Genomic DNA, 43,634 nt, shown 5'->3' on the forward strand with positions numbered 1-43,634 from the left:
GTCTACAATAAATATTAAACCCGAGTTTAGCTTTATTTGTAGGCGTACAGCTTGCTGACGCGACGAGCAAAGCTCGTAATACTTACCTATATACACTTATCTATAAAAGCTTTAAAAACTTGCTTGCTTAATTATCCTACTAAGCGTAAAATGCGCGCTCATTTCGGCTTTTAAACTATTAATTCCTTGCCTTAAACCGACCGGCCGAAACGGTAGAAGGCTCTATTAACCGTAAGGAATATCCATGCGTCATTACGAAATCGTATTCATGGTTCACCCAGATCAGAGTGAGCAAGTTGCTGGTATGATCGAACGTTATACTGGTTCTATCACTGAAGCTGGTGGTGTTATCCACCGTCTTGAAGATTGGGGCCGTCGTCAATTGGCTTACCCAATTAACAAGCTTCATAAAGCTCACTATGTTCTAATGAACGTTGAAGCACCAACTGAAGTAATCAGCGAGCTAGAAACTACTTTCCGCTACAACGATGCAGTGCTTCGTAACTTAGTTATCCGCACTAAAACTGCTGAAACTGAAGCGTCTCCTCTTGCAAGAGAAGAGAAGAAAGAAGCACCAGCTGCTTAATTGTTTTGAGTCCAAGCATGGCGTTTAACTGGCGGTAAATATAAATGGTTAGCCCTTTTATGAATCAGCTGGTTATATCTGGGGTAGTTTGTAAAACGCCCAAGTTTAGCCAAAGCCCAGCTGGCATCCCGCATTGTATTTTTGTTGTAGAACATAAATCGATGCAAACCGAAGCAGACCTTAACCGTAATAGTTACGTGAGGCTTCAGGTAGTTGCCAGTGGAAAGCAAATGCAACAACAGACTCAACATTTGCACGTTGGGCAGGCATTGCAAGTGAGTGGTTTTTTAAATCGCCACGAAGGTCGTAACGGCCTTAGCCAATTGGTTTTGCATGCTCAGCATATCGAAAGAATTATTTGAGGAATTAATCTCATGGCACGTTATTTCAGACGTCGTAAGTTCTGCCGCTTTAAAGCGGAAGGCGTAAAACAAATCGATTACAAAGATCTAGCTACTCTTAGAAACTATGTTACAGAAAGTGGCAAAATCGTACCTAGCCGTATCACAGGTACTAGCGCTAAATTTCAGCGCCAGCTAGCAACTGCTATTAAGCGTGCTCGCTACTTAGCCCTTCTTCCATACACTGACTTACATAAGTAAGCAGCGGATTAACAGTTTTTAAAAGGTGTAGAAACATGCAAGTTATTCTACTAGATAAGATCGCTAACCTAGGTAGCCTAGGTGAACAGGTTGTAGTTAAATCTGGTTTCGCACGTAACTTCCTTTTCCCTCAAGGTAAGGCAGTTCCTGCGACTAAAGCTAACATTGAAACGTTTGACGCTCGTCGTGCAGAACTTGAAGCGAAAATCGCTGAACAGTTAGTTGCTGCACAAGCACGCGCTGAAAAACTAGAAGCATTAGCAGAAGTTACATTAGTATCTAAAGCTGGTGACGAAGGTAAGTTATTCGGTTCAATCGGTACTCGTGACATCGCTGACGCTATCTCAGCTGTTGGTGTTGAAGTTGCTAAGTCAGAAGTTCGTTTGCCTCTAGGTACTATCCGTGAGACAGGTGAATTTGACGTATCAATTTCAGTTCACTCAGACGTAACGGCTACTATCAAAGTAATCGTAATCGCTGAAGCTTAATTTTTAATTAAGCGACAAAAGCCGTGCTATTAGCACGGCTTTTTTGTGCCTATAATTTGGCTAACTTTATTAGTTAAGGGCACTGTTAAATAATACTAATCCGCAATAATACTTAATCATTTTGCGGGGCTAAACGTGTCGCTACCTGTGTTAAAAAATTTTCATTTACGACTGCATGGATGCAGAAGGTAGAGCAATGCAGGAGCAATTGCCGAGAACAACTAAATAGCGAATTTTTTGTCTAGCTATCAACACGTTTTTCCATCCTCAAAATAGATCACTTAATTAAGCGAATTGGTATAAAGCCTCGTATAAGCCCCTTTTTTATTCAATTATTCTTTCATTCTCCTTAAACCTTTTCGAACTGTCATTACGTCTAACTTATCAATACACTTAAATAGCAATTCAACAATAATAATTAAAAGGCGGCATCACGGATGTTACACGTTAAACCCGAACCAACGCCTTTGTGCGAAGCTGCACTCATTGAGCGAGTTAAATCGGGTGATCAAGGCGCATACACAAGGCTTTATGAGTTACATATAAAACGAGTATACGGTTTATGTTTACGCTTATTAGCAGACCAAGCACACGCCGAAGACGCCGCCCAAGAGGTATTTGTACAGGTATGGCATAAAATAGCATTGTTTGATGGGCGTTCGCAGTTTTCTACTTGGCTATATAGTGTTGCCAGTAATGTAGCGATAAGTTACCTGCGTAAGCAAAAAAACTGGTTGCAAAAAGTAGTAAGTATTGAACACAGCGGTATGGATGAGCAATCAGCTAACGACTGCAAAGGCTTAAATGGCCTCGATAAGTTAATAGTAAGGCTTCCTGAGCGCGCACGTATGGTATTTGTATTATTTGCTATTGAAGGTTACAGGCACGAGGAAATCGCGGAGCAATTAGGTATGGCTGTTGGTTCAAGTAAGTCACAATATCATCGTGCTAGGCAGTTATTACAAGAGTGGTATGAAAATGAGTAAACCAAACTTTAACGACTACTTAAATAAGTCATTAAACACGCTTGATAAAGAAATTACGCCACAAAAAGATTTATGGGCGGGGATTGAGCGAGCAATTGTTAATAATAAGCAGAGTCCAAACAGCACTATTATTTGGCCAAAACTAACAGCAATAGCTGCCTGCACATTAGCTGCTTTAATTGCTGTAAATCTAATTGTTATAGCGCCCGAGCCACAACCCGTAGTGGCTATAAGTGATTACTTTTCGGCGCAAAAAAACAGTTTGTTGGTTGAATACGAAAATAAAGAAGCATTGACCACTAACTGGCAAACGCAACTACAAGAACTGGAAGAAGCTGAGCAAGCAATAAAGCAAGCTCTTGAAAACGAACCACAAAACCAAGCGCTACTGACAATGTTAGCGCAAATATATCAACAACAACTTGATTTAATTAACAAGGTGCACGCGCCACGTTGGCAGCACATTTAGGAGTACGACATGAAAGCGATTTTATTAGGACTGAGCTTATTTCCATTGGCAGTATTTGCGGGTGAAAAAATAGATAAGCAAATAGACGTACCAAGTGGCGGCACTATTTTTATTGAAAACCAACGCGGTGATATACATATTACAGGCTGGGATAAAAACGAATTTAAAGTATCTGGCGAGCTTGATGATAAAGCACAAGGTTATGAGCTTAAAACAAGTGGCGATAAAACACAGTTTATTGTAAAAATGCCCCGTAAATCAAATTGGGGTAATAGTGGTGACGGCTCAAACCTAACTATATTTATGCCTAAAAGCAGTAGCTTAGAGTTTGCTGGCGTTAATGTATCGGTGACTGCAAAGGAGCTTAAAAACGGCGCTGAAGTTGATGTGGTTAACGGTGAAATTACGGTAAATGATATTACTGGCAACATTAAGCTCACCACTGTAAATGGTGATGTGAACGCTGAGAACTTAAACGGTAATATTCAGTTTGAAACCGTAAATGGTGAAATTAACGATAGGCAATCAAGTGGAGAGCTGCGTTTTAGCGCTGTTAATGGTGATATTAAATCAACTTCAAGCGCTAATGATGTACGCCTTGAAAACGTAAATGGCGATATAGAATTTACGCTATCGGCTATTAAAAACCTACGTATTAATACGGTAAATGGCGAAGCAGAAGTACAGATTAACGAGCTTTTAAAAGGCGGTGATGTACGTTTTGAATCAGTAAGTGGTGATGCCGACTTTTATTTCCCACAAAGTGTATCAGCAAAGTTTGAAATTAAAGCCCATGCTAATGGTAAAATCATTAATAAAGTTACTAGCGATAAAGTCAGTAAAGCTAAATATGGCCCAGCCAGTGATTTAGAGTTTAGTATTAATGGCGGTAATGCTAATGTTGAAATGGATACCATTAGTGGACGAATAGAGCTGCGTACCAAATAACACTCATTCCCCATCACGATTACAAAAAGCAGGAAAGATTTCCTGCTTTTCTATTTGCACAGCCCCTGCAAGTCGATAGAATAGAGCCATTCAATTTTACTACTGTGAAGTTATGGCCAAACCAGATAAGCAAGTCGATACTCTTAAAGTTCCTCCCCATTCAATAGAAGCTGAACAATCTGTTTTAGGTGGCTTAATGCTTGATAACCAAGCTTTTGACCGCGTAGCTGAGCTTGTTGTATCACAGGATTTTTATACCCGCACGCACAAGTTAATTTTTGAGGCGATGACGGCACTTGCTGAGATTGGCGATCCGATAGATTTAATCACTATTTCTGAAAGTTTAGAAAAAAATAATAAGCTTGCAGGCATTGGTGGTTTTGCTTACTTAGCCGAAATTGCTAAAAATACCCCAAGTGCAGCCAACATTGATGCCTACGCAAACATTGTACGAGAGCGTGCTGTTGTACGTGAAATGATTGGCGTGGCAAATGAAATTGCAGAAGCGGGTTTTAATACCGAAGGGCGTACTAGTCACGATCTACTCGATTTTGCCGAAAGCAAAGTATTTAAAATTGCCGAGCAACGTACAAAAAGTACGGAAGGCCCGCAAAGTATTCATAACATACTCGAAAAAACCGTTGATAAAATAGAAGAGCTTTATCAATCGCCACAAGATGGTGTAACGGGTGTGAGTACAGGTTATGCCGATCTTGATAAAATGACAACGGGCCTGCAGCCGTCTGACTTAATTATTGTGGCAGCGCGTCCATCTATGGGTAAAACCACCTTTGCGATGAACCTTGCAGAACATGCCGCAATGACTCAAGACAAACCCGTGCTAATTTACTCGCTAGAGATGCCTTCAGAACAAATTATGATGAGGATGTTAGCGTCTCTTGGCCGTATTAACCAAACTAAGGTACGTACAGGTCAGTTAGATGATGACGATTGGGCGCGACTTTCATCAACAATGGGCTTGTTGATGGAAAAAGGCAAAATGTATGTTGATGATGCCTCGGGCTTAACACCTACCGATGTTCGCTCTCGTGCACGTCGTATTGCGCGTGACCACGGCGGCATTAGTATGATCATGGTCGATTACTTGCAGCTAATGCGCGTACCTAGCCTTGCTGATAACCGAACACTTGAAATTGCTGAAATTTCGCGTTCACTTAAATCGCTAGCAAAAGAGCTAAAATGTCCGGTTGTTGCGCTTTCGCAGCTAAACCGTACGCTAGAGCAACGTGCCGATAAACGCCCAATTAACTCAGATTTACGTGAGTCAGGGTCGATAGAGCAGGATGCCGATTTAATCATGTTTATTTACCGTGACGAAGTTTACAACGAAGACAGTACCGATAAAGGTATTGCCGAAATCATCATAGGTAAACAACGTAACGGCCCAATTGGTAAAGTGCGTTTAACATTCCAAGGTCAATTTTCTCGCTTTGATAATTACGCGGGACCAGCGGTAGATGACGATTACTAATGCGCTTAGCCACTGCTGAAATTAATTTAGCTGCACTTGCGCATAATTTAGCGCAAGTTAAGGGCTTTGCACCTAACAGCAAAGTGATGGCGGTGCTAAAAGCAAATGCTTACGGGCATGGATTAGTAACGATTGCGCAGCATTTAAATAATGCTGACGCATTTGCTGTGGCACGTATAGATGAAGGGCTCGCCCTTCGAGCTGGGGGCTTAACAAAGCCAATTGTTTTACTAGAAGGCTTTTTTAACAAAGCCGATTTACCGATTCTACTTGCCAACAATTTTCAAACTATTATTCACGATGAGTACCAATTAGCGGCGCTTGAAAAAGCAAAGCTAGATGCACCAATAACATGCTGGTTAAAAGTAAATACAGGTATGCATCGATTAGGTATTGCGCCAGAGCAGTTTGAAGCGTTTTATAGCCGCTTGCAAAAAACACCTAACGCTAAAAATACCGTTAATTTAATGACCCACTTTTCGTGTGCTGATGACATTGATAATGCTAAAACGGTTCAACAAATTACGTTGTTTGATAATTTAGTGAATGGCATTGAGCAAGCGCATTGTTTATCAAATTCTGCTGGTATTATTGCCTGGCCGAGCGGTCATGGCGACTGGGTACGTCCTGGGCTTATGCTCTATGGTGTATCGCCAATGGCAAATAGCATTGGGCAGCAACACAAATTAAAACCAGTTATGCGCTTAACTACGCGCGTAATTGCAGTGCGTGATGTGCCTGCTAATGAGGCTGTTGGATATGGTGGTCGTTGGAAAAGCGATAAACCAACCAAGTTAGCTGTTGTGGCTATGGGTTATGGCGATGGTTATCCTCGGCATGCTAAAGAGGGGACGCCAGTTATAATTGGTAAGCAGCGTTATGGTATTGTAGGAAGCGTAGCTATGGACATGATTAGCGTTGATATAGGGGCTAATGAGAACAATATTAAAGTAGGAGACAGAGTCACTATGTGGGGCCCTGATCTACCCGTTGAAGAAATAGCATTGTGCGCTGGTACCATTCCTTACGAGCTATTATGCAATATTACACCGCGCGTAAGTTATGAGTATCAGCGTTAATACAGCTATAAGCGATACTTACTCTTTTATAAAGTAAATGTCGCTAAAGCCCATACGGGCAAATTCTTGGTCGCGAAAGTTACGCACAGAAGCAGACCCTTTTGAGGTCATTTCTATTTGGCGTACCATGCTTAAGTAATTTGTTAAATCAATACCTTCGGCGGCAGCAATTGCTTGATACATGTCGTGGTATTTATCTTTTGCGAAGTTAATTTCGCGCGGTTGGTTTTTAAACGTATACGTTATTCTACGTGCCATAATAAGCTCAGTTAAATTGAGTGTTAGTATAATTTTACACTGTATTGAACTGGCATTGAATGATTTGTTTAAATCAAATAATTAAAAAGTAGAGTTTAAAATGAAATTATCAGTAGAGATCAGTAAATATCCACTTCACCAAGATTACATTCCGTTTATTAAAGGCTTTATCGACCGCTTAAACGAATACGAAAATTTAAAAGTGATTACTAATACGTTATCAACGCAAATTTTTGGTGATTATGATTTAGTAATGCAGGTGTTAAGTACCGAAATTAAGCGCTCATATGAAGAATTTGGTAAAGCTATTTTTGTATGTAAGTTTCTCTTTGGCGACTTATCGCCTGAATAATCTATAATACCAACCTGCATAAATCTTTGATCAATTTAACGAATTAAATTGCACTATAACGTCGTTAAAAATTTTTTATTTAGAACAACTAGATACAAAAATTTTTGCCTAGTTCTAGCGTGATTTTCTTAACGTTAAATAGACCCCGTATATAAGCAGATTGGTATAACAATCGGCACAACTGAACGGTGATTGCATAGTATGGACTTTTTAACACAAACCTTAAGTGGTTTTACAGCGATGTCGCATTGGGAATACATAGCGGTGGGGTTGTCGATGGCGTACTTATTATTGGCAATAAAAGAAAGCTTATGGTGTTGGCCTGCAGCATTTTTTAGCACACTCATTTATACAATAATGTACTGGAATGGTGCATTATTAATGGAGTCATTACTTAATTTTTATTATATGTATATGGCTGTATTTGGGTGGGTTGTATGGCGAAAAGGCAAAGCTGAAAATCTAAATATTACGTCTTGGTCGATGAACCGTCATGCTGTTTTAATCAGTTTAACAACCGTAGCTGCAATAGTTATTGGTTACGTTATGCAAAACTATACTCATGCCGACTTTGCTTATCTTGATAGCTTTACAACATGTTTTGCAGTAGTAACTACTTACTTAGTTGCTAAAAAAGTCCTCGAAAACTGGCTGTACTGGATTGTAATAGATGCCGCTTCTATGTATCTATACTACGAAAAAGGCTATTACCCAACGCTAGCACTCTTTATATTTTATACCATTATGGCAGCGTGGGGCTTCAAAACCTGGTACGAAGAGTACGAACAAAGCCAAGCTAAGCCTTTAGCGCAGCTTTAATTAATGATTGAGTATAATCAGTTAGTAAAAATGTGTAGTGCGTTTATAGAGCCTAAAAGCATTGTTTCAAGCGAGCGATTGCTGAATGGCTTTAGCAACGATAATTTTTTAATACGTACCGAGCAACAAGGGTATTTGTTAAAGTGTTATAAAAGCCGTTGGCCAAGTGACGGCCTTGAAGCGCAGCGCTTTTTAAGTGACTTGGATATATGCCCTGCGCCTATTTGGCTCGATAAAAAGAATAGTCGTGCGGTATTTGATTATATTGAGGGTGAAACCGCACAGTCAGATATAACGCTCAGCTTAGTTAATAAATTAGCCCAAGTACACAGTTACAGCGCAACGACTACACCAATGGATATAGCCAAAGAGCTGCACCTTTATCAAAATACGGATGTATATACGTTATACAAATCACAAATAGAGCGGGCACTAAAAGCAGTTACAGCGATGCCATTTAATGCGGGCTTTTGTCATAACGATTTAGTAAGAGACAACATTGTTGTAAATGCTTCGGGTATGTATTTAATTGATTTTGAGTACGGACAAACTAACGATGTGTATTTTGATTTAGCCGCGCTGTGCGTGAGCTTTAATTTGGATGGGCAAAGTGAAGGTGAGTTATTAGATAATTATAGTAAGTACAGTAGAGCCGGTGTAAGCTTTTTTAAATCAGTAAATAAACTTGATTTTTTTAAGCTGTTTTTTTTAATATTGAGTATAGGGTGGTATGAGCAGCGCGACATAACTAATCACTTAATTGAATTACGCGCGCAACTAAATAAACTCACTTTATCTATGAGTTTTTAAAGACCACCAAAACGTGCAGCTAGTTCTTTATATTTTTTTACTTCATCAGCATCAAATTGCGGTTCGCCATTTTCATCCTGCGATTTCGCAATTAGTAAACTTTCACGAGTAAGGCGTTTAACACGCTCTACTTTTACACCTAAAAACTCAGCAACTTGCTCAGTAGACATCAAACTCATAATCACTTCCTCTTTTAAATCAAATCACATAGTCACTATAATAGTTAAAATGTTGCTAAACAGTTACTTTTTTTTATCTAATATTGATAAAAAGCGTGTTTTTAACTAATTGTGAAGTGTTTTATTCTAAATCGCTTAATTAATAGGCATCTAAACGCATGGTGCTGGCAATTAACGACGGATATCTTTATCATTATAGACGCCAAAGCATTGATATCGCGAGTTAGTGCTGCGGCAACAAATGTGCTCTCGTGGTGAAATGGATATCACGTGGCCCTCCGGAGGCTGAGTTGTAGGTTCGATCCCTACCGAGAGCGCCATTTGCTTTATATGTTTATGCCCTAAATTATTTCAGTACTTTTGCATAATCAAACTCTTTTCAATATCTAAAATTGGTTAACGATACTAGATAACATTGATTGAACTTCATTTTTATAAAAATAGTGTTCTTATTAATTACACTTAAACTTGAATGAAAATAAACTTTTAGTATCTCAGTTCAAAACCCTTTAGCGTTCCCCATTAAATTAAAAATAACGCAAAATTAAATGAGATATTATTTAATAATATAAATTACTACTTTTTAGTGAATTATAACTACTAAAGTACGAATGAATGGACTTTAAGTATTAAACAATGCTATTTAAGGTACATATTCATTAATTGTAGAAATAGCCGCTTTTATGCTAATAACTTTACCTATCCCTGAGCTAATACCTGGCATGTATGTCGACAGTGTTACTAAGCAACATGAAGGGATTAATAGTATAAAAATTAAGACTAGCGGGTTAGTCAGAGACAAATCTATAATTAAGCGTTTAATTGCAGAAGGGGTTCTTGAACTTCTTATTGATTTCGCTAAGAGTGAAGTCGCAATCCCCGCCAAATATAAGCCACAAAATAAACCTAAAACATCGAGCAGCCAACAAAAACGAGTTAAGGCCAAATCTGCAATAACGGTACAGCAAGAATTTGCTAAAGCGAGTGTAAGCTACGATCAACATAACCGTAAAATACAATCTTTATATAGCGATTTAATAGCCGGTTTAACTCTTAACGTAAAAGTACTTGATGAAATAGCAAATGAAATCGTTGCTTCAGTATTTCGTAATGCAAATGCGATGACAATCCTTACTCGAATTAAAGATAAGCATAGCTATAATTGGCGTCATATGATCAACTGCGCCATTTTTACGAGTGTATTTGCTAAATACCTAGGTTACAAAGAAGCGCTTGTGCAGGAGCTTGCTATGGGCGCACTACTGCATGATTTAGGGCAATCTAAACTACCGCAAGGCATACTATCAAAACCAGGCAAGGTTACTAATAACGAAATGGCGAGTATTAAAAAACATGTTGCTTTAGGGCTGGGTCTGGTCAAAGGTGAAAAGAGTATTTCGCCACTTATGTTAGATATGATAGTCAATCACCATGAACGATTAGATGGTTCAGGTTATCCCCGCGGCATTGCTGCAGAAAAAATAAGCCGTCCCGCACGGATAATGGCAATTGTAGATGTATATGATGCGATGACAGCAGACAGGCCTCATCAAGATGGCGAAGAACCTATTAATGCACTGCGTTACTTATTGGCTAACAAGCAAATGTTTGACGCTGAATTAGTGCAGCGTTTTATAAAGTGCTTGGGCGTGCATCCCGTAGGGACTATTGTGAAGCTAACTAATGAACGCCTAGCGTTAGTATTGGAGGGGAATAACTTGAATCCGATAAAGCCAAAAATTAAGTTATTTTTTAATGCTAAACATGGGCATCATGTAACTGCTAAAGATATTGATTTAAGTGACAGTAACCAAGAGCTTAAAATTTTAGCGAGTGTTAAACCACTAGACTATAAAATTAATTTGTCTCGTTTACTAAAAGAGCATCTGCTTGCGTAGTGTTTGTACACTTTCGTTGATTGCTTTTCTTAGCTGAAATAAATGCCCCTAAAAAACAACTTCCCATCAGTGTTAGCCACAATAAAGTGCCTAGCTCTACATGCAGTGCTAAACAACAAAATGCGAGCGAAATTAGTGCGCTTAGCATAGCACCAAGCCAATAGTGATTTACTGGATTGTCGCATTGTCCTGCTTGCGTACATGCGCAGTAATTTGCTTTATAAAAACAAAATACACTCGCACCACAAAAAATAAGCCCAGCTACAATAAGTGAAATGATCACAGTTTTATTTCCTTTGTGATTTTGTAGTGAGTGTAAATTGCTAATTACTTTAAGTCAATCTAAATGATAACCAATTACATTTAGAGTATATGCTCTAATAGCACAGATCTAGTCCGATGAGTTTTAATTAGTTGTTAAAATGTCGTTAAAAACCATGTTTTTCATAGTATTTTGACGTATTCATAGAGTCTTTTATAAAAAAATCAGGTAGTGTAGCCGGGTTTGAAATCCTAATAACAACACACATAGCTATCCAAACAGTTAGTTTGGTTAAGGACACAACAATGAAATTTACTAAAACTCTTATTGCAGCTTCGCTTGCATTTGTTTCTGCAGACAGTTTTGCAGCTGCATTTCAACTAGCAGAACAAAATGCATCAGGTTTAGGCCGTGCATATGCTGGTGAAGCTTCTATTGCAGACGACGCATCTGTTGTTGCACGTAACCCAGCACTAATGACTTTATTTAAAGACAAGCAACTAAGTGTTGCTGCTATTGGCGTTATTCCTGATGTAAGTCTTGAAGGTGAAAGTACTAATAACGGTATTGACCCAAGCGCATTAGATGATGACAGCATTGCTCCTAGCGCCGTTGTTCCTGCAATTTATTTTACTATGCCTTATAACGACAAAGTATCAGTTGGTTTTGGTGCTTTTTCTAACTTTGGTTTATCTACTGAGTTTAAAAATGACTACGTAGCAGGGCAAATTGCAGGTGAAACAGAAATATTTACTGTTAATCTTAATGCAAGCGTTGCTTATAAAGTATCTGAACAATTTAGCTTTGGTATAGGCCTAAATGCTATTTATGCTGATGCAACAGTTATTCGTAAAGTTGGCGCAAATGCAAGTGGCTTTGACTTTGGTACTGATGCAGTAAATCTTCAAGGTGATGATACTGGTTTTGGTTTAAACGTAGGTTTAATGTATCAATTAGATGAAAACAGCCGTTTTGGTTTTAACTACAGAACAGAAACTGATATCACGTTTGATGGTGATTTTTCTAATGGGCTACCTGCAGCCGCTGGCGGCACACAAGGCACAGTGCTTCCTGGTTCTGTAGAAATCACTTTACCAGCTATTGCTGAGTTTTCTGGTTCGCATCAGTTAGACGAAAAATTAGGGCTGCACTACAGTGTATTATGGACTGGGTGGAGTAGCTTTGAGTCTTTAGAAGCGCAAGTAACAGCACCAACGGGTAACAAGTTTACCGCGTTTGAAAAGAACGAGAGTTTTAGCGATTCATTCCGCTACTCAGTCGGTGCAGATTACCAGTTAAACGAAGATTTATTACTACGTGCCGGTGTTGCATTTGATGAGTCTCCTGTATCACAAACACATCTATCAATTTCGATTCCTGATACAGACCGTTTCTGGTTCTCGTTTGGTGGTAACTACACTATCGATCAAAACTCTAATGTTGATCTTGGTGTAAGTATTATCCGTGGTAAAACACAAACGTTTACAGAAGCTGATGACTCAGGCAGCCAGTGGGGCTTCGAATCTAAAGGCCACGCAGTACTAATTGGTGCTCAGTATAACTACAAATTTTAATGTAGGAGTGTCTTGTGGTTAATCACAGGGCACAAAAAAGCCGCTCACTTTATTAAAGTGAGCGGCTTTTTTAATGCCTATTAAATAGTGTTAATAGGCATAATAACTAAAATTATAAGCTTTCTATTTTAGTTTTTTGCTCAAGTAGCTTAGTTTTAGCATCGCTAAACTCAGCCAGTTTTGCATTTTCTTTAGCAAGTACGGCTTCAGGTGCGTTGTTTACAAACTTTTCGTTAGCGAGTTTGTTTTGCACTTGTGCTAGGCCTTTTTCTGCTTTTTCGAGTTGCTTATTAATACGCGAAAGCTCGGCTTCTACATCAATTAAGCCGGCCATTGGGATCATGATCTCAAGGTTGCCAACATAAGACGTTGCACATGCTGGTGCGTCGTTTTTGTTTTCAAGCATTGTAAACTCTTCAATTTTTGCAAGTGATGCTAAAAATGATTTGTTTTCTTCAATGCGGCGCACGTCGTCGCTTGATGCATTAGCAAGTAATACGCTAAGTGGTTTACTTGGACTAATATCCATTTCACCACGAATATTACGAATCGCTAAAATGAATTGTTTAACCCATTCTAAATCGTCCATTGCTTTAGCATCAACGCTTGCTTCATTATATACAGGGAACGGCTGAACCATAATGCTGGTGTTCTCTGTTTTAAGGCCTGCAAGAGGTGCAACACGCTGCCAAATAGTTTCAGTGATGTATGGCATCATTGGGTGCATTAAACGCAGTAAGCTTTCAAGTACGGTAATAAGTGTATTACGTGTACCACGTTGCTGCGCTTCATTACCTTTAAATAATACCGGCTTAGTGAGCTCTAAGTACCAATCACAAAATTGGTTCCAAGTGAATTCGTAAAGCGTGTTAGCAGCTAAGTCAAAGCGGTAGTTATCTAAATGCTCTGTATAGGTTTTAACAGTAGCTTCATACTGACCTAAAATCCAACGATCAGCTAATGAAAGCTCCGTTTGAGCACCGTTTGCAAAACCACAGTCTTGCTCTTCTGTGTTCATTAATACGTAACGGCTCGCGTTCCATAATTTGTTACAGAAGTTACGGTAACCTTCAAGGCGGTTCATATCCCAGTTAATATCACGACCAGTAGATGCCATTGCAGCAAGTGTAAAGCGAAGGGCGTCGGTGCCGTGTGCTTCAATACCGCCTGCAAATACTTTACGCGTATCTTTTTCGATTTTAGCGGCAAGTTTTGGCTGCATCATGTTACCAGTACGTTTTTGTACTAGGTTTTCAAGTTCAATGCCGTCAATCATGTCTAATGGGTCAAGTACGTTACCTTTTGACTTAGACATTTTATCGCCATTGTCGTCACGTATTAAGCCAGTTACATACACGGTTTTAAACGGAACTTGTGGTTTGCCATTTTCGTCTTTTACAAAGTGCAGCGTCATCATAATCATGCGCGCAACCCAGAAGAAAATAATATCAAAACCAGTTACCAACACGTCAGACGGGTGGAAGGTTTTTAAATCATCGGTATTTTCTGGCCAACCTTGTGTAGAGAACGTCCAAAGCGCTGATGAGAACCACGTATCAAGTACGTCTTCGTCTTGGCTTAGCGTTACGCTGTCTGCAATGTTGTTTTCACGGCGTACTTCTGCTTCGTCGCGACCAACAAATACATTGCCTTCACTGTCGTACCAAGCTGGAATACGGTGACCCCACCAAAGCTGGCGTGAAATACACCAATCTTGTACGTCGTTCATCCACGAGAAGTACATGTTTTCGTATTGCTTAGGTACAAATTGAATGTCGCCGTTCTTAACTGCGTCTTTTGCAGGTTCAGCTAGTGGTGCAACACGTACATACCATTGGTCGGTAAGTAGTGGCTCAATTACCACACCAGAGCGATCGCCGTAAGGAACCGTTAAACCATGGTCTTCAATTTTTTCAAGTAGGCCTAGCTCTTCAAATTCTGCCACAATCGCTTTACGCGCAGCAAAACGATCAAGGCCGTGCAGGCGCTCAGGAATTGGCGCATCAAACTCAAGCTCTTTACCGTCAAAGGTGTATGTTTCACCTTGGGTAAGAATAGCGGCGTCTTTATCGAAAATGTTGATCATCGGCATTTGATGACGCTTGCCCACTTCGTTATCGTTAAAGTCGTGCGCTGGGGTTATTTTTACACAGCCCGTGCCTTTATCTTTATCGGCATGTTCGTCAGCAACAATTTTAATACGACGATTAACTATTGGTAATAAAATCTCTTTACCGATTAAATCTGTATAGCGTTCGTCATCTGGATTTACTGCAACACCCGAGTCGCCAAGCATGGTTTCAGGGCGAGTTGTAGCAACTACTATGTAGTTTTTTCCGTCTTGTGTTGTTACGCCATCAGCCAGTGGGTAACGTAAGTTCCACATGTGGCCTTGCTTGTCTTTGTTTTCAACTTCAAGATCAGAAATAGCAGTGTGTAATTTAGGATCCCAGTTTACTAGGCGTTTGCCACGGTAAATTAGGTTTTCTTTATGAAGGCGTACAAACACTTCTTTAACGGCTTCAGATAAACCATCGTCCATTGTAAAGCGTTCACGATCCCAATCAACCGATGCGCCAAGGCGACGAAGCTGCTTAGTAATAGTGCCGCCCGATTCTTTTTTCCATTCCCAGATTTTATTAATAAAATCTTCACGGCCTAAATCGTGGCGTGTTTTGCCTTCTTCTGCATGCAATTTACGCTCAACCAACATTTGCGTTGCAATACCTGCGTGGTCAGTACCTACTTGCCATAATGTGTTGTTACCTTGCATACGTTTAAAACGCGTTAAGGTATCCATTATTGTATCTTGGAAGGCGTGGCCCATGTGTAAGCTACCTGTGACATTTGGCGGCGGGATCATAATTGAATATGGTACGCCTTTGCCAGACGGCTTAAAGTAGCCTTTTTGTTCCCAGTCTTGATATAGAGACTGTTCAATATCTTGCGGATTGTAGGTTTTATCCATTACACAGAACCTTAAATAAGTACTTAAATTAGTTGGTTAGCTATTTAACTAAACGTGTTTTTAGTTATTAATATCTTGCGTGGTGAGATTGGCACCGAGTTGGCGCAGCTTTTTAAAGCGCTCGCGAGCAGCTTGCTTAGCAACGGGTTCTACGGGTACAAAATCAAAAACTTGGTTAAATCGACGAATAAAATCCGGTAAGTTATTAGCCAAATTAATTAAAACTTTACGATTACCAACAGGAGGCGTAATACCAATTTCTACAGGTGCGCCGCCTTTAGGGCCTTCACCTTGTAGGTTATGAGGTACAAAACTGTCGGGATCGAATGCCCAAATTATTTCATCAATGGCACAGGCGGTCTCGTTGTTATCGACACATATAAATACGCGTTGACCGTTTCGATACTGATCGGCTGCAATTTGAGCTGCCAAAGCAAAATGATCGTCTGGCTTTGCTAACGATTCATCTTGTTGCTTTAGAACGAAAAATTGGGCGTTCATGTTCATTGTATCGGGGTTTCCCATAACATTAAATGTGCACTAAGTTGATACACATAAATTAAGAGGCAGATTTTGCCATATAACGCGTTTTGCTTCAATTAATACACAAATAAATAAGGCGCCAAACGGCGCCTTATAAACAGGTTTAAAGTTAAGTGTTCACTTTAATCTTGAGCGGCTTCACTTACGCCAGCTCTATTTAACAAGTACTGAGTAAGCATAGGAACAGGGCGACCAGTTGCGCCTTTTTTAGCGCCACTTTTCCACGCTGTACCGGCTACGTCTAAATGCGCCCAATGATACTTTTTAGTAAATTTAGACAAGAAACATGCAGCGGTAATTGTGCCAGCAGAACGTCCACCTAAGTTAGTAAAATCAGCAAAAGGGCTATCTAGCTGATCTTGATAGTCGTCCCACAGTGGCAACTGCCATGCACGGTCACCACTTTGCTCAGACGCTTTTAATAAATCGTGTGCAAGTGGGTTATGGTTTGATAGTAAACCAGTCGCATGCGCGCCAAGGGCTACAATACAAGCGCCAGTAAGTGTTGCTACGTCAATAACCGTATCTGGATTAAAGCGTTCAACGTACGTTAGCGCGTCACACAATACTAAACGGCCTTCAGCGTCAGTGTTTAACACTTCAACCGTTTGCCCTGACATAGTTGTTAAAATATCACCCGGGCGATAAGCATTTGGACCAGGCATGTTTTCACAGCCCGCTAAAACACCAATAACGTTAATTGGCAATTGCATTTGTGCAAGCGAACGCATTGCGCCAATAACACCTGCAGCGCCGCCCATGTCGTATTTCATTTCGTCCATGCCTTCGCCTGGTTTTAACGAAATACCGCCTGAGTCAAACGTTAAACCTTTACCAACAAGTACAATTGGAGCTTGGTCATCGGCTGCGCCTTTATAGTTAATAATCGACATAACAGATTCATTAACGCTACCACGACCAACAGCTAGGTAAGAGTTCATGCCTAGCTCTGCCATTTGTTCTTCGCCAATAATATCAACAGTGATGTTGTCAAAATTAGTTGCCAGCTCTTGTGCTTGCTCACCTAAGTAAGCAGGGTTACAAATATTTGGTGGCATATTGGCTACGTCTTTACATAACTTGCTACCTGCAGCAATGGCTAAACCATGCTCAATGGCACTTTCGCCAATAGTTAGTTCACGGCGTGTTGGCACGTTGAATACCATTTTACGTAATGGACGACGAGGGTCTACTTTTTTGCTTTTTAATTGGTTAAACGTATATAAACAATCTTGCGTAGTTTCTACCGCTTGGCGCACTTTCCAGTAGGTGTCGCGACCTTTAACGTGTTGTTCTGTTAAAAAGCATACCGCTTCCATTGAACCAGTATCGTTTAAGGTATTTATTGTTTTAGAAATAATTTGTTTGTATTGTTTATCGTCAAGTTCGCGTTCTTTACCACAGCCTACAAGCAATATGCGCTCGCTTAATACATTAGGTACATGATGCAATAATAAAACTTGACCTGGTTTACCTTCTAAATCACCACGGCGAAGTAAGTTTGAGATATAACCGTCACTGATTTTATCGAGTTGTTCACCAATGGGGGATAACCTACGTGGCTCGTAAACGCCAACTACAATACATGCGCTACGTTGTTTTTCTGGGCTACCACTTTTTACGCTAAATTCCATTGTCACTCCTGGTTTTGAGTCGATTAGGCTATTAAATAGGGGCTAAAAAAAAGATTTCTAGTCTAATAACTCTAATATTAGCTGATTTTGCTAGACTCTTACTGTGTAATTGAACTTTATATGCTTAAGGGCTACTAATGCAACATTATATCGTGCTCTTAGGTAGGATAATTAAATTTGATGGCTTATAATAATGGCTAATTTGCCAGTACAAGCTGCGTAAAATAGCTATTTAACTATTAAATTATCACTATCTTAGTGAAATTCCATGTTTAACAGGGGCGAGCATTGCTAATTTTCCGTTATTTGACCTCAGAGGTTTTAAAATCGCAGGTCGCCGTATTTTTAACTTTAATGACCATTTTTTTGTCACAAAAGTTAGTTGTTATTTTAGGCGATGCCTCCGAGGGTAGTATCCCTGCCAAACTAGTTCTGTCGATGATTGCACTTAAATTACCGCAATTAGCCTCTTTAATACTTCCGCTGAGTATATTTTTAGGCATTATTTTAGCTTACAGCCGTATTTATGCTGATAGCGAAATGACCGTGCTTAAAGCCTGTGGCGTAAGCGAATGGTACGTTGTGCGCGTTACGCTTATATCAAGTGCAGGGTTGGCATTTTTAGCCGCAGCGCTCACCATGTACATAGCACCATGGGCAAGTGAGCAAGAATACCAATTAAAAGAACAAGCTAAAGCCGATGCCGGTTTATCCGCGCTAAGAGCGGGGCGATTTCAAGAAACCGGTAACGAAAAAGCCGTGGTATTTATTCACAATATTGAAAAAGGCGGCAAAGAGCTTAATAAGGTATTTGTAGCGCAACTACCTAACAGCGAAAAAGATAACCTTGCACGCCTAGTTTACGCAGAACAAGGCGTAGTAGTAGAAGCCGTTAATGGTGAACAGCAGTTAGTGCTTACTGACGGTAAACGTTATGAAACTGACGGTTTAACACCGGCACTTAATTTAACTGAATTTGACGGCTACAGCGTACAAATCCGCGATCAAGAAATAGAGCATCAACGCCGAAAGCTAGAAGCGGTGCCAACTAATCAGTTGCTGGCAATAAATACCCCTGAATCTATAGCACAATGGCAGTGGCGTCTCGCTATTCCACTTTCTATTCCACTGCTTACTTTGCTTGCTGTGCCATTAAGTGTTGTAAACCCGCGCCAAGGTAAGTTTGCTAAATTAGTGCCAGCTATTAGCTTGTATTTGGGTTACTTTATTTTACTTAATGCAGCTAAATTTGCAGTTGAGGATGGTAAAATACCACCATCAATAGGGTTGTGGTGGATCCACATAAGTGCCCTATTTATAGGTGGGCTATTAATAATTAAAGGGCGTCCATTGGGCGCTTGGCTCAAAGCTGTTGTAACTAAGCGAGAACTAGGCTCATGATGAAAACGCTTGATTGGTATTTAGGCCGCAGTATTTTACAAACAACAGGCTTTGCCTTATTGGTATTAGTGGGTATTAGTACCCTCATAAAATTTATTGAACAGTTAAAATCGGTAGGGCGTGGTAGTTACGACTTAATTACCGCAATGCTTTACACTTTATATACTATACCGGGTGATCTTGTTGTATTTTTCCCTATGGCTGCGCTAATTGGCGGATTAACGGGTTTAGGGGCACTCGCCTCGAACAGTGAGCTGGTGGTAATGCAAGCCGCTGGTATGTCGCGTTTACAAATAATCGGCTCGGTAATGAAAACGGCCGTATTTATGGCTTTTTGTATGATGGCACTTGGCGAGTGGGGTGCACCAGAGGCACAGCTGCACGCTAAAGAAATGCGTAATCAGGCAATACATGGCGGTGATGTATTTAATGCGCAAAAAGGCGTATGGGCTAAAGATGGTAATAACTTTATTAACATAGAAGATGTTGATCAAAATGGAATGCTGCATGGTGTGTATATGTATCATTTTGACAAATCATTAGATTTGACTCAAATCACTAAAGCAAAAAATGCTTTGAGTCGTAATGACGGTTGGCTACTTCGTGATATAAATAAGGTAATTATCACCGACGAAAAAATTACCACAGAACAGGTGCCTGAAGAATTTTATGCCTCACAACTCACCGCTGAAAAGCTGGGTGTTGTATCAGTCAAGCCAGAGTCGTTATCGTTTACTGGTTTATGGTCGTATTTAGGGTATTTAGAACAAAATGAGCAAGACACTAGTACCTACGAGCTTGCCCTTTGGCGTAAGTTTATGCAGCCTGTATCTGTTGCGGTAATGCTGCTGGTGGCGCTCTCGTTTATATTTGGCCCACTACGTACCGTTACTATGGGGGCGCGTATTATTATGGGTGTTGTAACCGGTATCGTGTTTCATTTAACTAACGAAATATTTGGCCCAGTGGTTATGGTTTATCAAATACCAGCTATTGTAGGTGCTGTATTACCAAGCATAATATTTATAAGTTTTGCGACATACTTGATGAATAAACGAGTTTAATGCTTTTAAAATAGTGTAGGTAATAAACTTATAAACATAAAAAAGCGTGGCAGTAGCCACGCTTTTTTACTTTAAAATAAGTGATATAGGTTCAATCTAGCTCACGATAAATACGCTTGTTTTCTTCTTTTGTCAGTGCAATTACTTCAGTTTTAGAAATATAATCTTGTAATGCATTTTTGTTTTTAAAATCAACTAACACCACTAAATTGCCTAACCCAAGTAGTGAGCTTACACAGCGGATAATCGCTTGAGGCCAGCTAATAAGGTTCCCGTCGAGTGTTTGTACTTTTAAACGCCATGCGCGCATACCAATGGTTTGGCCACTTTTAGTCCAAAAGTAAGCAAAAAAGAAAATGTTTATACCTACAAATAACGTACTTCTAATACCGTATAGCAGTGGGGAATCCTGTATATAAGCTGCAGGATCTTCTGCTTGAGCAATAAAACCCAAGGCACTTAGTCCTTGAATTACTGCAAAATAAAGTATGGCTGTAAGCATAGATAAAGAAATTACGACTAAGGCATCGTAAATTAAAGACGCAAAACGACGCCAAAAACTCGCCCGTGGAAACTTACCAGACATAAAGACACTCTCACTATTAATATGCTCGCTAGTTTAGCAAAAAAGCTTACAAATACTAAGTGCTATAGTTTAGCGATACTATTTAACCTAACAATCTCTTTTGTAAATGTTAATAGATGGCTAAATGTTAAGCGGTTGATCATGCTAATGTCATAAAACGCTTGCTGCTGCATGTATTGTTTGTATAATGCTTGGCATAGAGACGAAGGCATATAAACAAACCTTAGCTCTAAAGTGGTTTTTCTTTATCTTCTCGTGTTTAGAAGGTTAAAGAAAAATGATGCCAGCGTGATGAAATTGGTAGACATGGGGGATTCAAAATCCCCTTCCGAAAGGAGTGCCGGTTCGAGTCCGGCCGCTGGTACCACTTTTTATAGCCCCTGCTAGATTTAGCAGGGGTTTTTTTATGCCTGAATTTTGAGTGATTAGCTTAAAGTATTACTAATAATATAGCGCAGATATAATATCAATTCGTGATAATTCTTAATTAATTTTAGGGATTAAACCTGATACCAACTGCATTTGAAATTTCTGCCTTACGACTCCATGTATGCAGAAAGTAGAGCAATGTAAGATCAATCGCCGAGAACAATTAAATAACGGAGTTTTTGCCTTGTTATCGGCAAGGTTTTTTACCTAAAAATAGGCCCCATACAATAAGCAGAACGGTATAGTTTAAGTACTCTGTTTTAACTTTTGATTGCTTTACTTACGTGCTGTTTATTTTTGTTGTAATGAGGGTTTTTGCAAGACTGTAACAGCGGCACTTAAATGTATTAAGTGCCGTTAAAAATATTTTCTTTATATTAGTCGATTAAACTTACTTGGCCTTGGTAAGTATTATCACCAACCGAAAAGCTACCTTTACCATTCCATTGATTATCTACTGCGAAGCTTGCCGTGAATGGCGACTGATAGCTACCAATTGCAGGTGGTGGGAAGGATACAATGGCTTGGCCAGTTACTGCACCAACTTTGGTTACGTCATTGTAACCTGTTGCATGCATATGCCCTGATGCGCTAGAAGTAAATTGTGGCGCATGCTGAGTTCCCTCTAAAATGGCCCCATTTGCTCTACCATTTAATGCTCCTGTTTTTGGATCTACTGATAATTGTAATTCCATAGAACCACCACCAACAACGCCAGATTTAAACTGTAGTTTAACCAGATATAAGCTTTCGTTAGACATTTTAATCTTCCTTTTTAAGTGTGTATGAACAATATTTAGTGGTTTTTCACTAACTAACCTAAAACCCGGGTAAAGATTTACTAACATATTGAACTGTATTGATATTTTTTATAGCTAGGTTTTTTCAGTGAAAATAAGGTGAATTCACCGCCAATAGCGGATCTGATTCAAATGAATTCAACTCAGTTAGCGCTGAAAATAGTTGCTTGAGATTGATTTATTATCCAGAACTCAGGTTAACTAAGGAAAGTGTAGAACGATTGCAGCTAAATATGTATTACAGAGCATTACAGGCAAAGGTGTCCCTAATTAGATGTTTGGATCTCGAAAATCATGTAATTAAAGCCAGAGTAGTTGAATATAAAATATAGTAGGTATGAGTTTAGTCGTGTGTGGTCTCGTTATTATTGTATTTATTGCTGTGCGAAAGCACACTTTAGCATCAAGCGTATTGTCATTTTTTATTGTCATTTTTTTAGATGTTACGCTTAATTCAGGTATTATTTGTACATCAAGTTTTTTAAGACATCATCATGACCCAATTAAGTGCCAAACAGAACATTCAAGCGATTGTTAAAGCAATCAAGGCAGAAGAAGTGTTACTTCGTCAAAAACACCCATTACTTGCACATCAAAATACCTTAGGGTTAATTATTTTATTGCTGTCGCTTAGCGCATTAACTGGTGTTGGTGTTTTATATTATTTAGCCATCATACCTGCTTGGGTATGTATAGTACTTGCGGCTATTGCTGCGTCTATTTCCCATGAGTTAGAGCACGACCTTATACATAAACAATACTTTAGTAATCAGCCTTTCATGCATAATTTTATGATGTTAGTAGTATGGTTAATGCGACCAAATACTATTAGCCCATGGTACCGACGTAAAATGCATTTACACCATCACAAAACCTCAGGCACACAACAAGACCTAGAAGAACGCTTGGTGGGAAACGGTATTAAAAATCCATTTTTACGTGCGCTAGTTATTGTAGATGGGTTATTAGGGTTAGTTATTTCTACCAAACGTTTTAGAAAAGAAATTAATGGCTTTAGTTTTTCGAGTGTTTTTAATGCTGGGTTTCCGGTAACAACTGCGTATTTTGCTATTTTATACAGCGTTATTTTATTTCATATTGTTGATTTATTTATACCACTTTCGCTAAATTCACCTAGCTGGGTACTAAGTATAATGAATGTGTTTGAATTTTTAATGGTCGTGCTCATTTTGCCTAATATTATTCGCTCAAGCTCGCTTAATTTTGTTACCTCAAGCATGCATTACTATGGCGGCGTTAATAACATGCTTGAGCAAACTCATGTGCTAACGAGTCGTTTATTTATGCCGTTTCACTTGTTTTGTTTTAACTTTGGTAAAACGCATACCATTCATCATTTTGTGCCAAATCAGCCGTTTTATTTACGTCAAATGTTAAGTGAAAAAATACTTAAAGTAATGGCGCAGCATAACGTGCGCTTTAACGATTTTGATAGCATAAAAAATGCTAACGCATTTAAATAATTACTCCCAACATAAGGGGAGGCTCTACATTGCTATTCTTATTTTATTATCTAAACGCATATAAAAAATAATTTAGATGTACCACGTTACGCTATTAGCTTAACGTGGTATTGCTGTTTTATTTAAAACATCGGATCATGTTTGTAGCACTTGCTCAACTTTGAAAAAATCACTCTCAAAAATTAAAAACCTAACCGAATATACAAATGAACCGGCGAGCAATTTTTTATATTTTAAAAATAATGAATCGATACTGTCGGTCTTATATCTCGATTCAATCTTCATAAGCATTAAGGATTTAAATAATGGAAATTACTGGAAGCTGTTACTGTGGTGAAATTAAATACCAGGCAAAGTCTCAAAATAACAATGCACTTGTTTGCCATTGTAGCGATTGCCAACGTATGTCGAGCGGCCCATTTAGAGCCGTTATAATTGCAGAGCCAAATTCGGTAGTATTTACCCAAGGTGAGCCAAAAGAGTTTGTTAAAACAGCGCAAAGTGGTAACAAACGTGCGCAAGGTTTTTGTGGCACATGTGGTACAACACTTTATGCAACTAACGAAGCTAAAGCTGACCGTGTATATGGTTTGCGTATTGGTGCGGTTGATCAGCGAGATCAATTTACGCCAACAGCACAAATTTGGGCTAAATCAACATTGAGCTGGTTGAGCGGCTTACACGAAGTACCTGCATTTGATACAACCCCACAAAACTAGTAATACTGATAAAAAATCACTTTTTAGTAAGCGGTTTGAAATTTATTTAACCAAATGACTGTCTACTTATAAGTCAGTCATTTGGAGAATAATATGTGTAGTTCACCTAAAAGCAGCCGAGCAGTAAATAAAACTGCAATAAACTTTAATGATGAGCTTACGCAAGAGCAGCGCTTGCGTTTTGCTGCAAAAGCTAATTTAGCACAAGAGCGCCGTGAACAGCGCGAAGCAACTAATAAACGTTATGAGCAAAAACACACGAGCAACAAACCTTCGTCTGGTTTATTTTCGTGGTTACAGCAGCTAGTTAGCTGATTTAGCTAAAGTGGTGTTTTTACCACTGCCTAAACCACATAAAGCACACAGTCCTCCGGCAATAGCGCACAGCCATAATGGTGCACTCCAACTTCCCGTAGTCGTGTGTAATGCACCAGCTAGCATAGGACCAATAGCCGCGAGCAAATAACCTACGCTTTGCGACATTCCCGAAAGCGACGCTGCTTGTTGCGAATCGTCAGTTCGTAAACTAATAAACGACAGCCCCAATATAAAACACGCTCCAGAGCAAAAACCTAGCATTAGGGTCCAAACAAAAGCAAAGCTAGGCATGTAAAGCAGCCCCAATGCACTGAGTGCACTCAACATGGCTAAAATAAAGCTAAGCGCGCTTTGATCTTTTAATTTGGCAAGTAACGGAATTAATATTAAACCCGGTAATGCAGTCGCTATTTGAAAAGCCCCATGATAAGCACCTGCTTGGGTAGCTGAGTGACCGGTTTCGGTTAATATGCTTGGTAACCACGTAATAATTATATAATTTAAAAACGAGTTTAAGCCCAGCAGTATGGTAATTTGCCATGCTAGTAAATAGCGCCAAACACTTTTTGACGTGTCGGTGTGTTGAGCAATACTCGCGGGTTTTGTGTGCTTACTTAATTGCGACATCCATACAATAATACTCGCCAGAGTAATAATAGCTGATGAGCCCAGCGCAAGTTGCCATCCTAATCCGTTTAACTGACTAAGTGGAAATACTAAAGTAGAAAACCCACCCGATACCACGCCCATAGTAAGCACGTAGGCTGAGGTCATTAATGCAACCTTTGCAGGAAAGTCGCGCTTAATTAAACTTGGTAATAATACGTTTGCGATGGCAATGCCCACACCAATAATAGCGGTGCCTACAAAAAGCATAGCTGAGGTATTTATTACCCGCGCTGCAACCCCTGCAAGTATAAATAACAAAGCCACAAACAAGGTGCGCTCTAACCCTTGCTTTTTAGCAAGAGTTGCGGCCATTGGCGATACAACCGCAAAGGCAATGAGTGGCAATGTTGTTAAAAAACCAGCTTGCGATGCGCTAAGCCCAAAGTGATTAATAATTTGTTCAAGCACAGGTGCAATACCTGTAAATGTGGCGCGTAAATTTGCGGCAATAAGTAATATGCCAAGCACAAGTAATATGCCAGCAAAGCGTGATTTAGGTGTGTTATTTAACAAAAGGGAAGACCATTAAAGCTAATACTTAATGGGCGCTAGTATAAAGGCTTAGCAAAAACTATAATTTAGAGATAATGACATTAAATAACTAAAAACAGACAAAACTATGTTTGATGCAATTGGCTGGGACGACATTAAAAATTTTGAAACTATGGCGCAGCCCATAATAGCCAAAATAGAGCATGCCCATGCAAGTCACGAAATACCACTACATACTCATCCAAAAGGGCAATTAATTTTAGCGCTACATGGTTATGTAACGTGTGAAGTGTCGGCCAAAATGTGGATGGTGCCTACGCACAGTGCAATTTGGATCCCAGCACAAAAGGTGCATAGCAATAGAGCGTCTGATAACGCGCAGCTTTGTCATTTATTTATTAATAGTAGTAAAAACGGTATGCCGTTAAATACCTGTACGTTAGCTATTACGCCGCTGGTTAAAGAGCTAATGTGTGAGTTGGCTGGGCATAATCAGCACTATACTTTAAATAGTAAAACAGCGCGTTTAGCGCAGGTGTTATTTGATCAACTTATTGAAATGCCCGTACAACCACTGGATTTTGTATTATCTAAAAACGAGGTAATTCAAACCATGAGCGATCAGCTTATAAATATGCCAAATAACCGAAAAACACTACCACAATGGGCTAAGCAGTTTGCATTAACTGAGCGCACATTAGCGCGGTTAATTAAAAAAGAAACAGGCATGACATTTGGAAAATGGCGTACGCAATTGCATATAATTACAGCCTTAAAAGCGCTTTCTGATAAGCAAAGTGTGCAGCAGGTGTCGGAGTTATTAGGGTATGAGTCGGTGAGTGCTTTTATTACTATGTTTAAAAAGGTAATGAAAAAGTCGCCCATGAAATACATGAGCGACTTAAATCAGCTAAATTAGCTTAGCCCTTAAATAAGCATTACCAAGTGTAAGTTGCCGAAAGCATCGCGTTACGAGGTCTACCCGGGAAGTATCTGTCGCCGGTAAAACTGGTGTAATCGGCGCGCTCCGCATAAGCCTCATCAGTTAAGTTAATAATACGAGCAAGTAGCTCAAGATTATTAGTAACTTGCCACTGAGCGCGCAAGCTTAAAACATCATGCCCTTGGTATTTATTTAAGTTTTCTGGGTCGGTGTAGTAGTTACCAACGCGGTGCCACTGCAAAGCAAATTGCGCGTTGTATAATGCCTGCCATGTTAAATCGAGATTAGCAATATTACGCGGCGCGGTATCTATGTCGTTGCCGTTTATATTTAAACCGTTAAGTATTTGGTTGTTAGTATAAGTATGCTTTGCGTGTGTGCCTGCAAAGTTAAGTGCAAGCGACTTAGTGAGCTGGTAGTCAAGCTCAAGCTCAATACCACGATGGCGAGAGCTGCCATTATTTACCGTAAAAAAGTCACTATCGCGGTAAATCGTATTGTGTTTACTCATAGCGTAAAGTGACACACCATAACGTAGTTTTTCGTAAATCCCTTTAATACCCAGCTCTGCGTTATTGGCTATTTCGGCGCTTAAATTTGCAGTGGTTTGCTCGCGTTGTAATTGGTATAGCTCAGCCGCTTGTGGCGCTCTGTAACCGCGAGAAAAGTTTGCATAAAGCGTGTTATTTATATTGTACTGATAACTAACCCCAAGCTTTGGCGATAGATTACTAAAACTATTTTTAGCACTCGCTGGGCGGCTGTATCGGCAGCCACCAAAGCCGCATTCTGTGCCATCGTCTTTTGTTCTACCTGCTAGCATATTATTGGTGTAGTCGTACTGCATATGCTCGTAGCGCACACCTGCGGTAAGTAACCATTTATTTAATTGCCAATCAAGCGATGCAAAAGGGGCATAAAGCGTGGCGTTTACATCGTAATCGTAATGCTTACCTTGGGGTACTGTAGCAACTAAAAATGTAGAGCCTTGAGTGGGCTCGTTTTGGCTTTGAGTAAAGTCGGCTTGCGTGTATTCGCCATCAAGCCCTAGGTTTACTTTTACATTACGTTGTAAATTATATTGATAAAGCGATTGTACGCCAAAACCAGTTTGGCTGTTTTTTTCAAGCGGTGTGCCGGGTAAAAAGTGCTTAAAAAAGTCCATGCTTTGGTCGCGAAAATATAACGTAGTAGAGAGCACATCATTGTTATTTAATTGCCATGTTGCATTGCTCCATGCTCTAAATGCGCGTGCTTTTCTAAATGCGTCAGGGTCAAAGTTTTTTTGCGCGAGGTCTTCGTTTTTATAGCTTTCAAAGCCTGTAATAAATCCAGCCGTTTGCTGATCAAGATTTGTGTAAGTAAGGCCTGAGGTAAGTAATAAATTATTATTTGAATAGCGATGGCGAATATTTACTTTTTGTTGCTCTACGCTTTCGTCGTCGCGGTAACCGCTATCATCGGTAACACTTGCGTTAATGCCGATACCGCTTTTGCCGTAATCTTGTCCTGCACGTAATTTGTAGCGGGTATAGCCGTACGAGCCATAGTCTAAACCAACTAAACCACCGCCTTGTGTGGTGTCGGGCGTTATTACATTAATAACACCATGCACAGCGTTTGAGCCATAAAGTGCAGAGCCAGGGCCTTTTAGCACTTCAATACGCTGCGCCATTTCGCTGTGCGCTTCAAATAACTCGTTTATGTTACAAAACCCAGCGGCTCTCAGTGGTATACCATCTTCTAAGGTTAATATGCCACCACATGCGCCTGCGCCCGAAAGTACCGGAGAGCGCAATGCGGGTAAATATTCTTGGCCATTTCCGCGTTGAATATTAGCACCCGCTACACGTTGTAGGGCTTCTTCAATATGGGTAGGCGCTATGCTATTTAGCTGCGCTTCGCTGAGTGCGCTTATTGATAAAGGGAGTGGGGTAGATAGCGCTTCAATACGTGATGCCGTAGTTGTTATTGTTTCTATTGCATCGTTGTTTTGATTATCGGCAAACGCAGCGTGGCTAAAGGGTAATATCAGCGGCAAAAAATAAGGTTTCATACATTCCTTGAAAGTAATCTATATTGCATTGCCTCTATAATATGCGGTTTTAATATGCATTTAAACTTGTTGCGTTAAAGCGTACGTAACCTATAAACCCGATACGTAATTGATAAAACAAAACAAGCCACAGCAGGAAACACCAAAGCCAGCACTAAGTAATGCTTAAATAAAACGTAGCCGGTTATACCGCCTAGTAAAAAGCCTGCAATAATGAGTAAAAACATAACGCCTTTACGGGTATCAAATTGCTCACCTTTAAGCGCTTTACCTAGCATTAAACCAAGGTCAGTAAAAATACCGGTTAAGTGTGTGGTACGAACTACTGCGCCACTGTAATTAGTTGCTAGCGCATTTTGTAACCCACACGCAGCAGACGTTAAAACAATGCCGTAAACGAATGTGTTTTTGAGTAAATAAGCACTCGCAAGTAGTAGCAATCCTTCAATAAAAAGCAAAGTGTCGTAATGACGACCAAGTTTTAATGAGCCACCAGAGAGCAAAAAGCCCGACAGTGCCGAACCCAACATAAAGCTAACAATTATTGAAAGTAACAATAAGGCAGTACTGGGATTAGTTATTGCTTTAATACCAAGTAAAGTAACAGAGCCAGATACATGCGAAATAGCCTGGTGCTCAAATCCTAATAAGCCTACAGCGTTTACTATGCCCGCTATAAATGCGAGTGTAAACGCGCCATATTCAACCCACTTTGGTAGTTTTGTAAACATTGCTTAGATCTTATAATTTCTATGTAGATAGGTTTATATCATACACCTAAAGATATTTTTTTTAGGAACATAAAATAAAGATAAACGCATTTAGTCATCGTTTTTGTTAAGTCGCTTTGCTTGAAAAGCTTTAATTTGCTGATCGACTTTATGTGTATCAATGACTCCAAATTTAAATGCGATATACACAGGAAGTTGAAATTCATTTAATTCAATAGAGGTGATGTTTTTGAAAGGTTGTGTGTACCAAAGGCCAGCTTGGTAATTTGTAATAGCGTACTGCACTCGCCCTTTTTTAAGGAGCTTAAACGTGTCTTCGCTAGAAAGTGAACGCATTATATTATTTGAATCTATTGCGTACTTTTTGGCAATTTCTACTGGTAAATCAACGCCTCTGAGCATTGATATTGCAGCTTGAGATAAATTATTATTAATAACGTTTTGATCGTTAATCGTAAACAAGCCAAATTTAGTTATATGCAGCGGCACCGTTGTAAAGTCTAAGTATTTAGCACGCTCTGGATTATTGCCTAATGAAAAATAACAGTCAAAGTTATCTTTTTTCATTTCTTTTTGAACACGTGCCCAAGGTAAATGCACTAGTTCAATATTTAATTCTAGGTTGTGCTCAATAAACCTTAAATATTCAATATCTAAACCAGTAAATGTTTCGGTGTTAGTGTCATATATTGTAAAAGGGGGGTAGTGAGTAGTAACACAGCGTATGATTTTATTTTGCGATGCAAATAACGGTGTTGAATATAAAATTATAAAAAAGAAAATTACACGCATTAAGCCAAAACCCAGTTTTTTTTATTAGTGTAGAAGATTATGTTTGATTATCCAGTCTGGTGCGTTTAACTGTACTGATCTAAGTAAATATAAAAAGCGTATTAACACAATTTGAGCAAATCTAAATGTTTAACACAGAGCAACAATCACGAATTATAGAAATGGCGTGGGAAGACAGAACCCCTTACGAGGCAATAGAGCAGTTATACGGATTAAAATACCCGCAATTGGTGGTTTTTATGCGAGACAACGTTTCAAAAGGCAGTTTTAAAGTTTGGCGTAAACGCCATGCTGGTCGCAAAACAAAACACTTAAAATTACGTGACCCTGCTATTATGCGTAGTCACTGTAAAACACAATATAAACAGCGATGAGTTAGCTTAAATTTTAATGGCTGGCAATTTCATTCGTTGTTCATACCCGTTTGTTAAACTCGTAAATTAATCCCAGTTATTAAATTCACTAAGTTAACTTATAAGGATATTAAAATGCTCATTGCGCTGGCTATCATCATCGGCTTTTTTTTACTGGTTACCTTGTTACCTATGTCTTACAGCCAACACTATTTGGTGCGTAGTTGCGACTTTGTGCGCTTACAAGTGTTTTATATTGCCAGTTTAGTCACTGTTACTTCGTTATTTTTATTATGGCAAAGTAGCGCAATAGGCTATGTATTTATAGCCTTAACCTCATTACTTATAATGATTTTACAAGGTAAATGGATTTACCCGTATACGTGGCTTGCTAAAAAAGAAGTGCAAAGCGCACCTAAGCACATCGACCATAGCATACGAATTATGTCGGCAAATGTACTTATGTCGAACCATAAAAGTGAGCAGTTAATTAGCCTTGTTGATGAGCATCAACCCGACCTACTCATTACGCTTGAGAGCGATAGCTGGTGGGAAAATAAATTATCAGTCATTAAAAAAAATTACCCATATTACATAGAATGCTCTAAAGACAATCGTTACGGCATGCACTTATACAGCAAGTTTAAAATACTCGATGCACAAATATGTGAGCTAATAGAAAAAGATATTCCCTCAATTCATATTTTGTTTGAAAACGATGAAGGCCTGCAAATGCAAGGGCACTTTATTCACCCCGCACCACCAAGCCCGACAGAGGAAGACTCATCGCGTCCGCGCGATTCGGAGCTAATAATGGTCGCTAAAGCGCTTAAAAACCCAACACGACCTACCATAGTTGCCGGTGATTTAAATGATGTAGCTTGGTCGCGCAGCACCCGTTTGTTTATGCAAATAAGTGGCTTTTTAGACCCTCGAAAAGGCCGAGGTTTTTATAATACTTTTCATGCAAGTTACTTTTTTATGCGCTGGCCACTCGATCACTTATTTCACAGCCCAGGTTTTAAAGTAAAGCGTATTAAGCGCCTAGCTAAATATGGGTCTGATCACTTTGCGCTACTCACTGAGCTTATCTACGAAAACGCTAATCAGCAATCATTAGAAACTAAATCCGATGAACTTAAGCAAGAAGAAATTCAAGAGCTTGCCATGAGTAAAGCAGATAAGCGAAAAGTGCCAAGATTTGAGGAAGAGTAACGGCTATCAACTTGTAAAAGCATAAGGTCTAAATAATCGCTTGTTAAGAATAATTATTATTTTAATTCAGTGTATTACATTAGTTTACTTTATAATTTGGACTATCATATAGAGTCCCTGGAGATTAGGAAACAATAGTTTTCCTTTCTCATCGACCATTTTCCAGTCTATTCTGCAAGAGCCTGGGTGTTTAGGTGCATGAAATTTGACTGAAATATCTACACTAGCGCTTGGAACTGTTTTATTAATACGGACTTTTTGAACAGATTGACAGAGGCCTATTGAGTTCAGTGTTACTCTTTGTAGGTATCTATCCTCCCAAGTTATATTACCCGAATTTTTAATTCTCCAAGTCTTAACAAAAGTTGTACCTGCTTTTATTGGGGTACCATCCGGTATAGTAACGTCTTTTATAAAGTAGGAACTATCAGCAGGCACCGGTATGGGCTCTAATATTTTTTCAATTACTTTAGAATTGTTGATATAGCTATAAATTGCCGAGATAACAATGATAACGGTTAACAATGAAATGAATATGGATGTTGATAGCCATACAGGTATATATCTACTTTTTTTATTTTCTAGCGAGCTAATAGTTTTATTTTGACAAACTATTAATTTGGCTACTTGATCTTCTGTGATATTTAGTGCGGTTGAAAGGTAAGTTTTTAAATCAGCAGTAAGTGCTCTTTCTCCGTTAATTACCTTATAAAAATGAGGTTGGCTCACTCCTGATTCGGCAATAATCTGTTTCATTAGTATTTTTTTATTATCCGATAATGTTTTGAGTTTATCCTTAATGTTTTCCATGTTGTTGATATTAATTAGTTTGTTTATTTGTATTTATGATAGCCTGTTAATTTGTTATCGGATGTTATTTTTGTGTTTTTTTTGTGATCTTTTTCTGAGATGTTTGTTTTGCTTTTTAGCATTCGACATTAATTCATATAATCAAAAGGAAACAATGATGACTAAAATTAAACTACTAACGATCAGCTCTATTATGGCAATGAGCATATTTGTAAATGACTCGCATGCTGCTGATATTGGAACTGTTATATGCGAAAGCAGTTCATCTACAGCTGAGCTTACTGTAAATATTAGTGGAATTACTTGGAATGACTGGTGGGATCATGAAAGCGTTCAAGCTCATGGTTTTACCCAAGAGGGTCGAATTATTAGTTTTGATCCACAACGGCTCAATCCTAGTAAGCAAAATTACTTTTTTAGTTATAATGGACCATATCAAATAAATAGTATCAAAACGTATGTAACGACTAATATGATTGATATTGAAGTAAGTTGTTCGTAATCAAAATTAGTGAAAGGAATGAGCTATAACTTTTTTATAGCTCATTTTCTACGCCATTTTTTGAATAGTAAATCGTATAACCCCAAAATGGGTCGAGTGACAAAAATTGAACTTTATTTAATTCCCCAGTTAGGAAATAAGCTTTAACTCGCGTTACTTTAGAATCTTGCTTTACTTCCCATGAAATTGTTGTGTCATTTAATGTGCTGTTTACAGGTTCACCAAATTCATCTGATATATCAGCTTTAGATGTGTGAGTATCAAAGCTACGTAACTTTTCTAAAGTAGACTTTTGAGGTGCTGACATTAAGGTTAACGCATCTTCAGATGCATTTAGATAAAATGCGCCAATAAGCCCTGTCACGAAGACTAGTAATATACTTTTTTTCATATGATCCATTTTTTATTAATTGTTTATGGGTAGTTTTTTTATTTGCTTTTATACGTTCATACTTTTTAGAAACGACTCTTTTATATTTCGTACCGCCTGATTATAGAACCATTATTTGATGGTTATATACATTGTAAGTTTTAGCTATCGCACCAGCATATAAATAATCCCCCCTATGATAACTATTTTCTTGATAGTTTTACCATGCTTATTCCTTTATATACGCTGTTTACTTCCATAAGTTTTTTGCCTTTTGAAAGTATCATCGGATGGTGTGATTTTTAGTTAGTGGCTCATTTTTGTTCTGGCGGAACAAAATATAATTAAAAATAAACTTACAAAAATAGTACAAGCAAAGTATTCATAACAATTAATTGAACAGGGAAATGGTGTTCCCCTAGTTCAGTGGACACACCCTGATTACCTTTATAAAAGGTAGAATCCCATTACTTTCCTGGATATTTAATTTTTAAAAGCGCGATGTAAAATCGCACCTACGAATATATCCAAAACTCGGTACTATCTCTTACTAAAAACTAAGTACTGCCTCCTGAGAATTACTTTTTAAAAGTAATAAAAAAAGCCTAAAAGCGGTTACCCACTTTTAGGCTTAGTAATTTTTGTATTTTAAACACATATTAAAAATCTGTATTTAAACACTTATTTCATTTATGCAGCTAAATTAGCTGGCAATCATAATGCTTTTAACATTTACGAATTCACGCATACCAAAGCCGCCGTGTTCTCGGCCGTAGCCACTGCCTTTAACGCCACCAAATGGTAGATTAGGTTGTGCTAAACCATAACCATTGATATTGATCATGCCGGTGTCGAAGTACTTTTTAGCGAGCTCAATGGCTTTTTTCTCATCTTTTGAGAAAATACCACCGCCTAAGCCATAGCGAGAGTCGTTGGCGATTCGCATTGCGTCGTCGTTGTCTTTGGCTTTAATAAGCGAAGCAACTGGACCAAATAATTCGTCGTCGTAAGCAGGCATACCTGGCGATAAATTATCAAGTAGCGTTGGTGGGTAGTAGTAACCCGTTTGCGATGGTATTTCGCCGCCTGTTACTATATTTGCACCTGCTTTTACTGATTCCATTACTTGGTCGTGAATGCTGTCGCGTAAATCTTCACGTGCCATTGGGCCTAAGTCTGTGTCATCTGCCATTGGGTCGCCCATTTTCATGGCTTCAAACTGCTCTTTTATTTGCGCTTTAAAGTCATCGTAAAGTGACTCAACAACAACATAACGTTTAGCTGAAACACATGTTTCGCCATTGTTGATCATGCGCCCGGTTACACAGGTTTTAACTGCAAGCTCTAAATCGGCGTCATCAAGTACTAAGTAAGCGTCGTTGCTGCCCAGTTCTAACACTGTTTTTTTAGCGTGTTTACCCGCTTCTTCAGCTACTTTTTTACCTGTGGCATCACTACCCGTAAAGGTTACGCCGCTAATTGCCTTGTGAGCAATGAGTGAGCTGGCGGTTTTACCATCGATGAGTAAGTTGTTGAAGCAGTACTCTGGGAAACCGGCTTGCTTAAATAGCGCTTCAATTTTTTCAGCCATGCCAAATACGTTACCAGCATGCTTTAATACGGTTGTGTTACCTGCCATGATGTTAGCGGCGCTGTAACGAATTACCTGATAAAGCGGGAAGTTCCACGGTTGAATACCCAGTAGTACACCCGTTGGTTGGTAGCTAATGATTGCACGGCCGCCATCCATCTCGCGATCTTCATCGGCAAGTACTTGTGGGCCGTTTTCAGCAGTATAACGACAAATGCCTGCGCACAGCTCAACCTCTTGTAAGCCTTGCTTGTACACCTTGCCCATTTCTTCGGTCATAAGTTTTGCAATCGCTTCTTTTTGCTCTTCAAAAAGTGATGCTAAGTTATTTAAATATTTCGCGCGTTCAGCGAATGACGTTAAGCGCCATTTTAAATATGTTTCGTGAGATTTTTCTATTTCCTGCTCCGCTTCTTTTTGAGAAAGCAGTGTATAGGTTTCAATGGTTTGCTCAGTTGCGGGATTAATCGTTTTAACTGTGTTACTCATTTATATCTCCTTACTAATTATGTATAGGTAGTAGTGCAAAACGAACACCAACTATTTAAAGATATAAAATTAAGTTTAACCTTTTGTTATTTATATCTTTTTGTTTTTTATTTGTGAGTGTGCTTATTTTTTATTTAGTTAGTTTTCTGATATGTTCTGTAAATAATGCAAGTTGCAGAAAAAATTACATGGAGAATAAAATGATACGGACACTTTTTGATATTTCAGTTGCGCTAATACAAGCGCCTATGGCAGGTGTGCAAGATGCCAACTTAGCTGCGAGTGTTTGTGAGGCTGGTGGGCTTGGCTCATTACCATGTGCGATGCTTTCTAATCAGCAGCTTATCGAACAGCTAGAGTTGCTTAGCCGCTCAACCAGTAAACCTTATAATCTTAACTTTTTTTGCCATTCAACCTTGCAATATACCAAGCTGCAAAAACAACAATGGCATTCATTATTAGCCCCTTATTTTAATGAATACGCGATTGCTGAAAGTAGTTTAACGGACGAAGCTTCTCGACAGCCAATAAATCAAAGTGTTATCGATATTATTGCGCCTTATAAACCTGCCGTGGTGAGTTTTCATTTTGGTTTACCTGCGCCTTCTTTGCTTGGACAAATTAAAAGCTGGGGAACAAAAGTCATTTCTACCGCAACAACTGTTGAGGAGGCTAAATGGCTTGCTGATAATGGTGCAGATGCTGTTATTGCCCAGGGCTTAGAAGCGGGCGGACACCGTGGTCATTTTTTATCTATGGATTTAAGTTTGCATAAAAGTACGGCTGAACTAGTGCAAGAATGCGTTGCGCACGTATCAGTTCCTATAATTGCTGCTGGTGGAATTGCAACTGAGGATGATGTAGCACATATGCAAACATTAGGCGCATCAGGGGTACAAGTTGGCAGTGCGTATTTACTCTGTAATGAGGCAACTACGTCAAAGCTTCATCGTGATGCTATTTTAGCTCAACAAAAAGATAGTACCGCGCTTACTACGTTGTTTTCAGGTCGTGCTGCGAGAGGCGTTTGTAATCGCGTTATGCAAGAGCTTGGTGCAATACCTGCACATGTGCCACCATTTCCTTACGCAAGTATTGCAATAACGGCTTTAAGAAGTAGGGTTGAATTGCTAGGTGGTAGTGGCTTTTCACCTTTGTGGTGTGGTCAAAAATACATTCCAAGAGAGAACATTAGCGCAGCTCAGATTACACAAATATTAATGCAAAAATGGTCTGTATAAATGCGTAGCTGTAAATAGTTGAACGCATGTTAGCTACGCAGGTAAAAGGGCGTATAAGTAATTAAGCGTGAGTCGTAATTAAAAAAGTTGTTTAGCAATCTTTTTGAGTAAATAGGTTTCACGAAGGATCGATAACCCTTGCTTTTCACTATTTGCTAACGTGCGTTCGTTGTGTGCGATTGCATCGCTAATATTAACCCATTTAGCGGTCATTCCATTTTGCTGTTCGTAATGCTCTAGTTGTGTTTTACCCAGCTCGTCGGCAATATTACAGATGTAGCAATATGATTTGATATGGATAATATCAAAGTCCTCTTTATACCAAGGGCGATACTCTTCATAGAGTCCAAAAGCTTTAACTACACTTATTTGTTGTGCACCGGTTTCCTCGCTTAGCTCACGTATTAAGCCTTGTTCAATACTTTCGCCGTCATCTACTCCACCGCCTGGCAGGCTGTAGTCTTCATAACGATTTGTATACATTAAAAGTATTTTATTATTTTTAGTAACAATGGCACGGGCTGTTAAGCGGGTAAAAATAGTGCCTTCATTAATATTAATACCAGAGTGAATCAAGGTTTTTAATTGCTGCATTTCGTCTCCTTTTTAAGTTTGTAATGATAACAGTTGCTACCATTGTATAAATAGAAACGATTTTAATTATTTTTTAGGGTGTGTTTCTTTTTCGAGATTAAAAAAATTCAATCTTGAAATATTACCACGCCTAGTGATCGATTTTTTTAAGCATACGTAAATATTAAGTTGGTAATATAAATGCAGTGAATCACTTAAGTTAATTCGGGTTATTAGATTCTAGGCGTGACTTTAAATTTGTATTTAAGGTGCGTAGAATAATAAAAAAGCATAGGGATTTATCATGTTAAACATACTTTTAGTTGATGATGACGTTGAGTTTAGTGACGTTGTTTGCCACATAGTCGAATTCCTCGGCCATAATATAAACACCGCAACCAGTTTAAAAGAAGCACACCAATGGTTTGAAAATAATACTTTTGACCATGTGCTGCTTGATTTTATGTTACCTGATGGCAGCGGTTTACACCTACTTGATCATTTGAAAATGATTGGTCAATCTCCAAAAATTACACTTATATCGGGCCATCCTTCAGTTAAGGGGATTTTAGCTGAAATGTGTGAGCCTAATGTTGGGCATTTATTAAAACCATTACAGCGAGAAGACTTAGAGCTGGTTTTAAATGGGCCTAAAAAAACAGCTAAAAAAGTAAAACCCAGTGGTATTACGTGCCACTTTGGTAGCTTAATCGGTGAATCAGAGCCAATGCAAAAACTCTACACTATGATTGAACGTGTTGCTAAAACAAATGCTAACGTGATGCTAATGGGAGAAAGTGGCGCAGGTAAAGAAGTGGTTGCTCAGGCTATCCATAACGCTAGCCAGTGCGAAGGTCCATTAGTTGCAAGTAACTGTGGTGCGCTTTCAAAAGAGTTAATTGGTAGTGAATTATTTGGCCATGAAAAAGGCGCATTTACCGGTGCTATAGCGCGCAAGGAAGGTGTGTTTGAACAATCTAACGACGGTACTTTATTTTTAGATGAAGTAACTGAAATGCCGATTGATATGCAGCCAAATTTATTGCGTGTACTTGAAACTAAAAAAGTAACGCGTGTTGGTGGAAATAAAGAGATACCCACCAATTGCCGAGTTATTTCGGCGACGAATCGCTCGCTTATAGATTTAGCGCAAAATAATGTAATTCGTGAAGATATTTATTTTAGGCTGGCTGTTTTTCCTATCGATATACCGCCACTTCGCGATCGTAAAGAAGATATTCCACTTTTAGCTAAAGCTTTTTTAGAGCAACTAAATGATGAAAATGGCACTTCATTTAGTTGGAAGAGTGAACAGTTAAAAGAGCTGCAAAATTATGAATGGCCGGGTAACGTTCGTGAAATTCGCCATGCGATACATCGTGCATTTATTATGAGCGATCCGCAATCAAGTGAAATTACACTGCCTGATAATTTAGAGTCACCTTTTTCTCGGGTTAATAATAAAACCGCTGAAAAGCAGGTATCGGCAGGGCAAACAATCGAAGAAGTCGAAAAAGAACTTATTCATGCCACGCTTGATAAAGTACAAGGTAATAAAACGCTTGCAGCCCAAATGCTGGGTATTAGTACAAAAACACTTTATAACCGCCTTAATGCGTACGGTGGGATTGGTGAATACAAGTAATTTAAGTTCAGGTTAAATAAAAGGAAATAGAGTGTCTGAAGAAAATAACGAAGCCATAATGCTTAATAAATTAGTTCATGATGCAAGAGCCCCGTTAAATAGAATCTCAATGAATGCGGAGCTAATTAAATTAGTGTTGGAAAACGATATGCCCAAACAAAAGGCACTCGAGGCCCTAGATAAAATAATTTTAAACTGTCAGCAGTGCAGTGAGAGTTTACAAAATATTACAGAGCATAATAACGGTTAGTAAATTCAACTAAGGCACTTATACATCTATGAGCAAGCAAAAACAGCAAGGTAAAGCGAATGTTACATGGGCCGCTTTTATAGTCGTAGTACTAAGTATTATTGTGGGTAATGCTTTTTTGGCGTTAAATACTATTCAGGGGTTAACGCAAACCCAAAAGAGTTTAGACAACACCAGTATGCTAACCACGGCAATTGAGAAGCTGCATCTATCCATAGTGCAAGCTGAGTCTGGACAGCGTGGCTATTTATTAACAGAAGAAGATGATTATTTAACACCGTATTATGATGCTATTGGGCAGTTAGAAGCACAAACTAATCATGTAAAGTCACTTCGTTCTGAAATTGATGGTCAAGCTGAGCGAATTGCTGAGTTGTTACTGCTTGTTGAGCGTAAAATACGTGAATTAAAGAAAACAGTTAATCTTGCATTAGATGATAAAGAACGACGTGCGTTAAATATAGTTAACACACATAGCGGTAGAGACCTATATAAGCAAATTCGTGAACATATTAATGAAATTCAAGACCGTGAATTACTCTTTAAGGTGAGTCACTTTTCGAAATTAGCAAAAATAAAAAATGAGGCAAAAATTACCTTTGCCATTACAGCCATAACAAGTGCTTTGCTTATTATTGGTATGTTTATTATGACCAGACTTAATTTAAGAAACGCGGCGCAATATAGGCTAGAACTTGAAAATCAAAATGAAACATTAGCAGGTAAAGTGTCTGAGCGTACGCAAGAGTTAACCCTGTATTCTGATGAGCTAAGCCGAAGTAACCGGGAACTTGAAGAGTTTGCTTTTGTGGCAAGTCATGATTTACAAGAGCCGCTTCGAAAAATTCAAGCCTTTAGCGACCGCCTCGAAACCATGTTTAAAGATGAACTGGGTGAAAAAGGGATGGATTATATTGGCCGTATGAAAAATGCGGCGCAACGCATGTCTAACTTAATTAACGATCTATTAGAGTTTTCACGCATTACAACGCGCGGTAAAGACTTCGCTGATACAAATTTAAACGAAGTGGTAAGCGATATATTAAGTGATTTAGAAATTGCGATAAAAGAGTCTAATGCACGAGTAGATGTAGAAGACTTGCCGGTTATTCAGGCTGATAAAAGCCAAATGCAGCAACTATTTTTAAATCTATTGTCGAATGCGGTTAAATTTAGGCATCCGGATGTAAGCCCACACATAAAGATTAGTTATGTGCATGAGGATATTTTTAGTGCTGATCATAATACGCATTTAAGTTTCCAAGTTATTACTATAAAAGATAATGGCATTGGTTTTTCACAAGACTATGCCGACAAGATATTTGTTCCATTTCAGCGTTTACATGGTCGTTCACAATACAAAGGGACAGGTATTGGTCTTTCTGTATGTCGGCGTATTGTAGAGCGTCACGGTGGAACAATTACAGCCCAAAGTAAAGACGGTGAAGGTGCTACCTTCGTTATAAAACTACCTGTGGAAGCTGCGCTTTTTACATTGCAAGGAGAGGCTTAAATGCCCTATTCAAAAGTAAAACCGATTACTATTTTAATGGCTGATGATGATGAAGATGATCGTTTGCTAACACAAGATGCCCTTGCTGAAAGTCGTGTACTTAACGAGCTTCACTTTGTTGAAGATGGTGTTGAGCTACTTGAATATTTAGAGCGCAGAGGTAAATTTGAAGATAAAGCTGTGTCGCCACGACCAGGACTTATATTGCTTGATTTAAATATGCCAAGAATGGATGGACGTGAGGCACTTGAGGCCATTAAATCAAATCCCAACTTGAAAGGTATTCCGGTTGTTATTTTAACTACGTCTAAACAAGAAGAGGACATGGTTAAAGGTTACAACTTAGGCGCTGCATCGTATATAACCAAACCCGTGACGTTTGATGGCTTGGTTGAGCTAATGAAAACGCTAGGAAAGTATTGGGTAGAGTTTGTAGAGCTGCCGACAACTTTTAACGATTAAAGGAGATTTTATGTTAGATAAAGTGACTCAGTTGCTGCTTGTAGAAGATGATGAAGATGATTACATACTCACCTGCGACTATTTAGACCAATTGGATTCACACACGTTTAACATTCAATGGATTAGCTCCCCAGAGCAGGCAATTGAAACGCTTAGTAAAAATGAGCATGACATTTGCCTGCTTGATTACCGCCTAGGTGCATCTAATGGATTAGATGTATTAAAAGAAGCCATTGCGAATGGCTTTAGCGGACCCATTATTATGCTTACTGGGCAGTCAAACGACGAATTAGATTCAGCGGCGCTTGATGCTGGTGCAGTAGATTACTTAATAAAAACAGAAATGAGCTCGAGCCGTTTTGCACGCGCTATTCGTTATGCACTTGCTCGTAAAGATGTTGAAGGCGAGCGAGTAGAGCGTTTAAAAGCCGAAGCCGAAAATCGCTCAAAAGATCGCTTTTTAGCTCATTTGAGCCACGAATTACGTACCCCTCTATCGTCCATTTTAGGGTACACCGAACTCTTAATGCAGAGCGACTTTAGTCAGCAAGCAGAAAATGAGCTAGGTGTTATTTATCGAAACGGTAAGCACTTATTGAGCTTGTTAAACGATGTACTCGATTTATCTAAAATAGCAGCCGATAAACTAGAGCTGACCCTAAGTGAAGTTAACCTCGATAGCATGCTTGCTGATGTATACACATTAATGCGTGTGTCTGTGCTCGATAAAGGCCTTACGCTTCGCTTTGAATCAAATCAGCCATTACCTTTGGTTGCACAACTAGATGCAACAAGGGTGCGTCAAATTTTAATAAATTTGATAAATAATGCGGTTAAATTTACCGATAAAGGCGAAATAGTTGTTAATGCGTGGACACAGTGGGTTGATGAGCGCGAAATGCTATTTTTTAGCATTAAAGACTCAGGTATGGGCATTGCCCCTGAAAAACAAGAACTGATTTTTAAACCGTTTGAGCAAATTGCCGATGTAGAATCGCGCTCTGTTGGTGGTGCTGGTCTTGGTTTGGCAATATGCGCTGAGTTATTAGCGCGTATGCAAGGAAGCATTAGTTTAGACTCCGAAATTGGCAAAGGCTCTACATTTACTATTTCTGTGTATCCGGGCGATATTAGTGAAGTAGAACGACAGGTACTTAATTTTAGCAGTGCCCCACAATTACAAAGTAAATCAGCACCTTGTAAGGTGCATGGACGTGTATTAGTGGTAGATGATTTACGCGATTTACGCATGTTGGTTGGCCACATGATTAGTACTTGTGGTGCAAGGGTTGATTATGCGGAGCATGGGCAACAAGCGCTGGAAAAAGTGCGTATTGCGGATGCTTACAAAGCTCCATATGATATTATTTTTATTGATATTCATATGCCTGTAATGGGTGGCAAGGAAGCGACTATAGAGCTTAGAAAAATGGGCTATAAAGGCCCAATAATTGCGCTTACAGCGGCAACGATGAAAGGCATTCGAGAGGAATTGGCAGCCCTTGGTTTTAACGATGTAATCCCCAAACCGGTTGACAGTGCAGTTTTGTACCAGTGTTTACAAGATTACTTAGTGGCGCCTGAAAGCGCACCACAACCTAAAAATATAAATAGTAGTAAAAGTTTAACCGAGAAAAAACAGCGTTTTTTACTTGTTGAAGATGACCACGATGCTGCGCAAATTACGCAACTACTCTTAGAAAGTTTAGGTGTAGAGACCGTGATTGCATCGAGTTGCGCGCAATGTTTACAAATACTCAATCACGATCAGCAATTTAATAAAGTATTGTTAGATATGCACTTACCTGATGGGCGTGGCATTGATTTAGGCCAGCAAATTAATGAACGATACCCTGAATTACGTTTAGTGATTGTAAGTGGCGCAGAGCCAGATCCAAGAGAAATAAAAGATTTAAATATTGACCGAGTTTTACTTAAACCTATTAATTTGAGCTTACTCGAAACGCTTATTAGTTAGGGCCTGTTTATCTTTAGAGGTTAAATTTGCAGCAGTATGTTTGGTGTTTAGGCAAGGCAGAGCCTGTGTAGTGTGGTTATTCCCCATAAATAGGCGATAACGTAGCACAAATGCCAAATATGTGCTGCCCGAAGGGCTGAGGGATCCCCACTTTATCCAGCGGCCTCTTTTTGATAATTAAAAATAAAGTTTTTTAAACTTTTTTCTATAT

Annotated in this window: 45 protein-coding genes and 2 tRNA genes; 31 read left to right on the forward strand and 16 right to left on the reverse strand. The window is 39.1% G+C overall.

Going from position 1 to position 43,634, the window contains the following annotated elements:
* Window positions 1-244: 244 nt before the first annotated feature.
* From rpsF to alr, 9 genes are all read left to right on the forward strand, one after another.
* Window positions 245-586, forward strand: coding sequence for a 30S ribosomal protein S6 (gene rpsF / locus DC53_RS03855; protein ID WP_007378473.1), 342 nt, complete (start codon window positions 245-247; stop codon window positions 584-586).
* 44 nt (window positions 587-630) lie between these two features.
* The gene (gene priB, locus DC53_RS03850; RefSeq protein WP_033015549.1) at window positions 631-948 is read left to right on the forward strand and encodes a primosomal replication protein N; all 318 of its coding nucleotides are present in this window, start codon (window positions 631-633) and stop codon (window positions 946-948) included.
* 12 nt (window positions 949-960) lie between these two features.
* Window positions 961-1,188: a 30S ribosomal protein S18 gene (rpsR, locus tag DC53_RS03845; RefSeq protein WP_007378475.1), complete on the forward strand. Its 228-nt coding sequence runs from the start codon at window positions 961-963 to the stop codon at window positions 1,186-1,188.
* Window positions 1,189-1,223: 35 nt separating this feature from the next.
* Window positions 1,224-1,676: a 50S ribosomal protein L9 gene (rplI, locus tag DC53_RS03840; RefSeq protein WP_002962755.1), complete on the forward strand. Its 453-nt coding sequence runs from the start codon at window positions 1,224-1,226 to the stop codon at window positions 1,674-1,676.
* 437 nt (window positions 1,677-2,113) lie between these two features.
* On the forward strand, window positions 2,114-2,662 hold the full coding sequence (locus DC53_RS03835) for an RNA polymerase sigma factor (protein ID WP_007378476.1): 549 nt from the start codon (window positions 2,114-2,116) through the stop codon (window positions 2,660-2,662).
* A complete protein-coding gene (locus tag DC53_RS03830; RefSeq protein ID WP_007378477.1) occupies window positions 2,649-3,131 on the forward strand; it encodes a hypothetical protein in 483 nt (160 codons plus the stop codon). Before DC53_RS03835 ends, DC53_RS03830 begins: the two co-directional genes overlap by 14 nt.
* A gap of 9 nt (window positions 3,132-3,140) precedes the next feature.
* Window positions 3,141-4,079 (forward strand): DUF4097 family beta strand repeat-containing protein, encoded by a 939-nt coding sequence (locus tag DC53_RS03825; protein WP_007378478.1) that lies wholly within the window; start codon window positions 3,141-3,143, stop codon window positions 4,077-4,079.
* A gap of 112 nt (window positions 4,080-4,191) precedes the next feature.
* Window positions 4,192-5,571: a replicative DNA helicase gene (gene dnaB, locus DC53_RS03820; RefSeq protein ID WP_002963050.1), complete on the forward strand. Its 1,380-nt coding sequence runs from the start codon at window positions 4,192-4,194 to the stop codon at window positions 5,569-5,571.
* Window positions 5,571-6,650: an alanine racemase gene (gene alr / locus DC53_RS03815; protein WP_033031405.1), complete on the forward strand. Its 1,080-nt coding sequence runs from the start codon at window positions 5,571-5,573 to the stop codon at window positions 6,648-6,650. Before dnaB ends, alr begins: the two co-directional genes overlap by 1 nt.
* Window positions 6,651-6,668: 18 nt before the next feature.
* Here alr and DC53_RS03810 read toward each other — a convergent pair whose 3' ends face one another.
* The gene (locus DC53_RS03810; RefSeq protein WP_007378480.1) at window positions 6,669-6,908 is read right to left on the reverse strand and encodes a DUF2960 domain-containing protein; all 240 of its coding nucleotides are present in this window, start codon (window positions 6,906-6,908) and stop codon (window positions 6,669-6,671) included.
* A gap of 100 nt (window positions 6,909-7,008) precedes the next feature.
* Between DC53_RS03810 and DC53_RS03805 the strand changes: the two genes are divergently transcribed.
* From DC53_RS03805 to DC53_RS03795, 3 genes are all read left to right on the forward strand, one after another.
* Window positions 7,009-7,260, forward strand: coding sequence for a hypothetical protein (locus DC53_RS03805; protein ID WP_033031407.1), 252 nt, complete (start codon window positions 7,009-7,011; stop codon window positions 7,258-7,260).
* Window positions 7,261-7,461: 201 nt separating this feature from the next.
* Complete coding sequence (gene pnuC, locus DC53_RS03800; protein ID WP_008135692.1) at window positions 7,462-8,079, forward strand: nicotinamide riboside transporter PnuC; 618 nt, start codon at window positions 7,462-7,464, stop codon at window positions 8,077-8,079.
* Window positions 8,080-8,082: 3 nt separating this feature from the next.
* Window positions 8,083-8,889 carry a phosphotransferase gene (locus tag DC53_RS03795; protein WP_033031409.1) on the forward strand — a complete coding sequence of 269 codons (807 nt, stop codon included), beginning with the start codon at window positions 8,083-8,085 and terminating at the stop codon, window positions 8,887-8,889.
* Here the strand turns inward: DC53_RS03795 and DC53_RS03790 are convergent.
* Window positions 8,886-9,068, reverse strand: a complete 183-nt coding sequence (locus tag DC53_RS03790; RefSeq protein ID WP_007378484.1) for a hypothetical protein — start codon at window positions 9,066-9,068, stop codon at window positions 8,886-8,888. The two genes, DC53_RS03795 and DC53_RS03790, sit on opposite strands and share 4 nt — an antisense overlap.
* Before the next feature lie 245 nt (window positions 9,069-9,313).
* Here DC53_RS03790 and DC53_RS03785 point away from each other — a divergent pair.
* Window positions 9,314-9,388 (forward strand) — tRNA-Arg (locus DC53_RS03785).
* Between the two features lie 363 nt (window positions 9,389-9,751).
* On the forward strand, window positions 9,752-10,966 hold the full coding sequence (locus tag DC53_RS03780; protein ID WP_033031411.1) for an HD-GYP domain-containing protein: 1,215 nt from the start codon (window positions 9,752-9,754) through the stop codon (window positions 10,964-10,966).
* Here the strand turns inward: DC53_RS03780 and DC53_RS03775 are convergent.
* Entirely contained in the window at window positions 10,926-11,249 is a 324-nt protein-coding gene (locus DC53_RS03775) for a YwiC-like family protein (protein ID WP_033031413.1), read from the reverse strand. The genes DC53_RS03780 and DC53_RS03775 overlap by 41 nt on opposite strands.
* Before the next feature lie 284 nt (window positions 11,250-11,533).
* Here DC53_RS03775 and DC53_RS03770 point away from each other — a divergent pair, with 284 nt between their 5' ends.
* Window positions 11,534-12,802, forward strand: a complete 1,269-nt coding sequence (locus DC53_RS03770; RefSeq protein ID WP_033031415.1) for an outer membrane protein transport protein — start codon at window positions 11,534-11,536, stop codon at window positions 12,800-12,802.
* 112 nt (window positions 12,803-12,914) lie between these two features.
* Here the strand turns inward: DC53_RS03770 and DC53_RS03765 are convergent, their stop codons facing one another.
* The 3 genes from DC53_RS03765 to pepA form a co-directional block, all read right to left on the reverse strand.
* Entirely contained in the window at window positions 12,915-15,770 is a 2,856-nt protein-coding gene (locus DC53_RS03765) for a valine--tRNA ligase (protein ID WP_033031417.1), read from the reverse strand.
* Between the two features lie 60 nt (window positions 15,771-15,830).
* Window positions 15,831-16,277 carry a DNA polymerase III subunit chi gene (locus DC53_RS03760; protein WP_007377064.1) on the reverse strand — a complete coding sequence of 149 codons (447 nt, stop codon included), beginning with the start codon at window positions 16,275-16,277 and terminating at the stop codon, window positions 15,831-15,833.
* Between the two features lie 158 nt (window positions 16,278-16,435).
* Complete coding sequence (pepA, locus tag DC53_RS03755) at window positions 16,436-17,947, reverse strand: leucyl aminopeptidase (protein ID WP_033031420.1); 1,512 nt, start codon at window positions 17,945-17,947, stop codon at window positions 16,436-16,438.
* A 288-nt stretch (window positions 17,948-18,235) separates the two neighbouring features.
* Between pepA and lptF the strand changes: the two genes are divergently transcribed.
* Both lptF and lptG read left to right on the forward strand, forming a co-directional pair.
* Window positions 18,236-19,348, forward strand: a complete 1,113-nt coding sequence (lptF, locus tag DC53_RS03750; RefSeq protein ID WP_007377062.1) for an LPS export ABC transporter permease LptF — start codon at window positions 18,236-18,238, stop codon at window positions 19,346-19,348.
* On the forward strand, window positions 19,345-20,412 hold the full coding sequence (lptG, locus tag DC53_RS03745; protein ID WP_033015376.1) for an LPS export ABC transporter permease LptG: 1,068 nt from the start codon (window positions 19,345-19,347) through the stop codon (window positions 20,410-20,412). The genes lptF and lptG overlap by 4 nt, the downstream gene beginning before the upstream one ends.
* Window positions 20,413-20,503: 91 nt before the next feature.
* On the opposite strand, the gene DC53_RS03740 is transcribed toward lptG, so the two are convergent.
* Window positions 20,504-20,998 carry an RDD family protein gene (locus DC53_RS03740; protein ID WP_007377060.1) on the reverse strand — a complete coding sequence of 165 codons (495 nt, stop codon included), beginning with the start codon at window positions 20,996-20,998 and terminating at the stop codon, window positions 20,504-20,506.
* Between the two features lie 282 nt (window positions 20,999-21,280).
* Between DC53_RS03740 and DC53_RS03735 the strand changes: the two genes are divergently transcribed.
* Window positions 21,281-21,365: transfer RNA gene (locus DC53_RS03735), tRNA-Leu, on the forward strand.
* Between the two features lie 439 nt (window positions 21,366-21,804).
* Here DC53_RS03735 and DC53_RS03730 read toward each other — a convergent pair.
* On the reverse strand, window positions 21,805-22,188 hold the full coding sequence (locus tag DC53_RS03730) for a DUF1842 domain-containing protein (RefSeq protein ID WP_008134994.1): 384 nt from the start codon (window positions 22,186-22,188) through the stop codon (window positions 21,805-21,807).
* 533 nt (window positions 22,189-22,721) lie between these two features.
* On the opposite strand from DC53_RS03730, the gene DC53_RS03725 reads away from it, so the two are divergent.
* From DC53_RS03725 to DC53_RS03715, 3 genes are all read left to right on the forward strand, one after another.
* Window positions 22,722-23,711, forward strand: a complete 990-nt coding sequence (locus DC53_RS03725) for a fatty acid desaturase (protein ID WP_033031422.1) — start codon at window positions 22,722-22,724, stop codon at window positions 23,709-23,711.
* A gap of 305 nt (window positions 23,712-24,016) precedes the next feature.
* Window positions 24,017-24,430 carry a GFA family protein gene (locus DC53_RS03720; protein WP_007377055.1) on the forward strand — a complete coding sequence of 138 codons (414 nt, stop codon included), beginning with the start codon at window positions 24,017-24,019 and terminating at the stop codon, window positions 24,428-24,430.
* A gap of 93 nt (window positions 24,431-24,523) precedes the next feature.
* The gene (locus tag DC53_RS03715) at window positions 24,524-24,745 is read left to right on the forward strand and encodes a hypothetical protein (RefSeq protein WP_007377054.1); all 222 of its coding nucleotides are present in this window, start codon (window positions 24,524-24,526) and stop codon (window positions 24,743-24,745) included.
* Here the strand turns inward: DC53_RS03715 and DC53_RS03710 are convergent.
* Complete coding sequence (locus DC53_RS03710; protein ID WP_033031424.1) at window positions 24,734-25,930, reverse strand: MFS transporter; 1,197 nt, start codon at window positions 25,928-25,930, stop codon at window positions 24,734-24,736. The two genes, DC53_RS03715 and DC53_RS03710, sit on opposite strands and share 12 nt — an antisense overlap.
* Before the next feature lie 106 nt (window positions 25,931-26,036).
* Between DC53_RS03710 and DC53_RS03705 the strand changes: the two genes are divergently transcribed.
* Window positions 26,037-26,828, forward strand: a complete 792-nt coding sequence (locus DC53_RS03705; protein ID WP_033031426.1) for an AraC family transcriptional regulator — start codon at window positions 26,037-26,039, stop codon at window positions 26,826-26,828.
* 19 nt (window positions 26,829-26,847) lie between these two features.
* On the opposite strand, the gene DC53_RS03700 is transcribed toward DC53_RS03705, so the two are convergent.
* The 3 genes from DC53_RS03700 to DC53_RS03690 all read right to left on the reverse strand — a co-directional run bounded on the left by DC53_RS03700 (window position 26,848) and on the right by DC53_RS03690 (window position 30,431).
* Window positions 26,848-28,908 carry a TonB-dependent receptor gene (locus tag DC53_RS03700; RefSeq protein ID WP_033031428.1) on the reverse strand — a complete coding sequence of 687 codons (2,061 nt, stop codon included), beginning with the start codon at window positions 28,906-28,908 and terminating at the stop codon, window positions 26,848-26,850.
* 74 nt (window positions 28,909-28,982) lie between these two features.
* Entirely contained in the window at window positions 28,983-29,639 is a 657-nt protein-coding gene (locus DC53_RS03695; RefSeq protein WP_007377050.1) for a YoaK family protein, read from the reverse strand.
* Window positions 29,640-29,729: 90 nt separating this feature from the next.
* Window positions 29,730-30,431 carry a substrate-binding periplasmic protein gene (locus DC53_RS03690; protein WP_007377049.1) on the reverse strand — a complete coding sequence of 234 codons (702 nt, stop codon included), beginning with the start codon at window positions 30,429-30,431 and terminating at the stop codon, window positions 29,730-29,732.
* A gap of 125 nt (window positions 30,432-30,556) precedes the next feature.
* Here DC53_RS03690 and DC53_RS03685 point away from each other — a divergent pair, with 125 nt between their 5' ends.
* Window positions 30,557-30,805 (forward strand): TIGR03643 family protein, encoded by a 249-nt coding sequence (locus DC53_RS03685; RefSeq protein WP_008137566.1) that lies wholly within the window; start codon window positions 30,557-30,559, stop codon window positions 30,803-30,805.
* Between the two features lie 114 nt (window positions 30,806-30,919).
* Window positions 30,920-31,999: an endonuclease/exonuclease/phosphatase family protein gene (locus tag DC53_RS03680; protein ID WP_007377047.1), complete on the forward strand. Its 1,080-nt coding sequence runs from the start codon at window positions 30,920-30,922 to the stop codon at window positions 31,997-31,999.
* A gap of 84 nt (window positions 32,000-32,083) precedes the next feature.
* Here the strand turns inward: DC53_RS03680 and DC53_RS22610 are convergent, their stop codons facing one another.
* On the reverse strand, window positions 32,084-32,809 hold the full coding sequence (locus DC53_RS22610; protein ID WP_239462866.1) for an NBR1-Ig-like domain-containing protein: 726 nt from the start codon (window positions 32,807-32,809) through the stop codon (window positions 32,084-32,086).
* A 154-nt stretch (window positions 32,810-32,963) separates the two neighbouring features.
* Here DC53_RS22610 and DC53_RS03675 point away from each other — a divergent pair, with 154 nt between their 5' ends.
* Complete coding sequence (locus DC53_RS03675) at window positions 32,964-33,311, forward strand: hypothetical protein (protein ID WP_139016133.1); 348 nt, start codon at window positions 32,964-32,966, stop codon at window positions 33,309-33,311.
* Window positions 33,312-33,345: 34 nt separating this feature from the next.
* Here DC53_RS03675 and DC53_RS03670 read toward each other — a convergent pair whose 3' ends face one another.
* The gene (locus DC53_RS03670) at window positions 33,346-33,702 is read right to left on the reverse strand and encodes a hypothetical protein (protein ID WP_033031431.1); all 357 of its coding nucleotides are present in this window, start codon (window positions 33,700-33,702) and stop codon (window positions 33,346-33,348) included.
* Between the two features lie 682 nt (window positions 33,703-34,384).
* Window positions 34,385-35,761, reverse strand: coding sequence for an NAD-dependent succinate-semialdehyde dehydrogenase (locus DC53_RS03665; protein ID WP_033031433.1), 1,377 nt, complete (start codon window positions 35,759-35,761; stop codon window positions 34,385-34,387).
* 200 nt (window positions 35,762-35,961) lie between these two features.
* On the opposite strand from DC53_RS03665, the gene DC53_RS03660 reads away from it, so the two are divergent.
* Window positions 35,962-37,002 carry an NAD(P)H-dependent flavin oxidoreductase gene (locus DC53_RS03660; protein ID WP_033031435.1) on the forward strand — a complete coding sequence of 347 codons (1,041 nt, stop codon included), beginning with the start codon at window positions 35,962-35,964 and terminating at the stop codon, window positions 37,000-37,002.
* Window positions 37,003-37,080: 78 nt separating this feature from the next.
* On the opposite strand, the gene DC53_RS03655 is transcribed toward DC53_RS03660, so the two are convergent.
* Window positions 37,081-37,596: an NUDIX hydrolase gene (locus DC53_RS03655; protein ID WP_033031437.1), complete on the reverse strand. Its 516-nt coding sequence runs from the start codon at window positions 37,594-37,596 to the stop codon at window positions 37,081-37,083.
* Window positions 37,597-37,879: 283 nt separating this feature from the next.
* Between DC53_RS03655 and DC53_RS03650 the strand changes: the two genes are divergently transcribed.
* The 5 genes from DC53_RS03650 to DC53_RS03630 are packed head-to-tail and all read left to right on the forward strand — an operon-like array spanning window position 37,880 to window position 43,423.
* Window positions 37,880-39,220 (forward strand): sigma-54-dependent transcriptional regulator, encoded by a 1,341-nt coding sequence (locus tag DC53_RS03650; RefSeq protein WP_033031439.1) that lies wholly within the window; start codon window positions 37,880-37,882, stop codon window positions 39,218-39,220.
* Between the two features lie 58 nt (window positions 39,221-39,278).
* Complete coding sequence (locus DC53_RS03645; RefSeq protein WP_033016122.1) at window positions 39,279-39,470, forward strand: histidine kinase; 192 nt, start codon at window positions 39,279-39,281, stop codon at window positions 39,468-39,470.
* Between the two features lie 28 nt (window positions 39,471-39,498).
* A complete protein-coding gene (locus tag DC53_RS03640) occupies window positions 39,499-40,983 on the forward strand; it encodes a sensor histidine kinase (protein WP_007377038.1) in 1,485 nt (494 codons plus the stop codon).
* Window positions 40,984-41,445, forward strand: a complete 462-nt coding sequence (locus tag DC53_RS03635) for a response regulator (RefSeq protein WP_007377037.1) — start codon at window positions 40,984-40,986, stop codon at window positions 41,443-41,445.
* Between the two features lie 10 nt (window positions 41,446-41,455).
* A complete protein-coding gene (locus DC53_RS03630; protein ID WP_033031441.1) occupies window positions 41,456-43,423 on the forward strand; it encodes a hybrid sensor histidine kinase/response regulator in 1,968 nt (655 codons plus the stop codon).
* Window positions 43,424-43,634 lie beyond the last annotated feature (211 nt).

Origin of the sequence: Pseudoalteromonas fuliginea (genome assembly GCF_000690055.1) — a bacterium.
Classification (GTDB): domain Bacteria; phylum Pseudomonadota; class Gammaproteobacteria; order Enterobacterales; family Alteromonadaceae; genus Pseudoalteromonas; species Pseudoalteromonas fuliginea.

Bases quoted from the DNA above. Each gene is read 5' to 3' on its own strand.
- DC53_RS03680 (WP_007377047.1), top strand. From the start codon at position 30,920: ATGCTCATTGCGCTGGCTATCATCATCGGCTTTTTTTTACTGGTTACC.
- DC53_RS03720 (WP_007377055.1), top strand. From the start codon at position 24,017: ATGGAAATTACTGGAAGCTGTTACTGTGGTGAAATTAAATACCAGGCA.
- rpsR (WP_007378475.1), top strand. From the start codon at position 961: ATGGCACGTTATTTCAGACGTCGTAAGTTCTGCCGCTTTAAAGCGGAA.
- DC53_RS03660 (WP_033031435.1), top strand. From the start codon at position 35,962: ATGATACGGACACTTTTTGATATTTCAGTTGCGCTAATACAAGCGCCT.
- DC53_RS03825 (WP_007378478.1), top strand. From the start codon at position 3,141: ATGAAAGCGATTTTATTAGGACTGAGCTTATTTCCATTGGCAGTATTT.
- DC53_RS03770 (WP_033031415.1), top strand. From the start codon at position 11,534: ATGAAATTTACTAAAACTCTTATTGCAGCTTCGCTTGCATTTGTTTCT.
- dnaB (WP_002963050.1), top strand. From the start codon at position 4,192: ATGGCCAAACCAGATAAGCAAGTCGATACTCTTAAAGTTCCTCCCCAT.
- DC53_RS03685 (WP_008137566.1), top strand. From the start codon at position 30,557: ATGTTTAACACAGAGCAACAATCACGAATTATAGAAATGGCGTGGGAA.
- DC53_RS03760 (WP_007377064.1), bottom strand. From the start codon at position 16,277: ATGAACATGAACGCCCAATTTTTCGTTCTAAAGCAACAAGATGAATCG.
- lptG (WP_033015376.1), top strand. From the start codon at position 19,345: ATGATGAAAACGCTTGATTGGTATTTAGGCCGCAGTATTTTACAAACA.
- DC53_RS03725 (WP_033031422.1), top strand. From the start codon at position 22,722: ATGACCCAATTAAGTGCCAAACAGAACATTCAAGCGATTGTTAAAGCA.
- DC53_RS03715 (WP_007377054.1), top strand. From the start codon at position 24,524: ATGTGTAGTTCACCTAAAAGCAGCCGAGCAGTAAATAAAACTGCAATA.
- pnuC (WP_008135692.1), top strand. From the start codon at position 7,462: ATGGACTTTTTAACACAAACCTTAAGTGGTTTTACAGCGATGTCGCAT.
- DC53_RS03830 (WP_007378477.1), top strand. From the start codon at position 2,649: ATGAAAATGAGTAAACCAAACTTTAACGACTACTTAAATAAGTCATTA.
- DC53_RS03790 (WP_007378484.1), bottom strand. From the start codon at position 9,068: ATGAGTTTGATGTCTACTGAGCAAGTTGCTGAGTTTTTAGGTGTAAAA.
- DC53_RS22610 (WP_239462866.1), bottom strand. From the start codon at position 32,809: ATGGAAAACATTAAGGATAAACTCAAAACATTATCGGATAATAAAAAA.
- DC53_RS03675 (WP_139016133.1), top strand. From the start codon at position 32,964: ATGATGACTAAAATTAAACTACTAACGATCAGCTCTATTATGGCAATG.
- rplI (WP_002962755.1), top strand. From the start codon at position 1,224: ATGCAAGTTATTCTACTAGATAAGATCGCTAACCTAGGTAGCCTAGGT.
- DC53_RS03655 (WP_033031437.1), bottom strand. From the start codon at position 37,596: ATGCAGCAATTAAAAACCTTGATTCACTCTGGTATTAATATTAATGAA.
- DC53_RS03810 (WP_007378480.1), bottom strand. From the start codon at position 6,908: ATGGCACGTAGAATAACGTATACGTTTAAAAACCAACCGCGCGAAATT.
- DC53_RS03835 (WP_007378476.1), top strand. From the start codon at position 2,114: ATGTTACACGTTAAACCCGAACCAACGCCTTTGTGCGAAGCTGCACTC.
- rpsF (WP_007378473.1), top strand. From the start codon at position 245: ATGCGTCATTACGAAATCGTATTCATGGTTCACCCAGATCAGAGTGAG.
- DC53_RS03795 (WP_033031409.1), top strand. From the start codon at position 8,083: ATGATTGAGTATAATCAGTTAGTAAAAATGTGTAGTGCGTTTATAGAG.
- DC53_RS03670 (WP_033031431.1), bottom strand. From the start codon at position 33,702: ATGAAAAAAAGTATATTACTAGTCTTCGTGACAGGGCTTATTGGCGCA.
- DC53_RS03740 (WP_007377060.1), bottom strand. From the start codon at position 20,998: ATGTCTGGTAAGTTTCCACGGGCGAGTTTTTGGCGTCGTTTTGCGTCT.
- priB (WP_033015549.1), top strand. From the start codon at position 631: ATGGTTAGCCCTTTTATGAATCAGCTGGTTATATCTGGGGTAGTTTGT.
- DC53_RS03730 (WP_008134994.1), bottom strand. From the start codon at position 22,188: ATGTCTAACGAAAGCTTATATCTGGTTAAACTACAGTTTAAATCTGGC.
- DC53_RS03640 (WP_007377038.1), top strand. From the start codon at position 39,499: ATGAGCAAGCAAAAACAGCAAGGTAAAGCGAATGTTACATGGGCCGCT.
- DC53_RS03690 (WP_007377049.1), bottom strand. From the start codon at position 30,431: ATGCGTGTAATTTTCTTTTTTATAATTTTATATTCAACACCGTTATTT.
- DC53_RS03635 (WP_007377037.1), top strand. From the start codon at position 40,984: ATGCCCTATTCAAAAGTAAAACCGATTACTATTTTAATGGCTGATGAT.
- alr (WP_033031405.1), top strand. From the start codon at position 5,571: ATGCGCTTAGCCACTGCTGAAATTAATTTAGCTGCACTTGCGCATAAT.
- DC53_RS03630 (WP_033031441.1), top strand. From the start codon at position 41,456: ATGTTAGATAAAGTGACTCAGTTGCTGCTTGTAGAAGATGATGAAGAT.
- DC53_RS03780 (WP_033031411.1), top strand. From the start codon at position 9,752: ATGCTAATAACTTTACCTATCCCTGAGCTAATACCTGGCATGTATGTC.
- pepA (WP_033031420.1), bottom strand. From the start codon at position 17,947: ATGGAATTTAGCGTAAAAAGTGGTAGCCCAGAAAAACAACGTAGCGCA.
- DC53_RS03765 (WP_033031417.1), bottom strand. From the start codon at position 15,770: ATGGATAAAACCTACAATCCGCAAGATATTGAACAGTCTCTATATCAA.
- DC53_RS03695 (WP_007377050.1), bottom strand. From the start codon at position 29,639: ATGTTTACAAAACTACCAAAGTGGGTTGAATATGGCGCGTTTACACTC.
- DC53_RS03650 (WP_033031439.1), top strand. From the start codon at position 37,880: ATGTTAAACATACTTTTAGTTGATGATGACGTTGAGTTTAGTGACGTT.
- DC53_RS03700 (WP_033031428.1), bottom strand. From the start codon at position 28,908: ATGAAACCTTATTTTTTGCCGCTGATATTACCCTTTAGCCACGCTGCG.
- DC53_RS03645 (WP_033016122.1), top strand. From the start codon at position 39,279: ATGCTTAATAAATTAGTTCATGATGCAAGAGCCCCGTTAAATAGAATC.
- DC53_RS03705 (WP_033031426.1), top strand. From the start codon at position 26,037: ATGTTTGATGCAATTGGCTGGGACGACATTAAAAATTTTGAAACTATG.
- DC53_RS03665 (WP_033031433.1), bottom strand. From the start codon at position 35,761: ATGAGTAACACAGTTAAAACGATTAATCCCGCAACTGAGCAAACCATT.
- DC53_RS03805 (WP_033031407.1), top strand. From the start codon at position 7,009: ATGAAATTATCAGTAGAGATCAGTAAATATCCACTTCACCAAGATTAC.